The organism is Methylomonas sp. MK1 (genome assembly GCF_000365425.1).
Classification (GTDB): Bacteria; Pseudomonadota; Gammaproteobacteria; order Methylococcales; family Methylomonadaceae; genus Methylomonas.
This window is the reverse complement of sequence record NZ_AQOV01000001.1, coordinates 1,267,971-1,325,641: the sequence shown is the minus strand read 5'-3', so window position 1 is coordinate 1,325,641 and position 57,671 is coordinate 1,267,971. Positions and strand designations below refer to the sequence as shown.

Here is a 57,671-nt window from a genome sequence, read left to right as displayed (position 1 = left end):
ATTCGGCGGCGGTTGCAGCCAAGGAACAAATCAGCAGCGAGTTGTCTGCGCAGCGAAACTCCAACGGCGAGGTGCGAGAGCGTTTAGAGAAAACCAATGCCAGACTCTCCGACGTGATTGAAAAGCATAAGGAAGTGAGTCAGGCTAAAGCGGATTTACAGGCGCAATTAGCCGCAATAAATGCCAAGCAGCAAGCAACTGAACAGCAATTGGGTGTTTGCGATACTCATAATGTGAAACTTTACGAGGCTGCCAAGGAATTGCTGGAACGCTACGAAAACAAAGGCGCACTGGCTAGTGTGTTGCAGAATGAAGCCTTGCTGCAATTCAATAGTGTCGAAATGGAAACCATTGTTCAGGAATATGAGGACAAGTTGAACGCCGGTAAATATCAAAAACAATCCGCTGCAGATATCGGCACAGCGCCGGCTGGCGTCCAATAGTTTCTGTACTCAGGTGCGGCAACATGCCGCACCTCGACCCTCGCCGATTTACCGAAAGCCTTAAGGCTTGGTCGCGTAAATAAGTTAAAATCCCAAAAAGCGGCGCTCCATCATGGCGGCTACATAATCAAACGCACGAATTATCGAGAGACTAATGGCAACGAAACAAAATTTTTTAAAAAATCTAGGCATTGTTGTGTTATCGACCGGCTTGGTGGCCTGTAACGGCGCCGATGAACGGAAAGCGAAATACATGGAAGAAGGCAAACAGCTATATCAAGCGGGCGATTATGAAAAAGCGTTGCTTGCCTATAAAAACGTGCTGCAAATCGATCCTAAGGACTGGGAAACTCACTTTCAAATCGCGGAAGCCCTGAGCAAGCAAGGCAAAATCGAAAATGCCTTTAAGGAATATAGTACCGTCGTTGCCGGCAACGAAAATCACGTGATGGCGCGGGTGCGGGTCGGCCAGTTGTTATTGTTGAATCGTGCGGTAGACGATGCAGAAAAAATGGTTGGCGAAGCGTTGGCGAAGGAACCGGATAATGTCGAGGCGTTGGTGTTGTTCGCCGGCGTACAAGCAGCCAAAAATAACAGCGACGGCGCGATTATGACGGTGGAGCGCGCCTTGAAAAACAGTCCGGACGATGTGCCGGCGACGTTGATGATGGCGTCTATTAAGGCGCGTTTGGATAAAGTCGATGAAGCGATTGTTTTATTGAAGCAAACTATTGAAAAGAAGCCCGATAATGTTGCATTGCGCAGCATGCTGGCCGGCTTGTACGCTAAAAACAATCAGATTGCCGATTCAGAGGCAATGTTGGTGGAAATTGTCAAACTGGAGCCGCAGCAATTACAGCATTACCGTACGTTAGCTTTGTTCCAAGTCGGTACCAAACAAGTCGATAAAGCCGAAGCGACTCTGCGCGACGCGGTCAGCAAATTGCCGGACAACGATACCGCCAAGACGTATTTAGTCGATTTCCTGTTGGAAAAACGCAGTCCGGAAGTGGCGATTGCCGAGCTGCTGCCGATGATAGAGCAAAAGCCGCAAGCGTATGAGTTGAAATTCAAACTGGCCAATATCCAGCTTTCCAAAAAGGAAATCGATAAGGCCGAAGCGACTATGAAAGAAGTCGTCGAACAGGATAAGTTGGGACCCAGCGGTATCACCGCGCGGAATAAATTGGCTGCCTTGTATGCCATGACCAAGCGTGGCGACGAGGCTAAAGCCTTGATCAAAGAAGTGTTGGATAGCAATCCGCGCGATGCTGAGGCTTTGACGCTACGCGGTCAGTTTGCCTTGGGTGAAAACAAAATTCCCGATGCAATTTCCGATTTTCGCTCGGTATTGGTTGATCAACCCAATAATATCGGCGTATTGAAAATGCTGGCCGCGGCCCATCTGCGCAATAACGAGGAAGAACTGGCCAGAGAAAACATGGAAAAAGTGGTTGCCGTCGCACCGGGCGATGAGACCGCCCGGCTGGATTTGGTTGGCTTGCATATGAAAGCCGGGCACCAGGATCAAGCAAAACAGCAGCTTGAAGCACTGATGAAAGCCAATCCGAAAAGTCTGAAAGGCTTGGAGGCGATGTTTAAAATGGAGTTGTCGCAAAAGCATTGGGATAAGGCACAGGACATTGCTAAGCAGGTGCAACAGCTATCGGATAAGGATGCCACCGGCTTTTACATGTCCGGCTTGGGCTATCAGGCGGAAGGTAAGTTGGAAGCCAGCACAGAAGCGTTTCAACAGGCCCTGGCGCGTAAGCCGGATGCGATTGAGCCTTTGACCGAGATGGTAAAAAGCTATTTGGTATTGAAGCAGTCGGATAAAGCTATCGGCAAATTGCAGCAAGTCATCAAACAGCAGCCGGATCATTTTATTGCCTATAACCTGATGGGCGGCGCTTATCTGAACGAGCAAAAATTCGCGGACGCAAAAACAGCTTACACAAAGGCTTTAAGCATTAAACCGGATTGGTATAGCCCTTATCGGAATTTGGCCTTGATCGAACTGGCGCAAAAAAATAAAGCCGAAGCCATCGATATTTATAAAAAAGGTATTGAGAAGACTAAGGGCGCATTAGAGTTGGTCGATGATTTGGCACGTTTGTATCATCGCGATGGTCAACATGAGCAGGTTCTGGCGCTATACGAAGAGTCTTACAAACTGCATCCGGATTCGGTGGTTGCGGTTAATAATCTGGCCAGTTACTTGTCGGATTTTTCGTCCAGTCCGGATAGTTTGGAACGTGCCGCCAAATTGGCCGAACCTTTGTTGCAGACCAATAACCCTAACATGATGGATACGGCGGCTTGGGTTGCCTATAGACAAGGCAATTACGACAAGGCCAAAGAGATCATGTTGAAAGTGATCGAACGCGATCCGCAATCACCGATCAGCAATTATCATTTGGGTATGGTCTACTTCAAGCAAAACGATCCAGTCAAAGCCCGCGAGTATTTGCAAAAAGCGGTCGATAAAAAAGTGGAATTCGACGGCTTGAATGAAGCGAAGGATGTTTTGAGTAAACTCTGATAGGAAATGCAGTGACGTGGCTACCGCAAGTAGCCACGTCAAACCGGTCTAAACCCCGGTATAGCCGATTTTATTATCGGTGGCTTTATTGAATACTGTCCCCAGTACGTTGGTGTCTTTTAACAAAGAGGCTGCGTGCTTCAACTGCTCGGTCTTGGTATGACCTTCGTCGATCACCAATAACACGCAATCCACATATGGCGAGAAACCCAGCGTATCGTCGTGCGATAAAATCGGCGGCATATCGAAAATAATGATACGCGAGGGGTAACGGCTTTTCAGCTCGTTAACCAGTCGTACCATCTTCGGCGAGCGCAACATTTCCGTCGAGTTAAACAAGGGTTTGCCGGCCGGCAGGACTACCAGACGTTCTATGCCCGGATTAATCAGCATGGAGCTTAATTCAGTGTCATGCAGCAAATAGTCGCTAAGACCTGCGCCCGGCTGAATGCCGAATAATTGGTTGATGCTGGGATTCTGGAAGTTGGCATCGACCAGCAAGGCAGTGCGGTCAAGTTCCATCGCCATGCTGATGGCTAAATTCGCAGCCGTTAAGCTGTTGCCGGTACCGTCGCTGGGGCTGGTGATAGCCATCGTCTTCCATTCCATTGCGTCCATTTGTTGCAGGCAGCGGGTGCGCAACATTCGGTAGGATTCCAGCCATTTGCCGGGCAGCGCCGCGGAAATAATCCGGTTTTGCTTCAGTAAGTTTTGATCCGGACTGTGTACCCGGGTTTGGGTATAAGCGATACTGACTTTGTCGCCCGGTTGATTGGCTAATGAAGCAGCCGTTGGATTGTTTTTTTCCACGAGGTTTTCAATGGGGTTCATAAATTTTCCCTTAACTGATTAATTGCCCACGACACGTAGTAATTTGTACCAAAATACATCTAGCGGCATGACGATAAAATGAAAAGCAACGACAGCCAGAATGCCGGCTATTGCCATGCCTATCAACAACAGCCGTCTTTCGTTTTTATGAGCTTGATGTTCTTTTTGACTTTCAAAATAAGGTATCGAAGCCAAAGGTTCCACGCCCAGAATCGCGGCGACCGCTTTTGGGCTATTGATGGTCGAATCCAGCATTTCGGTCAACGCGACTGCGCCAAAACCACTAGCTAAAGCCAACACCATACCCAGTACCATAATTGCAATTCGATTAGGGCTAACCGGTTGCAGCGGCTCTTGCGGTGGGTCGATTAAGGTGAAACGCTCGCCTTTTCTCTCCATCTCCAATTGTTGCGAGATTTGCGCTTCCATCTCGCGCGCGCTCACTTCCCGATAGCGCAGATTGGTATTGTCCAGATCCTGAATCAAATCCATGTATTCTTTTTCAACCAATGGCGATTGGCGTAGGCTTGAGCGCAACTCTTCCATTTTGCTTTGTACACGACTACGCGTGAAATTTAACGACTCGATTTCGGTGTTCACGGAAGCCAGTTGCGATTTCAAGGTGATGTAGGCCGGGTTATCCGGTTGAATGTCGGCATTGCTGTAGTCGCTTTGTTTCGCGTCAGCCAGGCTTTGTTGCAAGGCACTGATTTGTTTTTGCAGTTTCACGACGTCCGGATGTTTGTCCGAATACTGTTTCAACAACAAGGCCAATTCTGCTTTTCTGTCGGTTAGCTCGCCATTCATCGCGTTAAGATCGGTGTTGGAGCCGATTTCTTTCTGTAATGAGTCGATTTCCCGTTTGATTTTAATCACATCGGGATGACTGGCGGAGTGGCTGGATAACACGGATGGATATTGCGATTGCAGTTCCTTCAAGCGGTCTTTCATATCAAACACCCGGTTACCCACCGCATTGGTAGCCATCGCATTCGGGTCGATTTGCGCCAACTCGCCTTCCAGATAGAAACGCCGGTCCTGCAATGAGCGTTCTTGGCTGTCCATTTGCAGCAACTGATTGCTCAAGGATGTCAGTTCTTGCTGATTCAACGCACTGATTTGCGGCAGCTGGTTCAGGTTTTTCTCTTTGAAATTAGCAAGGTTTTGTTGAATTTCCTGGATTTTCACTTTAAGCCGTTTTGACTCCTCGCTCAAAAACAATGCTGCATTTTCGGCGGATTCGGTGCGCGATTTGATGTTTTCCTTCAAGAATAAGGAAGTTAATTCGTTGGCTACTTTTTGCGCAAGCGTTGGTGATTTGTCATCGAATGTCAGTGTGAACGCGATGGTGGCTTGTTGGGCCGGGCCGCTTTTATTATTGGCAACGTCCGCACTGATGGTTTCCACTTTTATACTTTTACGCATTTTTTCCAGAATGACTTCTTCCGGCTTTTTTTGCCGTTCCTCTGCGTACAGATCGTATTTCTTGATGATTTCGGTCAAATTCGGTCGGGTCATGATCCTTTGGCTGATCATCTGAATCCGTTGGTCCGCGAACGTGGTAACGGTGGAATGCACCAGTTCGGCGGGGATTTCTTGCGCTTCGATCAAAATGGTGGAAGTAGAGCGGTACACAGCCGGTAAAAGCACTGCCAAAACGATGCTGATCAGCGCGATGATTAGAAATGGAATAATCAAAAACTTTCTGCGTCGTTTGATGATTTTTAGGTAGTCCTTGATGTCGATGGCTTGATTTTCCACGCTATTTCACCTGACGATTGATTTGAGGTTGATAAGAGAATTGTAGTTGTACGCTATCGCCGGTTATGGTCTGATTGTTTGATTCATACACCTGCTGGCGATAGCTATAAGACAGATCCAAATTGATTTCCGGCGTCCAGCGCCATTGAACATTCGGTGATAGGGTAATGAAAGTGCGGTTATTAGTTCTGGTGGTATCGTTACTAAAAGTGGATATCGATTCAGATAACAAGTAATTGGCGTTGATACCGGTAGACAAGCGTTCGGTGAGATTGTAACGACCTCGAGCTGAAAATGTGGTTGAGGTTTGCTGCTGTCCGGTGCTGGCCGGGTTGAGCTGTTGTCCCGCACTTAAGCTAAAGTCACCCCAGTCGCTTTTACGAGCCAAGCTTGCCGAAAACACATTGCCCAAGGTGTTTTTGGATAAGGAAGACCGACTATTAAGCTCTGGCGCAGGGTTTGACGAACTGGTGAATTGAGTGCTGTCAGTTGTTGTGTCGCGAATCCCTGCTGAAAATGCTAATTGGGTCTGCTCGTCAAATAGATATTGCACACCCGCTTGGTAAGTGAACGTAGTCGATTTTTGGCTGAAGCCTGTTGTTATTGGCGCGGTTTGATAAAATCGCAATGGCACAGGAAAAGGAAAAGGATTAAAAAGACCGATTCCTGGACTCTCGTTTGCCGATTCATACACCGAATATGCACCTGTCAGGTTAAATGACAAGCGTTCGGTGTAGGCATGGCTGGCCGTTGCCGAATATTGTTGGAAACTATAATCCGAGTAATTAATGCTATTTATCAGGCTTTGCGCTCTATCATATGTCACATCCTGGTAGCTATAGCCCAATTGTAAGGAGTTTTTCTCGCTCAGATTGTAAGTGACAGTCGGAGAGACTGATTTGGTGTTTCTTGGCACGAGAAGTTGTACGCCACGTGCTTCGTTGATCTGTGTTGGGTCGATTACTGTAGGGTCGAGTTGGCTATTGATCGAGGATTCTTCCGCGTAGCTAGCAGCCAGATCGGTTTTGAAGCGTTCGCCTTGATATTTGTGGCTGAGGTTGACGAGTTTTTCGGAAAAATCCAGTGCCGAATCGCTACTGTAAATCAACTCATTCCATCTGAAGCGAGTATTCAATTCGTTGTCGTCGGCAAGATACCCGAACATTACGCCAGGGGATATGGTGCTGATCAGATTGCTATGTGTTGGATTGATCTGCATGCGTACATTATTGTCATACCGCTCCCTAAAATTAAATTCAGGTTTGAACAACAAATCCAGCGCATAGCCGTCTGTGCTGAACAGAACCAACGCGGGTAGCAAAAAATCCGTTTTTATCTTCATAGATAGTGCTTCTATCTAGTTCCGTTTAGGGTACGGTGACCGTGTCTCCCGGTTCCAGCATGATGTTTTGTTCCAGATCTTCGCCATCAATCACATCGCTATAGTCGAAAGGAAACACTTTAACTTGATCGCTGGTGCGGCGAATAATGCTGATCGAACCTTCCTTGGCAAACACAGTAAGGCCACCGGCGAGACTCAGCGCCTGCAGAACATCCAAGCGTCTGCCGGAAAATACTTGCCCCGGTTTATTGACTTTACCTATCACGAAGATGGAGTTGCCCTGGTTGTTGAGTAATTTAACCGAAATCGATGGGTCGGATATGTAGTCGGCCAGCCTGCTGGTCAAATTATCTTTCAGTTCTGTAATGGTTTTGCCGGCGGCGCCGACGGTACCGATCAAGGGGAAAATAATCGTGCCGTCCGGTGAAATCAGTATTTGCAATTGTTGCAAGCCTTCTTCTTTCCAGACCGTGATTTCCAATGCGTCGCCTGGAGACAGCTGATAAGCCGCATAGTTGGTCTGTTCGATAGTCACCGTCGGTGCCGGGCTGGCAGTAGCGTTTACAGGTTCTATGGGCGGTGCGGGTGGGATCTGGGTTTCCGATTCCGCTAAGGCAGTGGTGGAGCAAAGCAGACAAAACGAGAAAAGAGTAATTATCTGTTTCAAAATGTATTCCTTTATGATGTTATTGAGGTTGCAATCCGTACGTTCCGAACCAAACGCCAAACAAAGTAGGGCCGGATTTTAATAACGGAATATAACAATAATAAGACGATCCCAAACGCAGTCGACGGTGAGAAACACCTAGACATTTCATGCGATTATAACCGGGAATGACTGTGTTTTGTTCGAATTAGACTGTAATTTAACCAAATATTAATAAAGCTTTGGGAGTAAGCCAATGATGGTGAACGATTTTCTACAACATGTTAAGTCCGGACAGCCGGTCGAATTTCAGGAAACCATAGCGCTTATTGCCGAGCATTATCACTACCAACCTACTGAATTCAGTAACGGCTTGCAACAACCTTTGGTAAACGAAGCCGGTCGTAACGAGGGCTCCTGCAAGATTTTTGCGTTCGCCAAATTGCAGCAACTGACTGTCGAACAAACTCTGGCGCTATTCGGTGATTATTATCGCCAAGACGTGTTGGGGAATCCGGCCGGCAACGATCATCAAAATATCAGGCACTTCATGCGCGATGGTTGGGACGGCATTGTGTTTAAAGGCGAGGCCTTGCAAGCCAAATAATGGCTGTGCAAATCGATGTGTTGCTGGTCGGTCAGGGTTTGGCAAGTAGTCTATTGGCCTGGGAGTTATTGCAGCGACAATTGAGAATCTTGGTGGTGGACGACGGCGCGGAGAACGCCTCGCAAGTCGCGGCCGGTTTGATCAATCCGGTTACCGGTCAGCGTCTGGTAAAGCAGGTGGATGTCGAAACATTGCTGCCGGCCGCGATGCATGTTTATCGGCAACTTGGTACGCAGTTTGGACAAGCGTTTTATGTGCAAATGCCGATGCTGAAAATCCTCCGCACTGATAAAGAGCTTGGAATCGCCGAGCGGCGCTTGGCTCAGCCGGACTATCGCGACTATTTAACAGGGTTGACGCCAGCTCCCGCAGAGATCGACGCGCCTTACGGGGTGTTGCAGCAGCGGCAAACGGGCTATTTGCGGACTGAAGCATTGTTGAGCCAGCTGCGCGATTTTTTGCGGAACAAAAACTGTTATCGGCGCAATACTCTGCAATACGGTGAAATTAACCTGGAGCCGGCATTGCGTTGGCATGACATCTACCCCCGACACATCGTGTTCTGCGAAGGCTATCAGGCGGTTAACAATCCATGGTTCAAGTATTTGCCGTTTCAATTGGCAAAAGGCGAAATACTCGGTTGTGAGAGCAGGCAAGATATTCAGCAACAGATTTTGAATTACGGGCATTGGCTGATTCCATTGGGGGCCGGGCGCTTTAAAACCGGCGCCACTTTCGATACCAATCAGCTAGATAATTTGCCGACTCAAGCAGCAAAAACCGCATTATTGGCGAGTTTGCGTGCGGTTTGTCCTCAACAGCAACCCCCCGATGTCTATCAGCGTCGGGCTGGCATCCGGCCGGCCACGCTGGATAAGCAGCCGTTTATCGGCACACATCCTTTACATCCGCAACTGCATATTTTCAATGGCTTTGGCGCCAAGGGCAGTTTGGCGATTCCCTGGTACGCTGCCCGGTTTGCCGATTACCTGCAACAGCACGCCGGCTTGCCCCCCGGCTGCGATATACGCCGCTATGACAAAACCTATTTCCCTGCTTGAAATTGCTCATAACATCGTCGGTTCTTACGTAGCACCGGGCGATATTTCGCTCGACGCGACACTGGGCAACGGTCACGATACGGTGTTTCTGGCGCGGAGCATTGGAATCGGCGGGCATGTGATTGGCTTCGATATTCAACCGCAAGCGCTGGTCAACAGTTTTCAGCGTTTACTTCAGCATGATTTGCAGCGCCGGGTGACGCTACGTCTCGCCAGCCATGCCGATATGCTGTTGCATGTTCCCAAGCAATGGCATGGCCGGGTGAGGGCGGTGATGTTTAATCTGGGTTATTTGCCCGGGGCCGATAAAGCCGTGATTACCCAAATCGATTCGACGTTGGCCGCTTTGAATGCAGCATGCGTTTTGTTGGCGCCGCGTGCCGTGATCACGGTATTAGCCTATCCCGGTCACGCCGGCGGCGAACTGGAGACCGAGCAGTTGGCGGCATGGTCGCAGCGATTGGATCAGACCTGTTATACAACGGAAGTTATACTTAGTAGCCACGACAAGCCCGCCGCCCCCCGGCTTTTTGTTATTCGCAAACAAGCCGATCTGCTATGATTGCGCTCCTTTTTTTACTAGCAGTAGATTTTCATCATGTCAGAATTCAATAACGTCACCATCGTCAAGCAGGCCAATGTCTATTTCGACGGCAAAGTGAATAGTCGCACCATTAAGTTTGCTGATGGCTCCTCAAAAACCTTGGGTTTCATGATGCCGGGCGAATATACCTTTAACACGGCCGATCCCGAGTTGATGGAAATTCTGGCTGGGGAATTGCAGGTGCTGTTGCCGGGTAGTGATGAATGGCAAACAGTAAAAGGCGGCGAGTCTTTCAATGTGCCTGGGAATGCGGCATTTACCATGAAGGTGAGTATTGCCAGCGATTACTGCTGTTCTTTTTTGAAGTAAGCGCCGGATGGAAAAAGTAGCGATTTTTGTCGACGTCCAGAATATTTACTACACCACCCGGCAACGCTACCAGAAACATTTCAATTACAGCGCGTTTTGGCAGCAGGCAACCGCGGGTAAACAGGTTGTCGCTGCCATTGCTTATGCCACCGATCGCGGTGACAGCAAGCAGCAGGGTTTTCAGCAAATCCTGAAAAACATCGGTTTTACCGTCAAACTAAAGCCCTATATCCAGCGCCGCGACGGCACCAGCAAGGGTGATTGGGATGTGGGGATCACGTTAGATGTAATGGATTATGCCGCGCGGGCAGATCGCATTATTCTATTGTCCGGCGACGGCGATTTCGAGTTGCTGTTGCAAAAGGTGCGCAACGATTTTGGCACTTCCAGCGATGTTTACGCGATTCATAGTTTAACCGCACCGGCCTTGATTCAGGCAGCCGACAATTTTATCGCGATAGCTGGCGCACTATTGCTCTAAAGCGTTTCCAACCGATGACCTATTTTTTGTCGGGGTCTTCTTCCACCAATTCTTTGCCTTTCTCCGCGGAGCTGGCGGCTTCTTTGGGTTCGGGAGCATTTTGATTGTTTTTGCGGGCAAAGGTATCGGGTTCGTCGCTGCCGAACAAGCCGCTGATTTTTTCCCACATCGAGCGTTCCAGGTCGCGTTTCGGCACATCGACGCTGGTTTCTGTGGATTCTTTGGCGACCGGCATCGAGCTAGGTCTGAAGTCGCCTTGCACGCCCATCAAATTGTCGCCGTTGAAAAATAACGATACCCGTTTTTGCACCCGGTCTTCGCCGCCCGGTTGTTCCGAATATAAATAGTCCCAGCGTTTTTCGTGAAAGGCATCGGATAGCATCGGTGAACCCATGATGTAGAGCACCTGGCGTTTAGTCATATTAGGCCGGAGCTGATTAATCATGCTTTGATCGATGATGTTGCCTTGCTGGATGTCCAAGGTGTACACGCCGGGCAAGTTGGTGAGAATGGTACTGCAAGCGTTAATCGATAAACTGGTGACTGCCGCTAGCAAAAAAGTCGATTTTTTCATGAGGAGTGAATGGAGTCTGACGACAAACGATGGGCCATTATCCCATAATTCTGTCAGCGGCTCGGCGTAAAAAACGATACAATGTTGCAGATTATCGGTTTAAAGGAGGGGCTTATGGAAACTCAGGATTTGCGTAATGCGGGCTTAAAGGTGACCTTGCCCAGAATCAAAATTCTGGAGATTCTGGAAAAACAACAGGACGATAGACACTTGTCGGCTGAGAAGGTCTACAAAATCTTGTTGGCGGAAGGCGAGGAAATTGGCCTGGCTACGGTTTACCGCGTGTTGACACAGTTCGAAGCCGCCGGCTTGGTTAACCGCCATCATTTCGAGGGCGGCAACTCGATATTCGAATTAAATAGCGGTGGCCACCACGATCACGTCGTCTGCATGAAGTGTGGAAAAGTCGACGAATTTACCGATGAAGTCATTGAAAAACGCCAATCGGAAATAGCCCTAAGACTGGGTTACACGCTTACCGATCACAGTCTATATCTTTACGGCTACTGCGCCGCTTGTAAACCCCCAAAAGCCTAAGCATGTTTAAACCTCTCATCCTGTATATCGGGTTACGCTATACCCGCGCCAAAAAACGCACTCAATTTATCTCGTTCATCACCTTAACCTCCGTGCTTGGTATCGCCCTGGGTGTAACCGCCTTGATTACCGTGCTGTCGGTGATGAACGGTTTCGAAGCCGAATTGCGCGAACGCATCCTGGGCATGACTGCCCACAGTACTATCACCGGTCGCTTCGGCCAGCTTGACGATTGGCAAGCCTTGGAGGAACGGACGCGCAATATGGCGCATGTCGAAGGCGCAGCGCCGTTTATCCATGGTCAAGTGATGGTCAACGCCGACCGCCAAGTCAGCGGCACGTTGCTGCAAGGCGTGCTGCCCGAATACGAAGCCAAAGTATCGGAAGTCGCCAACAAAATGATGTTCGGTAGTTTGAACGATTTGGTCCCGGGCGAATTCGGCATTGTCTTGGGTGCCGAGTTGGCCAGTTATCTGGGCGTCATGATGGGCGACAAAGTCACCATCATCACCCCGCAAATCAACTCCACGCCGGCCGGTATCCTGCCGCGCATGAAACGCTTTACCGTGGTGGGCGTGTTCAAAGTGGGCATGTATGAATACGACCGCAATATGGCGCTGATGCATCTCGACGATGCCGGCAAATTGTTCAGATTGGAGTCGGCAGTATCCGGTTTGCGTTTGAAGCTGGATGATTTATTCAACGCGCCACGCATTACCCAAGGCTTGGCAGATACGCTGGGCGATGAGTTTCGGGTCAGCGACTGGACCAAGGCTCACAGTAACTTTTTCCGCGCGGTGCAAACCGAAAAGCGGGCCATGTTCATCATCTTGCTGCTGATCGTCGCGGTGGCGGCGTTTAACATCGTCTCGACGCTGGTGATGGTGGTTACCGATAAGCGCGGCGACATTGCCATTCTGAAAACCCAGGGTTTATCCAACGGTTCGGTGATGGGAATTTTTATTGTTCTGGGCTGTATCATCGGCAGCATAGGTACTTTACTAGGCACGGTTGGCGGCGTGTTGCTGGCTTTGAATGTAGAAACCATTGTGCCAGCCATCGAAAAAGCCTTTGGTGTGCAATTTATGGCCGCCGATGTTTATTACATCAGCGAAGTGCCGTCAAAACTGATCTGGACCGATGTGTACTGGATAGCCTGTGTGGCGTTTTTACTGTCCTTGCTGGCGACACTGTATCCAGCTTGGCAGGCGGCGCGGATTAATCCGGCCGAGGTGCTGCGTTATGAGTAATGCCATCGTGTTGCAATGCCAACAGTTAACCAAGCGTTACGCGCAGGGTGACCTGAACGTCGAAGTTTTGCGCGGCGTGGATTTGACGATTGAAGCCGGCCAGCGCGTCGCCATCATGGGTGCGTCTGGTTCCGGGAAAAGCACCTTGTTGCATCTGTTAGGCGGCCTGGAAAAACCCAGCTCCGGCTCGGTGATGCTGGACGGCGCCGATTTGAATAAGATTAGCGCCGGCAAACTCAGCCAACTACGCAATCGCTCGCTGGGGTTTATCTACCAGTTTCATCACCTGTTGGGCGAATTTACTATCCTGGAAAACGTAGCCATGCCGCTATTGATCGGCAATCAATCGATCAAGCAAGCGCAACAACAGGCTGCAGAATTACTTAAACGTGTCGGGTTGGGACACCGAATGCTGCATAAACCCGGCGAATTGTCCGGCGGCGAACGACAACGTGCCGCTGTGGCCCGGGCTTTGATCAATCAGCCTAAATGTGTGTTGGCCGACGAGCCGACCGGTAATCTGGACAGTAAAACCGCTGAGCAGATTTATCAGCTGATGTTGGAGTTGAATCAGGAATTGCAGGTGAGTTTTTTGGTGGTGACGCATGATCCGGATTTGGCGGCAAGGATGGATAGTGTGTTGTATATGGAGGATGGGGTGATTGTGCCGGAAAGGGTGCATCATTCTTGATAATACAAGTAATCGGGATATTGTGTCGCTAACGCGACGGGTTGTTTAGAAGTCGGGTCTCGGCCCGACCGCCGAGATACTTTCTTTTGTTTGGCCAAAAGAAAGTATCCAAAGAAAAAGCCACCCGGATGCCGCTTATTCCCTGCGCTCCTCGCTTTTGACGAGGGTCGGCGGAAGGGGCTTCCTGCCCCTCCGCCGACGTGCGGCATCCCTGCCGCACCCCTTCGGGCTATTCTCGCCAAAAGCTCCTGTGCTCGGCGCGGCATACGGGAGAAAACCGTCCCGGCATTAAAAGTCTGTTAGTGAGCAAATAATGTAGCCTCAATGGAGTGGAACGAAATCGAGGTTTTGATGGCTTCGATTACCCGGATTCCGCTACGCTTCATCCAGGCTACTTGCTAAACGACTAAAGTGATTTCTTTAGCCTCAGTCCAAATGTCTTCATAGGCGCGAATCTTCAATTCGGCTGAGTCGTCGTTTCTTACAATTTCGGCCGGAGATCGTTTTGCGAAATCTTTAAGAGACTGGGTGAGCATCCAGGCTTTAGTGTGGTCAATAAAAATCGCCCTGTCGTGTAAGGTTTTTTTGGGAGCAAGGCGGATGCTTAGAGGGCGTAATGAACGGTACTGTTGAGCCCATTTTTTTGCTGCTGGCTCTAAGGATGGCTTGAAATCGGCCGTATCCGTTAGCAATCGTATACTCACGTTTTCAGGCGCGGCGATAGCAAAATCAGTCAGGGTCGACTCATCCATATACGGGTCAATGATGAGTACGTCTAATTTTGATGATTCCAAAACCTTTGAAATTGCGCTGAAGGCGTCAAAGTTGTTTCCGACAGGAATAAATGTGCCTCTGGCACCTGCCGGAGCGTTCATTTCTGCAACAGCAAAAGCGCGGTATATGATCGCCTTAATTTCATGAGCTGCGTTAGCGCCAAAAGTGGTTCCAATGTTGTTCACTGTAATTGAGTAAAGCGCTGCATCTGCGATATTTCCAGTCTCTTTGACAAGAGAATATCCACGCGCGAGCCAAAGGTGTGTGTCATTTTCAACCGGATTCTTGGAAAGGTCCGGCATTGTCTCTATTAGGCGCCCCAGTTGTCGGTATAGAAGTTCAGGTTTAATTGTCATTCGAAGAATGTATCGTAGAGTGGATACGGTTTTTTGCCCACGTGAAATCAAGCGATGGGCAAAAAAGTTGTTCTTATTAATAAGGTTTCTTTCAGAACTCGATTAGAGGTTCTTTCCCGTATGCCGCGCCGAGCACCGGAGCTTTTGAACGGATCAGCCCGTTAGGGGCGATGCAGGGATGCATCGCGTTGCCGAAGGGGCAGGAAGCCCCTTTCGGCGACCCCGTTCAAAAGCGAGGAGCGCAGGGAATAAGCGGCATCCGGGTGGCCTTTTCTTTGGATACTTTCTTTTGGCCAAGCAAAAGAAAGTATCTCGGCTGTCGGGCCGAGACCCGACATTAAAACCATCCGTCGCGATAGCGACACATAATCTTACCCGGCTGAATAAACCGGAAACCTAGCACACAACAAATGCACCTTCTCCCTAACCGCATCAATCACGCTCTCGTCTTCCAGATTATCCATCACATCGCACATCCATTCCGCCACTTGACGAACTTCGTCTTCCTTGAAGCCGCGCGAGGTGGGAGCAGGGGTGCCGACGCGGATACCGCTGGTGACGAACGGCGATTGCGGGTCGTTGGGGACGGCGTTTTTGTTGACGGTAATGTGCGCGCGGCCCAGGGCGGCGTCGGCGGCTTTGCCGGTGATGCCTTTCGGGATTAGCGAGACCAGCATCAAATGGTTGTCGGTGCCGCCAGAGACCACGTCAAAACCGCGCTGGATAAATACTTCGGCCATGGCTTGGGCGTTTTTTACCACTTGTTGCTGGTAGGTTTTAAATTCCGGGGTCATGGCTTCTTTAAACGCCACAGCTTTGGCGGCGATGACGTGCATCAGCGGGCCGCCCTGGATGCCGGGGAAGATGTTGGAGTTGATCTTCTTTTCCAGATCCGGGTTGCTTTTGCATAAAATCAAGCCACCGCGCGGGCCGCGCAGGGATTTGTGGGTGGTGCTGGTGACCACGTCGGCAATTGGTACGGGGTTGGGGTACAAACCAGCGGCAACCAAGCCGGCGACATGGGCCATGTCCACCACCAGATAAGCGCCTACCTTATCGGCGATGTCGCGAAAGCGTTGCCAGTCCCAAATGCGCGAATACGCCGAGAACCCAGCGATGATGAGTTTGGGTTTGTGCTCCAAAGCCAGTGCTTCGACTTGCTCGTAATCGATTTCGCCGGTGTCTTTGTTCAAGCCGTACTGGATGGCGTTGTAGATTTTGCCGGAAAAGTTGGGTTTCGCACCGTGAGTTAAATGGCCGCCGTCGGCCAGGCTCAAGCCCAGGATGGTGTCGCCGGGTTGAATTAGCGACATGAACACCGCCATATTGGCTTGTGAACCGGAATGCGGCTGCACATTGGCAAAATCGGCGCCGAACAGTTCTTTGGCGCGATCGATCGCTAATTGCTCGACAATGTCTACATATTCGCAGCCGCCGTAATAACGTTTCTCCGGATAACCTTCCGCGTATTTATTGGTCAGTACGGTGCCCTGCGCTTCCAGAACCCGGGGGCTGGCATAGTTTTCCGAGGCGATCAGTTCGATATGGTCTTCCTGGCGTTGCCGTTCCTGTTCCATGGCCCGGAATAATTCGTTATCAAAACCTTCAATGGTCATCAATGTGCTAAACATGTGGTCTCCTCAATAGGGGTCGGGTTATGCGTTGGGATGCAGCAGCAGAATTTGCAAATCGGCGACATTGGTGCCGGTCGCGCCGCTCAGCAGTAAATCGTTAGCGGCTTTGAGGGCCGGATAGGCGTTATTATCGTTCAGCATGGCGTCTGGGTCGAGAGCCGCGTCACGCATGCGCTGCAAACTGTCGTTATCCACGATGCCGCCGGCGGCATCGGTGGGGCCGTCACGCCCGTCAGTGCCGCCGCTTAAAAACGTCCACCCGTTATTCAGACCATATTTTTCCGCGGCTAGCGCAAAGGCGAGAGCCATTTCCTGATTGCGACCACCTTTGCCGGTTCCTTTCAAGGTAACGGTGGTTTCGCCGCCGGCGATAAGGGCGGTAGGTTGAGCGATGTCCACAGAGAGGGAAAGTGCATGCTGCACCAGTTGCTCGGCAACAAAACGCGCTTCGCCGCATAGCTGCTTGCTGTAAATTTGGGTTTGGTAACCTAAGGCGGCTGCGGCACTCGCTGCAGCATCTACGCTGGTGGAATTGCTGCCCACCAAGGTGTGGCTGCTGTGTTGGAAGATCGAGTCACCGCTTTTCGGCGTTTCGATTTGTAAGCCTTGCACGCCTTCTTGTAAATGCTTTTGGACGCTAAGCGGTATTTGCTGCCAAATGCCGAAGGATTCGAGTACCGCGACGGCATCTGCGAAAGTCGTATCATCTGGCACGCTGGGGCCACTGGCAATGGCGCTTAAATCGTTATCCAATACGTCCGATAGAATCAGTGCATGTAAATCGGCAGGTGCGGCAAGTCGAGCAAGGCCGCCGCCTTTGAGTTGCGACAGATGTTTCCGGACGCAATTGATTTGATTAATCGTGGCGCCCGAGACCAGCAATAATTGGGTGGTGAGGATTTTTTCCGCCAGATTGATGCTTGCTACGGGGTAGGGCAGGAGTGCCGAGCCGCCGCCGGAAATTAGCACCAACACCAGCTCACCGGATTTGCAGTCGCGCAATCGGCTAGCGACGGTTTTTGCCGCATGTAAACCGGCTGCATCCGGCAGCGGATGGCCGGCGCCGAAGACTTGGCAATTCTCGACCATGTCAATGTTGTCGTAGTTGGTCACGACCATGCCTTTACCGGCAAGCCAAGCCTCGGGGATGCTGGCTTGAGCAGCATCCGCCATGGCGCAGGCGGCTTTGCCGAAAGCGAGTAAATGGATGCGCCGCCATTCGCCGCTGCGGTAGCCGGTTTGTTCCGAGCCGATATGCAGCGCTTCGCTATCGACCCTGAGATAGTGCTTTACGGCGAGATAGGGATCGGCCGCCGCGATGCCAGCCCGAAAAATGGCAGCTGCATGTTCACGTGAGCTTGGTTGGAATGTGGGCATAAAGATCCGGCAAGGACCTTAGGCCATGGCTTTGGCGAGGGCGAAGATGATTTCCGCGTCGAACACCTGTTTGTTGCTTTCAAACAGTTTGGCAATACAGGCGCGGTGCAGCGCCAACTTTAATGCGCCGAAGCCGATGGCTCCCCAGACAATTTTGCCGTGACGCTGTTCGCCGCGATCCAGTACATCGGTACCGCCAATGCCGACAGGCGGTGTGGCGTTGGCATCGGCCAATAATTGCAGATGCGTACTGTTTTGCCAGTGTTCGGGTTTTAAAAGTTCGACACCGGCGGCGCCGGTAGCCAACACTATATTGGCGTCTTGAATGGCGGCGGCACGGCTGTCGTAGTCTGCTGCTTCGACTGCCGTCAGCTCCACACCGAAACGTTCTTTCATCGCGAAACAGGCTTTTTCCGCGTTGAAGATGTGTCGGGAAGTGATGCTGACTTGTGCGCCTTCCAATGCCATCATCGCTGCTGCGCGTTGTCCTACCGGGCCAGTGCCCGCCAGTACCACTGCTTTTTTGCCGGACAGGCTAGCACTGCTGCCCAGTTTCGCAACCGCTGCGGCGGCTGTGGTATTGCTGCCGTTACTGTCCAGCATTACCGATACCTGAAAGCCGGGAAAAAAATGCTTCTGCACCGCTATAAGTAAACTCTGACCGGCTTCGATATTGCTGCCGCCGATGAAAATCGCGGTATTTTTTTTGTCCTTGGGGGCGCGAGTGAATATAGTGCCGTCAACTAGACTGCCGACATTGTCGGGAGTGATGTTGCCGTAGCCGATGACATGGTCCGCGCCGCCGTCGTAAGCGACGACTGTGTCGAAAGCCGAGGGATGAGTGTCGGTGTCGAACTGGAATAACAATTTTTTCATTAAGCTACCTGATGTAAAAATGGTGGCCCGGTGGGAGAAGGTTAGCCTCCGGCATTATACAGAATAATATTTACCTCGCCGCAGAATCCAAACCGGTTTTAGAAAGCTGGAATTAGTGATTGTTTGCTCAAAAACTTTATGTCATATTGAAAAAGCCTGCCGTTGAGTCGGGTGGGGATGAATCCAATCATTAAAGAGGAACGCAGATGAAAACGCCCGTCGATATTGCTGTAACAGGTGCAGCTGGTCAGATTAGTTATTCCTTGTTATTTCATTTGGCGTCCGGCGAACTGCTGGGACTTGATCAGCCTATCGTGCTGCGTCTATTGGAAATCCCACCGGCGATGAAACAGTTACAAGGCGTGGTGATGGAATTGAATGACTGCGCGTTTCCGTTGATCAACAAAATTATTATCACCGACGATCCGAAAGTGGCGTTCGATAACGTCGATTATGCTTTTTTGGTGGGCGCGAAGCCACGCGGGCCGGGGATGTTGCGTAGCGATTTGTTATTGGATAACGCCCAGATTTTTATCACCCAAGGCCGGGCGTTGAATGAGGTGGCCAGCCGCAATGTCAAGGTATTGGTGACCGGTAATCCGGCTAATACCAACGCACTGATCGCCATTAATAACGCGCCGGATTTGGCGCCGGAATGTTTTACGGCAATGACCATGCTTGATCATAAACGCGCGATAAGCCAGGTGGCCGAAAAATGCGGGGTACTGAGTAGGGACGTAAAAAACGTGGCGGTTTGGGGTAACCATTCCTGCACTCAATATCCTGATTTACATCATGCCAAAGTCAAGGGCATGGATGTGTTGTCTTTGGTTGAGCAATCCTGGTTTGTTGATGAATTTATCCCCACTGTCCAGTACCGAGGTACGGAAATTATCAAGGTACGCGGCCAGTCCAGCGCGGCGTCTGCGGCGCATGCGGCGATTGAGCATATGCGGGTCTGGGCCTTCGGTACCGATCCGGGAGACTGGGTGAGTATGGCGGTGGCATCCGACGGTAGCTATGGCGTTGAGGAAGGATTGGTTTATTCCTTCCCGGTAACGGTGGTGGATGGACAAATCGGCATCGTAAAGGGCTTGGATCTTAACGAGTTCAGCTTGGCAAGATTGCGTCAAAACGAAGTAGAGTTAAAAGAAGAACGACAAGCCATCAAACATTTACTCTAATTATCCGAGTGCTGGAGCTCAGCAGCTATTCAGCGCGGCTGGGCTTATCGGGTTCTCCATCTTGCGGTATAGCTAACAACTACCGCGCTATTTTTATTTCTGATGTTTTCTTGTATTTGCGTTGCCAGGTCTCTCGATGAGCCGATTCATAAGGCGCCGCCATCCGTGGCAGCTTGTTAACGACTGGTAAAAGCACTCTATCCCTCATCCAAAGAAAGGGGATTTTTTAGCGCGTTCTTAAAATCTTGAATGGGTTGGCGGCTGTAGTTGATACCCCGCAAATTGCTTGGATGGGGCAGGCAACAAAATAGTGCTTTATTTTTTAGATAAAGCAATAGACGTGCCAATAATCAATCCACATTCGGCGGGGCCTGTCGAGGGTATGAGTAATGCCTAAGTACCGGTTTTGCGGCTTATGCCGCAATGGCAGGGGATATGCCGTATTTTTGGGCGCATTCAGTTTGCGCCGCATCGGTAACGGGAAAAAATTCGGCGTGTTGCTGTCTAGATGCGATTGGCTAACGAGCCTCCGGAATTGCCGTGTACGTCTATCCACAAATGCGGCAATTCCAACTGTTCCAGCCAGCTTGGGCCTTGTTCTTCCTTGAGCATGGCGATGGTTGAAGCGCTGCCGGCCACTACGCAGAATTCGCCGACGACACTGACAGATGCCAAATGCCGAACCGGCCAGCCTGTTTTGGGATTAAGAATGTGTCCGTAGCGCTGGCCGTTGACGATAATGCAACGCTCATAGTCCCCACTGCTGGCGACTGCGCCGTTATGTAGTGCCAAAGTACTTGCTAATGCCTGCCTTTGGCGGGGGTGATGGATTCCCACTCGCCAGGCAGTGCCGTCCGGGCGTGGGCCTATCAGTTTGATGTCGCCGCCCAGGTTGATAAGGCCGTGGCGAGCGCCGGCATTCCGTGCAATTACCGCAGCCCGGTCTACAGCATATTCTTTGACGATGCCGCCAAAATCCAGCTCCATGCCGGCCAGCGGAAACTCCAATAGCGGTGCCTGCCAGCGTAGCTTATGCCATCCGACTTTTTTCAATAGTGTTTTAATCAGTTTTTCATCCGGCAACTGGCCGGACTCGAAACGCCAAGCCTGCCGTAAAATTCCGGAAGTTATGTCGAACAGGCCGTCGCTTTGTTGATAGCAAGTTGCCGCATAGTTTAGTAATCCAGCTGTTTCCCCATCGACTGTGATATGGCCGCCGTTGGCTGCCACATTATTAATCCTCGATAGCAGACTGTCGGACTTATAAAGGGAGTATAAGTTTTCCAGGCGATTAACGTCTGCTATCACAATATCCGCGATTCGATTAGCTAGTTCCTGGTTATCGGTAAATAACTGCATCTCGCAAGGCGTGCCCATGGACTTGAAAGTGTACTTATGCGAATTTAGGCGCACTGTTTTCAGCTACCCTTATTGGAGGCATTATATTTTGAAAAGTATCGAATCCTGTCGGGCAGGCGGTCGGGTTGGAAAATAAGATTTCTACACTATACGATTAAGTATAGAATTAGGCAGAAAGCTCAAAACTATGTATTTTAAATCTTTAAATCGCCAAATGCCAGATTGAAAAATTTTGCGAAATAAATGTTGCGCGGAAACTAAATCTCTTTTCCAGAAAGCTGAATATGCCTGGGTAAAAACATAACCGTCTACTAATTCGGATAGTTTTTCTGGAGAAATATGGGAAACGAGTTGAGGGTTTTGGGATACAAAGTCTTTTCTAACTTGCCAAGAATCCAAAACTTGCCGCCACTTTATAGAGGAAATTTGTCCATGATTGTGCCAGCGATAAAACGCTAATACTTCGGGGACAATGACAATATTCTGTGTGATGGCGGAAATGCGGATCCAAAAATCGTAGTCCATGGCGCTGAAACAGCGTAAGGAAAATCCTTCGGCTTTGTCTACAATTGCGCGGCGAATCAGCGCTGCATGTATAGGCCATGGGCAGCTAGAAAGAAATGATTGAAAAATATCGCCTTTTTCGTAAGCTGGTGGAACATAGGCCGGGCCGTTTTCGCCACCTTCCACGATATTTTGCCACCCGCAGTAGGCCAAATCCGCCTTGCTGTCGAGTAAGGTTTCTAGCAGTTTTTTGATGAAACCTGGGGCCCAATAGTCATCGGCATCCAGAAACGCCATGAAGTCTCCTCTAGAGTTTGCCAAGCCAAGGTTACGAGCAGGGAATGGGCCACGATTTTCTTGCTTTAAAACAACTAATTTCGGGTATTTTTCTTGGCACCTAGTTAAAATCTGATAACTTTGGTCACTGGAGCCATCATCGACGACAATCAACTCGACATTCGGATAACTTTGTTGAAAGACGCTTTCAATTGCTGTTTCGACATAAGCTTGAGCATTATAACAAGGCATAATTACCGAGACGAGTGGCTTATTCATTCCTTATTCCTTGATTATTTTAAATAATTAGATACTTGTGGGCATTGTTCTAGAATGCAGTAAGCCCAGCGCTTATTTGGAATAATATTCTTATGTCTTAAGTATCTGTTTTTCTTCCAGGCAGAAAAGTTATTTGAGTTATTCAACCATCGCCAAATAGGAATGGTAAAACCTGTTTTGGGTCGATTGATAATGTCGTCATCGAGCCTTTTAGATAATGAGCGGGGCAAAATTTCTTTTTTGTTACCAAGTTTCCTGTTTGCTGCTAAACCTACTAGGGAGTTCAACAAAACGTGATCGACTAAGGGAACACGTATTTCCAAAGAATGCGCCATGCCTATCCAGTCGGTGTCGCGTAACAATTGATTCCGCATGTATTTTTTAGATTCCAGCGCAACAATTTTTCCAAAGTCCGAATCGATGTTACTAACAGATTCAAATTCAGCAATTTCCGACAGTCTATTAATGCCCTCCCGTATCATATCGTTATCAATAAGATGTTTAAGTTCCCAAGGCATGAATAAGCCTTTTTTAAGCTGATAAGCCGATGTTATATTCCTGGTCATATTCAATATGTCTGAATTATTCGGATTTAAATGGCTAAAATTGGCAGCAAAAAAAGAATGTATGTTAAAAAATAAATTGTTTAGGAGCGGGGTATAGTTATATCGGGCCGAGCGCTTAACAATTTCGGGAATTGTCTCGAAGGTATCGTAACCACCAAGCATTTCGTCCCCGCCCAAACCGGATAAAACTACTTTTAAACCTGCATTTTTCGCCGCTTTGCTGACAAACCAAGTATTGATGCCATCGATACTTGGTTGATCCATCGTATTTAAAAATGTGGATAATTCATTTTCAACCTCATTCATGCGAGCTGTGACGATGTTATGTCTGACGCCCAAAATGCGTGCTATTTCCGTTGCTACAGGAACTTCGTCGAGCGAACGGCCGATAAATTCTTCAAAAGCAAGAGTTATAGCTGTTATAGGTTCGCTAACAAGTTCTTGTGCAAGACCAGTGATGGTGGCGGAATCCAGTCCGGCGGAAAGGAATGTACCAATTGGCACGTCAGCTACCATATGAGACTTAATGGAGTCCTTAATTGCTGATATGCCGACTTCCATTGCTTGTGCGGTAGGGATTTCGTTGGAAGCAAAACAAGATCTTTTAATAACGTTGTTTATATCCCAATATTGATGTATTTTTTTTTTGCCAGAACTATCTATTTCAAGAATATGTCCTGCCGGCAATATATTGATATTTTGATAGAAGGTAAAAGGTTCCGACGCACTTCCCCATAGGAGAAAGCTGACCAATCCAGCCGAATTGATTGAGGAATCTATCTGATGTCCGGCAAGTAGGGCTTTTACTTGGGAAGCGAAACGGAATGTGCCATTGAAATTTGAGTAATAAACCGGTTTAATGCCGTATGGGTCTCTAGCTATTATTAGCTTTCTATTACGGTTATCCCATAAGGCAAACGCGAACATACCCCGTAAATGTTCAACCATTTCAATGCCGAGGTCTCTATACAGGTGAAGTAACACTTCAGTATCACTATGACTTCGAAAAACAAATCCTTTTGCTTCTAAGCTTTTTCTCAATTCAATGTGATTGTATATTTCACCATTAAAGGTAATCGATAGTTGACCATCATCGGTGTGCATAGGTTGGGCCCCAAGAGTGCTCAATTCGATTATGGCTAGTCGTCTATGACCAAAACCGACCCTACTACAGTTGGAAATCCATAAGCCCTCGCCATCAGGGCCGCGGTTGTACATGTAATCTCGGGTTGCTAACAATTCGTCAGCATCCACGCTATTAACCGTTGAATTATGGAGAAAAATGCCGTTAATGCCGCACATGATTAGGAAACGACTTGTATGTGGTTTTTATAAATTTCAAGTATCCTGTTTGCGATATTTGACCATTTGTAGGCTAATGGAGATTGCTTGATAATTGAGCCGTTAAATTGGATCTGATCTGACAAATAACGTTCAAGAGCGTATTTAATACCTTCTGCGTCGATGTCTTTAACATAAAAGCCATTTTCGCCTTCTTTAACATAGTCTGACATCCCTCCTTGTTTGGAGGTGAGTACAGGTGTTCCACACGCATTCGCCTCAAGAAAAACGATGCCAAAACCTTCGAAATTTTCCGGCTCGGCATATGAAACTAAAATAAATAGTCCGGCTTTTCTATAGTATTCCAGAAGTTCTTCTATACTTTTTCTACCCTCTATGAAAATTCTATCCTCAAGTCCGTTTGACTTAATAAGAAAATCAAGTTCATCTTTATAGTTTCCAGTGTTATTTCCGCTAATAATAACGTACTTGAACTGAAATTTGTCTTTAAGCAAGGCGAACGCTTTAATAACATTATGAATGTTCTTGATTCGATCATGTTCATCGATTCTGGACACTGTCAAGAATAAATGGGTGTCTGTTTTAACATGGTGGTCTTCGAAGAATTTTTCAGAAACACCGGGTGGAACTACAGTGACGTTTGTAGCGGCCTCTTGGAATTTTTGGGTGAACATTGTCTTTGTAAATTGACTTACGGTAATCACTTGTTTTACCTGTTTTAAAGCAAATGAGAATATGATTTTATTGAATAATAGCTCGGCGCATTCCCAATAGTGATTTAGCCTGCTATTTGCCGAGTCAGTTAATCGCCATAAAAAATGCCGATCAAGAAGTTTTTTACCAGGTAAGTTATAGCGTACCGTAAAGCTAAAAATGTCATCACCGTGAGTTGTGACAAATACATTATTTTTATAGAAAGATAACGGTGCATAATATAAAAAAAGCGAATGCCATAAGTCCATGTCATAACTTTTTAATTTTCCTAAATCTCCCTTCAAGTCTCTAGTTAGTATTGGATGTAAAGTGTAGCTGGGGTCTTCTAGTGCGCCTTCAACGGAAAATACATGTACTTCAAATCCCTTGTCCGCATATGCCTTCGCCAATTCGTAGCAGTAGATATTTGCGCCACCTATTACGGGAAGAAAGTATGGCGCTATTAGGCCTATTTTTTTAAAAGAATAATCTTTTGGAGAATAGGTAATAGAATTATTGAAAGATGTCATGTTTTTTGATTAGGCATTGATGATAGAAACGAGCTCTATTATAGGGGTAGGGAGGTAGTAATTATGTCTAGTTACATGTAAAAAACAATTCAGTGCCTCATGATTTTTTTTGCTATTCTATAAATGGGATTTTTCCTAATTTTATCAGAAAGATGCTCTAAGTTTTTGACGCGTTCGTTCAATTGAACAACTTGGTTCCCAAGATACGCGGTCTCCGTGACTGCTTGTAGGAAAAAATCTATGGCGTAGGAACCTGGTAATGGTTTCGGTTGAGAAAGAATAAGGTCATAGGCATCTGCTAGTGATTTAATGCAAGATTTAGCTTCGAAGTATTTCTTTACTCGTGATCTAGCTAATGAACCCATTTTAATTCTGAGATCAGGGTCGTGTGCTAAATTGATAATAGTTGAGGCAGTGGCTTGTATATCTCCGATATCAATAATGTATCCAGTATCGTCTGTAACTGTCTCTTCCACTCCGCCACAACGAGTTGCAATAGAAACACAAGCGCAAGCCATTGCCTCAAGTAGCACAAATGGATGGCCTTCAACTCTGGAAGATAAAACAAAGATGTCTGTCTCTGCTAAAATTCTAGGAACATCATCTCGTTGTCCCAGAAGGTGAATGTTATCGACAATATTAAGCTCGTTTACTCTGGATCTTAATGCTTTGCAAAATTCGATGCTTTCATCTTTGCCAACAATAAGAAAATGTACCTTGGGGTTTTCACGGACAACAATGGAAGCTGCTTCAACAAAGTAATCGAACCCTTTATCGGGGTGAACCCGGCCAATAGCAGAAACGATAAGAGAATCGTCTGAAAGCCCAAGTTCTAAATGAAGGCTCCTATCCCTATTTTCGAGCGCAAGATCAAATTTTTCAAATTCTAATCCATTGTGAATAACTTGGATTCGGGTTTTATCAATTGGAGGGCAATATGATTCGGCAACCGTATTTGAGACCGCTATGATATGGCTTGAAAGATCGTCAATCATTTGGGCATACGAGGATGAGTTCAGTGTAAATCGCTGAAAAATAGGATTTTGGGGTAGAAATTCTAAGTGTGCAAAAAACAAGTGATGAACCCCTATTAACTTAGCAGCTAAAGCTCCTTCGAAGATTATGTTTGAATTTGTATGAACCAGCGAAATATCTTTTTCTTGGATGATATCGCTCAAAAATCTCACTCTGCGCGGGATTGCCTCTAAGTGCTTATACCACTCGTCAGGTGGAGTTAGCCAGAAATAATTCATCTTTAAAACAAATGAATCTATGCCGAGTCTGACTAATTCATTATAAAATCTCCCTTCCCCAGGCACCATAACGATGGGATTGAAGCGAGTTTTATCAATTAGCCGGAAAACTGTTAGAAGATAGTTCTCGCCGCCGGCTATATCAGCGTTGCTAGATATAAACAAAATGTTAAGTGGCTTCGATTTCATAATAGTTAAATATTAAAGTGTGGGTTGACTAATTATATTGAACAAGATGTAATTATATCAACGAATTAATCGGTGCTTGAAGAAAAACATCTGCAAAGACTTAAGGGTTGCATAAAGCAATATAGTCATCTGATCGGTTAGAAGGTATTTTAAGATCTAACTAGCAACGTATTTAATTAAAAAATTTACCCTTGAGCCTAAAAATTGAATATAAATTGTGGTTTTACATTGCTTTGTTAACGTAAACAAATTATCGTTGTATAAAATTCAATATTAAGTAATGATAAGCACTAAAGGAACCTCTGATTAATTCGCTATCACGTATTTATGACTCAATTATATCAATGGCTTGCGATTCTGTTTTTCTTGAAAAACAGCATTAATCAGAGGTTCCTAAAGCAACTATAGTAATCGACTAAAATTTGTATTTTGCTCCAAAGCTACGAATTATTCTTACACGTTGTAATATATTGAGGAAATAATAAACACTGTATACGGTTAACAGTTTATTTATTAAAACGCCAAGTAATATTTCTAGTAATCCATTGCGACATTCTTGTATATGCAACATATAATACAGATTTAACCGTGGGGCGGTAAGCGGGCAAGTTTTCAATGATTTTCGTAAAGTCATTTAAAATAAAGCTAACGGCTTCTTTGCTATAATTAGCCTTTATGAACTTTAAGCCTTGATCCCCAATATATAGACGTTTTTCCTTGTCTAAGATTAGGTTATTTATCTGAATCGCATAATCCTCGTCATTTTTAGCTACAATTAAATGTGTTCCGCTGATTATTTTAAGTCCTTGCGCTCCGAAATCAGTTGTTACGACGGGAATGCCTGCAGCCATAGCCTCGCCCACTTTTCCTTTCATGCCGGCCCCAAAGCGCAGTGGAGCAATCGAAATCCATGACTTTTTCAAGTAAGGCAGAGTTTTAGGAACATAGCCCGTTATCGAAATTTTGCTCCCGGCTAATGCCTGTATTTCTGGAGGTGGACTCCCGCCAACAATAAACCAGTGACAGTCGGGGTGCGCTTCGGTAATTGTAGGCCAAACTTCGTGATAAAAATAGAGAACTGCATCAACATTGGGTTCGTGGGAGAAGACGCCAATAAAAATTAAACTAGGGAATGGTGTTTTTTCAGATTCAAAAGCATGGATTTCATGAATGTTTGGGATTATGAAAGTATTGATATTAGGTATGTCTTTTAATAGGATATTGGTGTCTTCTGGGGTAATAGTAACGACTAGATCGGATTTAGAGTATGTGACTAATTCTCTTTTTTTTATTTTTTCGGCGTCTAAATAATAGTTAGTAGTGTTTTCTAGTTTTGCTTTGGCAAAAAGTCTTGCATAAACTATATCAACGCTGTCAATTATTATTCGGGCTCTAGGTTGAAGTAAGCGTATATGGTCGATGATGTTTTCTGCGGGGTAAAAGTATTTAAAATATATTGAATCATAGTTACGGTTTAAAAGTGCGATATCGATATTCTGTTTGCAAACACTTGTGCCTAGGTTTTCAAGCGATGTTTGATAGCGTATCAAATCAGTTTCGGATATTTGCTTAGACCAGGATGGGTAGTTAATAACGTTGTAGTAACATTTGTGGCCTTGTTGAGCTAGCAGTTCAACAATGGTAAACATACGTAAATCCGCAGACGCGCGGTCTGGCATAGGTAATCCCGTGTCAATAAAAAGTATGTTCATCGTAAATTATTCTTTGGGTGGAATTGGTTTTGTTTAGCCAGTGTATTTAATCGCCGTTATTTATATGTCAATAAACCGGTAGGTTTTAGGGCTAATTTTTTGAGCAATGAGAGAAGTATTTTCTGAAAATAGAAGTTTCTTTGCGAAGGATTTTATTTTGTTACCGACAAGCATTCTGGAGAATAAATGAAATACTCTTTCTATTGCGAATAAATAAATTGTAAAAAAAACTGAGGTCTTTGGGGTATCTTTTATGCTAAAAAGATCAATAAAAAATTTTGGCGGTCGGAAGGTTGATGAAACCTTTTTAAATCCAGACCTTTTTAAATGCGAATATATTTGATAATTTGTATATTCTTTTAGATGCACGCCTATAGCTTTTTTATACTTAAAAACTGCAGAAATGTCAGGAGGGCCATGCCATGGGTGTGGTGCGCAAACTATATACTTGCCACCCGACTTCAGTGTAGAATAGACATGCTTACAATTTTCAGGTAAATCATCAGGGTGCATATGTTCAATGACTTGATTGGAAATAACAAAATCATAGGTATTGACTGGTTCAAATTGTTCAAGATGAACTCCATCAGATATGCCCCATTTAAGATTTTCGAGTTTATCCGAAGTATGTTTTTCTCCCTGTTCACGGGTAATTTCTGTCGCTTTGATTTCATGCCCAAGATCAGCTAAGTAGCTAATCATTTCAGCTCTGCCTGAACCTATTTCATAAATTCTTTTTGGTGCCGTGCCGATCAAATAGGCCCACTCTTTGTACAAAATATTGGGGGGGAGAGGGGCGCGTTTGTCAATTAATTTATTAAGCCATTCTAACTTTGTATAAAGTGTGGTGTAACATTTTTCAAATACTTCCCAACGATTGTCGGGAGTTGATTCTAATAGCAGTTTAGTTAATTGTAATTCAAGATGCCAATGTTCAAGAATATTTTCTTCCGTTAGGTCAATTTCCTTTGGAATGCCGTAGTTTTCACGGTAGCGATTAATCAACTCCTGTCCTCGAGGCTCTTCTCTTGAGCATTTGTTGAGTAAGGTGTAATAAATTACTTTAAGGCTGTGTTTTATTTTCATCGCATCAGAACCTGTTTAATGGTTTCCAAATATCGCTTACCAAATTTTATGTCAGGTTCAAGATGATTGCCTTCTGCCCATTCATTCCATGATTTTATAAAAATAATTTTATGGTTATCCGGCAAGTGAGACACTTTATTAATGGCTAATTGCAACAATTCCCCAAATAATTCAGGTGTAGAGTTATGCAGTATTATTCCATTTGTTCCACTTCTTGGAGAGTTGTCCCAGTTAGGTATTACGCTTGGGTAATACTCTATATCAGCGCTCACGTCCTCCAAAAAATATCGCATAGCGTCTTTATAGTCGTAAACATGTTCCGGCCGCTTTAAGGCTTTTCGGGAGTGAGTTTTAAATTTATTAGCTATTCCTGTCAATCCGTTTTTGTTTTTCGTCACGCTGGCGATTTTGCTTTGATTGGCAACGGTAATAGCATCGAAGCCTCGTTTCTCCGGCTTCCAAATAGGTTCGTCTTGGAGCGATGCAATAAAATGCAGACCTTTCAACCCCGCTTTATGGGCCAATTCTCGCCAAAAGTCGGTGAATTGAATGGAGTCGGGTAATTTATCAGGTTTATATATTAAGAAGATTGGTTTGTCGTCGACTGTCAAATAACGATCATCGGTAAATGCACTTAGTAGAGAATCAAAATGATTCTTGTAATCTTCTAATCCCGGATAGGTTTGTTCTATCAATATTCTGTTAGGTGCTCCATGCCAGATTCCAGACCAGGTATCATTAGCCCAGCCTAAACAAAAAGGGAAATTCGGTTCACCTGATTGAATTACTTCGCTAAAAGGATGTTCTAATAACCGTTTGCCAGCAAACCAATAGTGCCAATAGCAAAAGCCTTCAATTCCATATTCGGCAGCCATTTCAGCCTGTGCAATTCGTGTTTTGGCTAGGCGCAAATCGTAGAACCCTAAGTCTGAAGGTACGTGGGGTTGATAATGACCTGGGAACAATGGTTTTGCTTTTGCAGTATTAGTCCATTCCGTAAATCCTTTTCCCCACCATTCGTCGTTTTCGGGAATTGGATGGAACTGTGGTAGATAAAATGCGATGGCTCTCGCTATTGGTGTATTGTTCCGTTCTGACAAATTCATAGAATATGTTCTAAATAATTATTGGTTTTGGGATAATGACTGCTCTAAGATTTGTTGTATACTTTCGCAATATTGTTTCACACTGAATCGCGATAGAACATCATTTCTGCCTGCTTGACCAATTTCGCATGCAAGCTGAGGATTCTGTAATAATTTAATTATGGCTTTCGCCATGGATTCTGGATCTTTAAGTGGAACTAATAGTCCAGTTTGTCTGTCTACGATTACTTCTTCCGGTCCTCCGCACCGGGTCGAAACTACGGGTGTTTCCATGGCAAGCGCTTCAATGATTGTTAGTCCGAACGATTCTTGTTCTGAGGAAACAACTAAAACATCCACTCCCGCTAAAAGATCATAGATATTGTCTTCTGGCCACCATCCTATGAGTTTAACTGATGGGGCTAAATTAAGTAATTCAATTTTTCTTTTGATTTTTTTGGTATAGACTTCTGCGCCTTCACCTGCAATTAGAAATACGACATCTTTATATTTACTGGTAATTTCATGTGCAGTAGCTAAAAATGTTCGGTGGTCTTTACGTGGCTGTAATGCGCTAACTATAGCTACTATTTTTTGGGATTCTTCTATTTCTAAATTTTTTACTAATAAATCATGCGCATATTTTCTATTGATTGGAGCTGGGAATTTAAGTCCGTTATAAACGATATGGTTATTATTTTTTAGTAGAGGAAATGTTCTGGCTAAGCTAACTGAGCAGAATATAATTGTCTTAGAGAGTGCGCGGACTATTAGAGAATAGAGGGGGAAAGGTAGTAATGGTATGAGTTCGCTGTTACCGGTAATTGACTCATGAATATGCCAAATATGGGGCTTATCTGTCATTCGCGCTGCAATTGCTCCTTCTATACAAGTTACTGTATTCGTATACACCAGATCTATTTGATGTTCTTCGATTAAGTGGGCAATCGCCCAGCTTCGCGCGCGTAAAGTTTTGAATGATCTAAGGAAATAAGAAAGTCGTTGGCTTCGAAATAACGCATTAACTCCCGGCACCCAATGTATCATTTGTCTAACAAATACCTGTATGCCCATCTCGGTTGCTACGAGGCTAAGCTTGCCCTGATTGGGTACTAAGAGATAGGGGATAAAGCGACTACGATCAATGTTGGTAAGCAATGTCTGGAGTGTGCGCTGTGCTCCCGCCATGCCGCCGTCATGAGAAACGAATAGTACTTTAATAAGAGTTCGCCCTGATGTTTTAGTCATAAGAAATGCGAGTACTGTTTAATTATTTAATACCAGGATTTTCGAGATTTTGCATACGACATTTCGGCAAGTATTCTAGTGTCTATTTTGTTTTGATTATTCAGAGCGATGATATCGTAGTGCCAGTTCCAATCGTGCTTATCGCTTAAGCATACTTCGGCCATTTGATCAATTGCGTTTATATCTAAGATTGTCATGTAATGGCTGAAGTCGCCATATTTTGTAAACCATATATATTGATTGTATCCCAATTCGTTTAGTATTAAGAAATGCTCACGCCAGCTATTATTTGTTTTTTTGCAGTGGGATGGGTCCCATTCAAATATTACAATAGGATGAAACTTCGCCAGTGTTTTTTGTGCTCCTTTTATCACCTTTCCATCATAACCATCCACATCAATTTTTATTAAATCGACTTTAGATGCATTGCTGTCTATGAGAACGTTATCCAATGTAACCGCCGTGCTCGTATATCTTCCTTGAGCACTAGCTGTTCCAAGGTGTGTTTTTATTAAAGTGGGTATTTCCTCCTCTTTGTCTGATAATAAACTATTATGTAAAGTATACATAGTCCTGTCTGGCAAGTTTTCTTCTAAGAAATTAAAAAACTCCTGCTCTCCCTCAATGCAGATAAAGTGTTCAATCATGTTGGGACAATTGCTTTCGAGTAATCTAACTGTGTCGCCAATACTCGCGCCAATATCGACAATATGTATAGGTCTGTTGTTGGCCTGAAAACATAAATAAGCAATTTCAACCAATGGATTATTCCAGTGGCTAAATCGTCTGGCGAAGAGTTGGTAGGAATGTCCAAAATTTATTATGGTTCTCTTGCCATGAATATTTGTAGATACTGGGCCTTTAAATTTAGTACAAGCATAATGCCAACATGTATCCCATATTTTCTTGCTAATACCTTTGGCTTTTGGGTGGTAATGTTTTAGCAATAAATTGTAAATGAAAGAGTCGAGTTTTTTATCTTTAATCATAATAAAGGTTTTCTTATAAATGCAATATCACAATACTAACTAAAAAGTCATTCTGGTGATTGCAGATTGGCGAGGGCCGAAATCCACTGGTCACTGGAAAGTAAGGCTCCATTCAGATGATATGCTGATTAAAGCATCTCTTGCGACATGGTTATCAGAATCCGGTGGGTTTTTTATAGTAAAAAAATATAAATTTTCGCCTAAAAAAATGGTACTAATTATGTCTCCCGCTCCCACACCACATCTTATTGCAAATGTTCCTGGAAGTAGAGGGGGGGAAATTAATTTGCAAGAAATCGTAAATATGCCAGGGGCAATTATATCAGGCTCTACGTGATTGAAGCTTTCGCTATTGCTTATGTACACAAAATCTAGAGTATGAATACCGATTCCAAATTTTGGTTTTATCAATTTTCTATAAACTTCAAATGTAATTTTTATGCAGAAGTCTTCGCCTGTGTATATAGTAGAGGCTTTGTTTCCATGGTTGTCAATTAATGATATATCTTTTAAACTTACATCCGGGGTTGTGCTAATGTCTTTAATGTTATCTGTGGATAACTTATGTTGTTTCCTAACGCTTTCTTCGCTTTTTTCGTAAAATAAGTTGCATACGTTTTTAGGTAGGCCGTCTGCAATTATTTTGCCATTCTCGAGGAGAATAACTCTTCGGCATATGCGCTCTAATTGTCTTATATTATGGCTTACCAATAAGACTGTTTTTCCTTGATGGTTTATTATGTTTTCCATTCTATCAAAACATTTGCGTTGAAAAGCCAAGTCTCCAACGGCTAACACTTCATCAATGATTAAGATGTCCGCATCCATACTGGTAGCTATTGAAAAACCTAACTTCACCGTCATCCCAGAACTGTAACGTTTAACCGGTGTATCAATAAACTGTTCAAGTTCGGAAAAGTCTATGATTTCATCGAGTTTTTGCTGAATAATTCTTTTGGGGATACCCAATATAGCTCCATTAAGAAATATATTTTCTCTCCCGGTTAGTTCTGGGTTAACTCCAGCCCCTACCTCGATTAACGGGGCAATGCTACCCCGGACGATGACTTCACCGTTGGTGGGTTTGCTGATGTTAGCCAGATGTTTGAGTAACGTGCTTTTGCCTGCACCGTTATGTCCGATAATGCCAACCACTTCGCCTTCCTTGATATGAAAACTGACGTCATCTAATGCTTTGAAGCGTTCCCGTTTAATGGTTGGTTGGAACGTCAAGCGTCTAAAGGCGTTTAATGCGGTTTCCTTGATGCTGGTTAAGTGGCCCAACTGATATTCTTTAGTGAGGTGATTGACTTCTATAATGGCCATATACTGTATTTAGAGTATTATTTTATTGTGACTGCTTATTGATAGTTTGGCTAGATCACGTCTGCAAACCAGCTTTCCGCTCGTTTAAAGAACCAATAGCTAATCGGTAGTAAGGCTAATGTTAGAATTAACCCGGGGTATAAGGCATTGAAGTCTGGTTCTGTGCTTTTTATTAATACCCGTTGGAATCCGTCGATAATGCCTACCAAGGGATTTAGAGTGTACAGCATATATAGCCTGTCAGACCATTCACCTGCCGCTTGCTCCATGAGTAATTTCTTTTGAACTAGGCTCAATGGATAAATCACCGGCGAGCCATACATAAGTATAGATAGCGCAATTGGTATTGCCTGACCTACGTCACGGTAATATACATTCATGGCGGCACCAAAAAAACTAATTGTTAGTGCGACAATCATCGTATATAAAATGAATGCTGGTATCCAGCATGTATGTATGCTGGGGGATACTTTGTAGTAAATCATCATTCCCGCTAATATTCCAAAGCTAATGGAAAGTTCCACCAACTTGGTTACCATTGCGGTCAACGGAAATATTTCACGCGGAAAATAGATTTTCTTGATCAAAGCGCCATTGGAGGTAACGCTATTAACTCCTTCGGAAACAGATTCTTGAAAGAAAACCCATGGCATTAAGGCTGCGAATGTTATCAGAGGATAAGGAAGGCCATTGGTATCAATTTCTATAAAGCCTTTCATCAGTGTGAATACCAGCATTAACATTACAGGTTTTAATACTGCCCATAAAATACCCAGGTAGGCTTGTTTATAGCGGATAACTATGTTCTTATAACTTAGTGCTGATATTAGCTCTCGGTATAAATATAAGTTTTTTATTATTGTAATCATATTATTGTTAATAAAAATTTACTTGCACAGCTTTAATTTAGAGGAACTGTTACTTTAATTTGTTGAGCCGTTTCAAAAGCGGTTTTGAATCTGGTTTATGTTTTAAGCCATTTTGTATGGTGTCTAACGCCCCTTTTGGATTGTTTAGTTTTTTTTGCAAATCACTTAGCGCTGCGTAAGGTATCCAAATTTTAGGGTTAAGCTCTATAGATTTTTGATAGTGTTCCATTGCGCTATCATATTCCTCTTTGGCCTCATATACCTTGGCGATGTCGTACATTAGTTTCGCTGACAAGGGGTTTTGTGGATTGAAATGATGGTCTAATGGGTAAGTAAGCTCTGTTAGGGCAGCATTAAGTTTAGATGCTCTTTCCCACTTGTCAGATGTTTTCCACGCCAAGTTATATGTAAAAAGCCCAGCGCAATAATGATGTGGGCCGTCAAATCCACTTAATCGCTGTCCCCATAATTTTTGTGCAGAGCTACCCTGGAGTTTTGGGCTTAGAATTGGTGCACAAAATTCAGGTAGGCCGGCAAAATCAAGGTCATTCTTAGGATAATCTGCGCGAGCGTAGATGGGTAAGATGAGGAGTTTTGCAAAAAGTATTAGTTTTATAGTTTTGATTTTCATTGGCTATACGCTATTAATTAGTTTTGCTAATATCAGTCGCCATCTTTTTAGAAATATTTGGTATAAATTTCTTGGATTTTATTGGCATGAGTGGTTACTGAGAAAACTTCAAAAGCCTTTTTTTGTGCATGTCCACCTAAGTTTTTTGCGAATGTGGGGTGTTTATAGAGTCTTAGTACTGAATCAGCGAATTGTGTTGGACTACCGGCTTCAAATAATATGCCATTTTCATCATGAGTGAGCATTTCCGCCGCGCCTCCATGATTTGGGCCTATTAAAGGACGTCCCATCGCCATTGACTCTATTACCACTGTTCCTAAGGGTTCGGGTTCCGTTGACGCAGATGCAACAATATCCAATCCATTATAGGCTGTTTCCATTTTTCCAATATGGCCGGTAAATATTAAAACATCAGTTAAGTTATCAGTAAGCACTTGTCTTTTAAGCATCTGCTCATATTCAATGCAATCATTGGGAGTGCCTCCTATGATAATCATTTTTAATTTTGGGATTTTGGATTGTAAAATCTTTGCTGCTTTAATGAACAACTCCTGTCCTTTCCATGGGATTAATAAGCCGACTAAGCCAACGGTAAAGGCGTCCTTCGGGATATTAAACTGTTCCCTGAATAACCGGCCTTCGCTATGCACATCTAGTTTGCACAGATCGATACCATCATACACAACGGTTATTTTTTCTTCTGGTATACCTAAATGTTGCTTCATGCTGCTTGCAACCCAACTAGAGACCGATATGAAATGATCAGGCAAGGTATACGCCCAACGCGCCGAATGCGGTCCGTCAGGGTTACCACGGACGTGGCAAATACTGGGGATGCGCAAAATTTTGGCTACCAATAGTGCTGCTCTGTTACAAAGTGGCTCGTTGTTGGCATGGATTAGGTCGGCTTTGAACCGCCATGCAGTCCAAAGCAAGTGGAGAAAAAACGGTAAAAAATTAAATAAGTCGTCGCTTCTGGCGATTAGCTGATTAACGCAAAACCTAAGTAGTGGGACTTTGTTTAACCATTGTGCCGATTCGGCTTTTGTACGCCACGCCACGATGTCTATATGACGGTCCGGGATGTGTTTCCATAAGGCTTCATCGGCAATCTCCTGATATTGCGGACCGTTGCGTCCTGTAATTACAAGAGGTAGAAAGCGGCCCCGATCAAGATTTCTGACTAAATGCCTCAAACAGATAATGGCGCCACCATAACCAATTCCGTTCTCGACATAGATAATTCTTTTTGGGAGGTTATTGGTCGGCATGGAATCAGAATTTGGCAATATCAGCGTAGAAAGCGTTAGGGAATATTCTCATATACTCAGGATTTTGCGAATTTTTGTTTAGTGACACGTAACGCATTAATTAAGCTGGCTGGCAAGATGCTGAAGATCAGATAGAGTAGATTGTTAAGTGTCAAATTTTGGGAAAGGCCTCTTTTAAATGCCTCTCTGGCTTTGGCATTATTTCCGCCGCTAAAATACCAGTAGCCAAGCGTCCATTGCGCTTCCGCCACTAAACTATTTGGCGAAACGCCTTGGGCAATTAGCTGGGGTGAGGCAAAGTTCCGAATAGACTCAGTGACCTTGGTCAAGTCAACTAACATACGTTCGCTGGCTTGGGTGGCATTGTCGCCGTGCTGACGGCGCAACATCAAAATGTCGGGAAGGCAGGTTACTGGGTGAAACGTGGCAATTTTTGCCCACAATTCCAAGTCCTCGCCATAGCGAATCTCGGTATTGAACATGCCTGCTTCAAGCAAGGTTTGGCGCTTCACCAAAACGGTACCCGTCGGTATAAAGTTTTTCTTCATTAGAGCGGCAAGGGCGTTGGGAACTGGCTTTCCGGCTAGATGTTGGAAATTTTCCAGCATTTGATGTTTGGCTAACACAGATTGGGTTAGCAGTTGGTCGTCGTTGTCGATTTCCGTCATGTCGCCGGCAATCAGGTGGAGTTCCGGATTACGTTGCAGTGCTTGGATTTGCTTGGTGGTTTTGTCCACTGTCCATTGATCATCGGCATCCAGAAATGCAATCCAGTCACCGTTAGCCAATTCTATGCCTTTATTGCGCGCGGCGGACGGGCCTTGATTGACTTGTTTGTGACAAATGACGGCATTGGCAAACTCCTCAACGACTTGTTCGGTGTTGTCCGTTGAGCCATCATCCACCACGATGATTTCTTCAACTTTGCTGGTTTGCGCCTGAATGCTGTTGATGGCGGCACGAATGAATTTCGCGCTGTTATACGCTGGAATGACGGCGCTGATTTTCATTTTTGGCTAATCAAAATTTTCGATACTTTAGAATTATTATGAACTGGTTTTGCAAATCAACCACGCCGGTACAATTAATCCGGTGCAATAACCGATCAGCGCTAATTTTCTATGCCGATAGTATAGACGGTATAGAAATGCACCGGTTTTACGGTAAGTAGCAGCTAACCTAATTGTTGGCCATTGACGCTGATTGAAACGATTAACGATATTGTCGGTTTTGTTTTGCAAGAATTCGCCAAGTTCTGGGGACGCCAAGAAGCGAACGTTGGGCAAATTCGCCCTGATTTGCCCTAAAAGATGGTCTAATCCACCTATAGCCTGTTGGCATTCGTCCTCTGATCGCGTGTAATTGTAGCGATGCGTGGAAATACTCACAGGCAGGGCTTGGCGATAAGCAATTTCAGCTTCGGCAAATGCGCTAGCCGGTGTGTTTTTGCCGTCAACTGGTTCGTACATTACGTTACGAACCAGGTACAGTTGTGCCAAACGATTGGTATTGCCGACCCGAATCAGCGGAGGATCCTGAAAATAATGTCCGGTTTCATCGCGCCCGGTACAGCGGTAGCCGGCAGTTTGAATGGCGATGATATTTTGCTGTTGCCAACTTTGTTCAATCTCATCGTTCCATAAATAGCACGGGGCGACCGTGCTGAGGCTGGGATAGCCGAACATGCTGGTAAAACATTGCATGGCATTTGCGACCAGTGAATTGGCATCCTTAGCGTTAATGGCTTTGGTCGGTAAATTGCTTCCGTCTACATAATGGCCTTGTAGCGGCGAATCCAGTTTTTCCCAGTCCCACCAATCCTTGCTTGCACGGGCGGTTGCGAGGCGGGGGTCTTGCTGACGGCATAATTCGGCGAAAGCCTTGCCGTTTAGATGTTCCATGCCATGTAGTTGCGGCACTAAAGTGTCTTGCTGTATGCCTTGTTGTAGGGCTTCAAAAATGGCCGGGAAGTCTTTGTCCAGCATGCGTCTGTGGTACTGGCCCGTGGATTCGATCTTTGCTAAATCCGGAACGGCCAAGACCATATCGGCGGTAAGTATCGCAGAGCGGTTCACAGAGTCTTTGTGTTGAGCCAGCATGGAGAGAAGCTGTGTTAAACGTGCTGCGTGGAAGTCGCCACCTGGACCCCAGTCGTCGCTTTCGATTAAAACCGGCGTATCGGCAAAATAGGGCTCACGCCAGGTAGCGATAAATAGGGTTTTTTTCCACAGCCATAAGGCGGTAAGGCAGGCCAGCCAGAAACCTAAAAAAAACAGAACTACCATAGATTTTGTTTAATAATTAAAAAGCCTGAATATTCGGTCGACCAGCGTACCGAACTTTCATCGTAGCAGAGATTCGCGAACTAGCTGAAAACTACAGCACAAACTTTAAACGTGGTCGATATATTAGCTGGCTTATGATAGCAGCGATAAATAGCAATTCGCTAAACTTTGGAATGAGTCTAGGCTCAATAGCATACAGACGACGCGGGCGTTCGTAGTTGAGTAACCATAACAAAACTCTAAATAGCAGAGGAAATAGAATGTTAAAAGCTTTAGGACTGCCTGATCACTGGCGTAAACCGCTGCTGGGCGTCGTGTTGGTTACACTGGTTTCAGTAGCGGCTTTTTTTGAGACTTGGGCAGCAATTGTCGCTATTTGGTCTCGATCGGACACATTCACGCACGGTTTTTTAGTGGCTCCGGTTAGTCTTTGGTTGGTTTGGTCGCGCCGGGAGCACTATCGAGATTTACGGCCGGCTTTCAGTAGATTAGGTTTGTTGTTTATCGTCGTCAGCGGATTTGGCTGGTTAATTGCCGATTTGGTGCATGTTGCGGTGATTCAGCAATGGGCAGTGGTTGGTGTTTTGGTCGGTGGTTTTTGGGCTACGCTTGGCAGTCATGTCATCTCGCAAATGTTATTTCCGATAGTATTTTTATTTTTGATGGTGCCATTCGGGGAAGCGTTTATTCCGCCTTTAATGGAATACACCGCCACCTTTGTTGTTACGCTGATAAGGCTAACGGGAATGAGTGTCTACCGGGAAGGCTTGTTTTTTACGCTAACCTCGGGTAATTGGTCGGTGGTAGAGGGATGCAGTGGTTTACGTTATTTGATTTCATCGCTAACACTTGGTTCGGTATATGCGTATCTAAATTACAGCAGTTACAAGAAGCGGACCATCTTCATTACGCTCTCCTTCTTGGTCCCGATTTTAGCTAACGGTCTGCGCGCCTATTTGATTGTGATGATTGGCCATTTCAGTGACATGAAACTGGCTGCGGGAGTGGATCACATCGTTTACGGCTGGGTGTTTTTTGGGATTGTCATGTTTGGATTGTTTTATTTTGGCTCTTTTTGGCACGATAAGGATGCAGGGGCGGCCGCCGCATCAACCCCAGATTTGGCGTGTGACTCCAATCTTGCTGATTCTGCAACGGTTTACAAACATTATTGGCCGGCCTTAACGATAACCGCTTTATGCGTTTTCATTTGGCCCTTTGTGTCACAAGGCTTATCCGCACTACAGGCCGCTCACATCGATGTACCCGAGCGCCTTAGCCGGCCGTCTTTGCCTGATTGGCAGCCGGTTGCAGCGCCCGATTGGGCTTGGGAGCCTAGTTTTAAGGGCGTGGTGGCGGATGCCAAAGTTTATCTAAGCGATGGTCAAACGACAGCCGGTATGTATTTTGCCAATTTTGGCGATGAAACCCAAGGTGGTGAACTGGTCAATTCGCAAAATTATCTGGTCCCGCAAAAACATCCGGTATGGCGGATGCTGCATGACGACGTCATTGCGATGCAGTGGGCAGCTGATAAAAACGGCGATATTGAAGAAGCGGTGCTAAACAGTACGCATCGGAGTTTGTTGGTCGAGCGTTGGTACCGGGTTGGCGACAAAAGTACTGCCAATGCCTATCTGGCTAAATGGTGGCAATTGCTGAAACGATTGTCAGGTGACGCATCCGCTGAGTTGCTTATAGTGTTGTATACCGAAACCCCGGATGGCGATTACGATTTGGCCCGGCAAAAATTGAAACAGCTCGCGGTAGCCTGTTGTCGTTAAAAGGCTGCGCCGAGTTTATTGTGACAATTCAATGAAAACGAATGGGCAAATTTTCGGCTTAAATTGCCTAATCCAAGGCTTGACCCCAGCAGTCAACTAAATGTTAGACTAGCCCAACCCATTTTCATTCAGCCAGTAAGGAAAACGACATTATGATCCCGGTAGTATTATCAGGCGGTTCAGGAACTCGGCTATGGCCTTTGTCTCGTGGTCAGTATCCTAAGCAATTTTTACCCTTGGTGTCCGGCAACACCATGCTTCAGGAAACCATTTTAAGGCTTGATGGCGTTGCCGGCTTACAAGCCCCAATTGCGGTTTGTAATGAAGATCATCGATTTATGCTCGCAGAGCAAATGCGGGAAATCGGAATCAAACCTGCTGCCATTATTTTGGAGCCTGTCGGCAAAAATACCGCACCGGCCGTAGCGATGGCTGCATTGAGTGCACGCTCCGAAGACGATGTGTTGTTGATTTTGCCGGCTGACCATGTGGTCGGTAATCGCGCAGCTTTTCATCGCGCGGTGGTTCAAGCCGAATTGTTGGCGAAACAGGATCTTTTGGTAACGTTTGGAATCGTCGCGACCGAGCCGGAAACCGGCTATGGCTACATCAAGCGCGGTGATACCCGTTATGGCGAAGCTTATAAGGTAGCTGCATTTGTAGAAAAGCCCGATTTGCAAACCGCGCAGCGCTATCTGGAAAGTGGCGAATATTTCTGGAACAGCGGCATGTTCGCGTTTAAAGCCGGTTGTTTTTTACGTGAGTTAGAAAAATACAATCCGGAAATGCTGGAGGTTTGCAGGGAAGCCTTGCGGGCGGCAAAACCCGATTTGGATTTTGTGCGTTTGGATAAGCAGATTTTTTCGACGTGCCCGTCCGATTCCATCGACTACGCCGTGATGGAAAAAACCGATAAGGCGGTGGTGATCCCGTTGGATGCGGAATGGAACGATGTCGGTTCCTGGTCCGCACTTTGGGATGTAACCGATAAAGACGCTGCCGGCAATGCCATCAAAGGCGATGTGTTGACGGTAGATACTTGCAATTCCTATATTCACTCGGCCAACAAACTGGTAGCGGTGATCGGTGTGGATAATTTGGTGGTGGTCGAAACTGACGATGCGGTCATGATTGCCGCGAAGGATAGGGTGCAAGACGTCAAGGAAGTAGTCGATCAACTGAAAAAATTGAAACGCAGTGAAGCCAGCGTGCATCGTAAGGTTTACAGGCCATGGGGGCATTACGATTTAGTCGATGCCGGTGAGCGCCATCAAACCAAGCGTATAGTCGTGAAGCCTGGTGCGAAATTATCTGTGCAAAAGCATCATCACCGCGCCGAGCATTGGGTTGTCGTCAAAGGCACTGCCTGGGTGGATAAAAACGGTGAGAAAATTTTGGTTACCGAAAACGAATCTATTTACATACCCTTGGGTGTTATTCACAGTCTGGAGAATCCGGGAGTGATTCCGTTGGAAATGGTGGAAGTCCAGTCCGGCAGCTATCTCGGCGAAGACGATATCGTCCGTTACGAAGATCAATACGGCCGTATTTAACTCGGAATGGTCTGCTATCGCGGCGCCAAGATGCGCTTTTTGACGACTGCATCTCGTATAAATCATCTGCCAAACGGCATTACTCGGCCATTGTGAACAGATGATTTGCATGAGTCTATCGTTCGATGTATCACCAAAATTAAGTGTTTTTGTCTAAATTTACTGAAGTTCGCCGTTCAACGAAGAGCGGCGAAGGATTTTTTGTCAGCGTTTTGGTTTAAAGTTAGCCGTTTTATACCCGCCGAATAAAAAATTTGGTGCTTGCTTTATTCCGGAGTTGCTCTTGTCGCTGCAAACAATCAACGATTTGTTGAAAAAACATAAGCTTGTCGAAGGCATGCTGAACAATCAGCCTATGCCGCGCCGTAAGCTGATCACTGCTTTGGTACAAAAGCAGCACATGGTGGAACTGCGTAGTCTGTTGGCGCGGCTGTCTGCTATCGAAATAGGGCAAATTCTGCATGCTCTGGACCTGGAGGATGCTAACTTGGTCTGGCAGCAGGTCGAGGAATCCAGGCAGGACGATGTGCTTTGGGAATTGTCCGATACCTTGCGCGAGGAATTGGTCGGCGACCGAGAGCCGCATTGTGGCGTGGGGCAAATGAGTGCATTCGAGTTGGTCGAAGGTCGCCTCGCTAAGGTCGCTATCACCTGCCGCCACGATTTGTACGCCATCAAGCCGATCTGGATCGATTTGTTGGCGCCAAGCAAGGCGCAGCGGCTGCTTATCGGGCAACATTATGGCCTGGAGTTGCCGGACCCCCTGGATTTGACCGATTTGGAAGCCAGCGCCCGGTTCTACGTCGAGGATCAGCACGAAATTCATATACATTCGGATTTTTTACTGGATCGCGAAGGCAAGTCGCGCAGTGTACCGGTCGCATTCATATTGCGCGGAGATATGCTGTTTTCGGTACGTAGTGAAGAATTGCCCGTATTTCGTTTACAGCGTTTACGCGCACGCACGCAGCCGGGCTTTGTCTCGGATTGCAAGGATATGTTGCTGGATTTATACGGTGCCGAAGCCGAGTATTCCGCGGATGCGCTGGAGAATATTTACGAACAGTTGGAAATTGTCAGCAAAAAAGTATTAAGTCAGGATATTAGCGACGAAGAAGCCGCGGATATTTTGACCGATATTGCCGAAGAGGAGGATTTAAATGGTCGAATCCGCCGGAATATGCTGGATACTCAGCGCGCCGTGTCGTTTTTGATTCGCCGCAAACTGCTGAATACCACGCAGTTGGAAGATGCGCAGCAAATTTTGCGCGATATAGAATCACTTAATAGCCATACAGCGTTTTTGTTCGACAAGATCAACTTCCTGATGGATGCCACGGTCGGTTTTATCAATATTAATCAAAATAAAGTGATTAAAATTTTCTCGGTGGCTTCGGTGGCAATGTTGCCGCCCACCTTGATTGCCAGTATTTACGGTATGAACTTTGAGAATATGCCGGAATTGCAGTGGATGCTTGGCTATCCTTTTGCACTCGGATTGATGACTGTCTCGGTATTGTTGCCGTTTATTTTCTTTAAAAGGAAGGGTTGGTTGAGATGAGCGATTGGCATACCTCTGGCCCATTTAAAGCTCAAATGCAGCCTGCGACAATATGCCACATTTGAATTTGAAATTTTCGCCACTATCATTAACCTAGCTTTTTCGTTCGGTTTGATAGTTAAAAGTTGCGTTATATTTCTTCCTATTGCTTCTAAGGCGGTTATTAAAAATAACTGCCTTTTTTTTGCCTAAAATAAATTTTGGTCAGCGTTTGGGATTGAATTTAATCAGCTTGATTGCGTTTTCATCGCGCTTAATTATTTCAATGACGTGCCCATGTAATTTGACGCTGGTGCCCGGCTCCGGAATGGTTTCCATGTATTCGATTACCAGGCCATTTAAGGTTTTCGGACCTTCGGTGGGTAAATCCCAGTGCGTGATGCGATTGAGCTCGCGGATGGTTACGCCGGCATCCACCAGATAGCTACCGTCTTTTTGCATTGTTATATCGGGTTCTTCCGAGACCAATTCACCGACAATCTCTTGCAATAAGTCGTCGAGCGTCACTAATCCCTGTACGTCGCCATATTCGTCGACCACTAAGCCAATACGGAGTTTTTCGGCCTTAAAGATTTGCATTTGTTTATGAATCGAGGTGCTGGCCGGAATGAAGAAAGGCTTGGATAGGCTGTTGGTGATATTGTGTTTGTCAAAATCAGGATCACTAATTTGCGCTAAAATCGTACGTAAATGTAGAAAACCTATCACTCGGTCTATATTTTTTTTGTATACCGGTAGGCGAGTATGCGGGCTATTTTGTAGCTGCTTGATAATATCTTCTACCGATTCTTCCAGATCAATGCCAACAATTTCATTGCGATGGGTCATGATGTCGGTAACACTGGCGGATTCCAGATCTAAAATACTCAACAGCATGTTTTGATAGCGCGTCGGTAAATGATTGGCATCAGACACGATGCTTTTTAACTCGTCTTTATTAAGTGATTCGATAGCCGTATTACTCGTGCTTTTAATACCGAACGGCCACAATAACAGGCTGGATATAGCGTTAATCACCCATACCAAGGGATAAAATATCTTTAACAATGGAATGTAAATCCAGGAGGACAGTAACGCCAGTAACTCGGGTTTGAGGGCGCCCAAGGTTTTTGGGGTCACTTCGGAAAATACCAGCATGCCGAATGTCAGCAGGCCGATAGCCGGGGCTATGGCGTTATCTCCGCTAACGCGGATGGCAATCAAAGTTGTTAAGGACGATGCCAGGATATTGACAAAATTGTTGCCCAGCAGGATCAGGCCTAGCAAACGGTCCGGCCTTTTGAGGAGTTGATGGGCTTTAATAGCTCCCTTGTGATTTTTTTTCACCAAATGCTGCAACCGATAACGGTTCAGCGTCATCAAGGCGGTTTCAGAACCGGAAAAAAAAGCTGAAATGATCAGTAAGGCTGCCAGTATACCGAACAGTATACTTAAGGATATGTCGTTCAAGGCAACGGGGCTCTTGGCTGTTAAACATTGAGCTAGTTTCTATGTTGTGGAAAATTTGTCAAGCTGCAAAATTGGGTCGTTTAATAGTCAATCGATGTAAACAACATGAACTAAACTATGCAATAGCTTGAAATGGGGCCATTTTGACAATAACCGGATTCGATGCTTAACTTAAAATCAGCAACCCCCTTCCGCCTTAAAACAACGTAGTTTGCAGAGATTATACGCATGGCTTTGCCAGAAATTTTGCTCATTGATGACAACACCCACCGCAGTCTGCAAGTGGAATGTATCCTCCGGTTTTTGGAATATAGGGTGGAGACGGTTGTCAGCAGCGAATTCGAAGCGGTGCTCCGTGAACATGACGGTTTCGATGCCGTGTTTGTCGGCGGCGGTGGCGATAAACAAGCCAGCTTGATCAAAACGGTCACCGAAAGCGTTGGCGATATTCCTGTGATTTTGCTGGTGGACGCGGGTGGGCCGCAAGTAGTGAGTGCAATTCAACAAATGGTCAACAAAACCTTGGAGTGGCCGACTGTTTACCCGCAGTTGATTCAATTGTTGGATAGCTTGCCGCAGCCCGCTCAATCCACTAAGAAGTCTCTACCGGATAAAGGCTTGGCAGGTAAAAGTAAGGCCATTCAAAAAACCCGCGCTCAAATCGATCAAGTCGCCAAATCCGACGCCACGGTGCTTATTCTCGGCGAATCCGGCACAGGTAAGGAAGTCGTGGCGCAAGCGCTACATCGTGCCTCTGCGCGGCGAGACAGGCCATTCGTGCCGGTCAATTGCGGCGCTATTCCCGGTGAACTCCTGGAAAGCGAATTGTTCGGTCACGAGAAGGGCGCATTTACCGGCGCGTTGACTTCGCGGCAAGGTCGTTTCGAAATGGCGGAAGGCGGTACGCTGTTTTTGGATGAAATCGGTGATATGCCGATGCCGATGCAGGTTAAGTTGTTAAGAGTATTGCAGGAACGCACCTTCGAGCGCGTCGGTAGTAATAAAACCATCCATTGCGATGTGCGGATTATTGCCGCGACGCATCGCCACCTGGAACAAGAAATCGCCGAAAAGCGCTTTCGCGAGGATTTATTTTACCGTCTGAATGTGTTTCCGATCGAAGTGCCTGCCTTGCGGGAAAGAGCGGAAGATATACCTTATTTAATCAACGATTTGGTTGCCCGCATGGAAGCCGCCAATAGGGGAACCGTCAGTTTATTGCCCCGCGCAATTGCCACCTTGATGCAGCATAGTTGGCCCGGTAACGTCCGAGAGCTGTCAAATTTGATCGAGCGTTTGGCTATCATTAGTCCGGATGCTAGTGTCGATGTCGGCGATTTGCCGGAAAAGTTTCAGGCTTATGAAGTGCCGGAAGGCGTGCAGATATCAATGCCCGAGCAAGACATTCACATCGTGCGGCCGGCCGAGCGGGAAGCGCTGGCGATGCCGACCCCTGGCGCTGTCACGGCAGTACATTTACCGGAGCAAGGTATCGATCTTAAGGAGTACCTGACCGATCTTGAGAACGAATTGATCCGTCAAGCGTTGGAGGAATGTAATGGCGTTGTCGCCCATGCCGCCAAACTGCTGAACATGCGCAGAACTACGCTCGTGGAAAAGCTGCGCAAAACCGATGCGGCTTAGACCGGTTTTTACTTCCCAATGAATACACTCCATGCTGAATCGTTGCCAGCTGTTCTGATACCGGAAATTGCAGCCAATATTGCCGGTATCCGCGAATTGCGCCGCGATATACACGCCCACCCGGAGTTGTGCTTCGAGGAAGTGCGTACCGCCGAGCTGGTCGCGGCAAAGTTGACTGAATGGGGGATTCCTATTCATCGCGGCTTGGGTAAAACCGGCGTAGTGGGAATTATCAAAGCAGGGAGTTCCGATAAGGCTATCGGCTTGCGTGCTGATATGGACGCCTTACCTATGCACGAGACCAACAGCTTTGCGCATGCATCACGGTACCCAGGCAAAATGCATGGCTGTGGGCATGACGGTCATACCGCCATGCTCTTGGCTGCGGCGCAATATTTGGCAATCCAGCGTCATTTTGACGGTACCGTCTATCTGATATTTCAACCGGCGGAAGAGGGCGGTGGCGGCGCCGATGAGATGATCAAGGACGGCCTGTGCGAATTGTTTCCGATGCAGGCGGTTTACGGTATGCACAATTGGCCGGAGTTGCCGGCGGGACATTTTGCCGTCAGTCCCGGACCGGTCATGGCATCCTTGAATACCTTTCGCATCGTCATCCGCGGCAAGGGCTGTCATGCGGCATTGCCGCATTTAGGCTTGGACCCGGTGCCGGTGGCGGCGCAAATGATTATGGCGTTTCAAACCATCCTGACTCGCAGTGCCAATCCCTTGGATAACGGTTTGATTTCAGTAACCATGGTGCATGCGGGCGAGGCGACCAACATCATCGCCGATGCCTGCGAATTGGCCGGTACGGTGCGCACATTCTCCAATCAACTACTGGATTTGATTGAAACCCGTATGCGGGAAATTGCCCGGCATATTTGTTTGGCACATGGGATGGAATCTGATTTTGAATTTAAACGTAGCTATCCGCCGACTGTTAATCACCGTGAGGCAGTCGAAACGTCTCGTAGCGTAATGACCTCTATCGTCGGCGACCGGCATGTTTTGGAGCAAAAAGCTACGATGGGTGCCGAAGATTTTGCGTTTATGCTGCAAAAGTTACCCGGTAGCTACTGCTTCATCGGCAACGGCTCAGGCGATCATCGTAGTGTTGGTCATGGCGCCGGTCCTTGTACCCTGCATAACACCAGTTACGATTTTAACGATGATATTTTGCCCTTAGGAGCGACTTATTGGGTGAGATTGGTGGAAGCCTGTCTGCCAGCCGAATAATGGCTGCCAAACGACCTGAAAATGCCAGTTCTGTGACAACTCTGGCAGTTTTTGCGACAAAATTGCCATGTCAGTACGCAGTTTTCCATATATAGCTCATGGGAAAAGTGGTTCCCTTTAAAGCATTAACCCAAGGAAAGAATCAGTCTAAATTGTTTTTGAATTACAGACAGCAGGCCTTTTGGGGCACTTGGACGGTTTCCCGTTTGCGTTCAGATTATTGAAGAGTAGTCGGAGATGATTTGGCTCGGATCATGCTGCTTGGTTGTTGGGTTTAACCAGCAAATTAGGTGGATGTCATGAAAACCTCAAGCAACGAAATCTCACAACTCAGCAACACACGCACGCTGTTCGTTGAAACGCTGAGTCAGCAATTTATCGCGCTAACCGGCTGCGGCGTTTATGTCTATCTCAACCCGGTCGATATCAACGGATTATTCAACCAATACTTAAGCGATACGCTGTCGATTAATACTTTCGCCAGACAGTGTGTGAAAAACGTATTGGAATAACCCGGCAATTCAACTAAGAAAATCCGCGAGGAGGCAGGGTATCTTATCGATTCCCTGTTTCCTGAAGCTCAGTTTCGGGCAAAGGCGACTTGATAACCGCTAAGAAAATCGCAGCGTTCCAGGCTTTCAGCAATCGCAGGAATCGATATTTTATGATTACCGGTTGCAATAAAAACCAAATGCCACTCTTCGTGTTTATTATTGCTGATAACGGTAATCGAGCCTTCGGCCAATCTATACCCCAAGACATTTGCCAAATCATTGATCTCGGTCTGATTGGGGCGATAACCGGTTTGAAAGCGTAAAATTACCGACACTGCATGACGGGAAGGCAAGGCCGCTTCGATGCGCCCGCCCCATATCATGGTTGCCGATGCAATTAAAGCCAACACAATAGCCGCGAAATAAAATCCGGCGCCACATAAAATACCGATGGCCGAAGACGCCCAAATCGATGCGGCGGTCGTCAGACCGCTGATGTTCAGACCTTCCTTCATGATCACGCCGGCACCCAAGAAACCGATACCCGTTACGATGCCCTGAATAACCCGGGTAGGGTCGGCGGTAGTGGTGAGCGGCAATAAGCCGCCAAACCAGAACTGCGGGTAACCGACGATTACCGTTACCGCCGCAGAGGCCATGCACACCAGTCCATAGGTGCGCATGCCGGCGGCCCGGCCGTGATAGGAGCGTTCGTAGCCCACTACCATGCCCAAAAACAGAGCTCCGACGATATTCATTAGAATCACCACGCTGGCTTCCAATTGGGCAATCGACCAAAACGAAATCAGCCGGTCCGGCGAGATTGGATTCATGTTTTACCGTTCGGTTTTTTGGGAGATAAGGGCTACAGACATGGGCCTATTGCACCGTTTCCACGTCAACATTGATTTCGATAGGCTTTTGATAATAGATGCCCGATAGTTTTCGTTTGAATTCGTCGGTAATATCCCGAGCATCCTGGCGGCTTTTCATCACGCGAGGGGTGAGCAGGACCACAAGTTCGGTTTTGTCCTTATTACGCGTCGTACCGCCGAAAAGCGGCCCGATTAATGGTATCTCGTGCAGTAGCGGCACGCCGTCGCGTAAATAGTCGTTGTTTTCCTTGATCAAACCGCCCAAAACAATGGTTTCGCCGCTTTGTACCGCGACACTGCTTTCTATTTCTCTTTTCTGAATAGTGGGCGAGTCGATGGTGTCGCTGGTCGTGGTTTTGATAGCCTGATTCACACTTTGCAATATGTCCATCAGCACCAATCCACCGGCATTTACCCGGGGCCTGACCGACAAATTCACCCCGGTATCGATCATTTGGATCGAACTGGTCTGCACAATACCGTTATTGGTGTTGTTACTGCTTAAATTACTGGAAACCGAGGAACGTATCGGCACCGAGTCGCCGACTTTGATCGTGGCTTCCTGGTTGTTCAATACCATTAAGGAAGGTGACGAGATGACATTAACGTTATTGTTTACAGCACTGGCATTCAATACTGCTTGAATGTCCTTAGAGCCGCTGGAAAACGCGTAGGAAAATCCGCTTGTCCCAAATGCTTTCATAGCATCTTTCGCAACATTCGTCAGACTCAGGCCCTGTGCGGAACCTCCCGCTGAATCGTTATTTCCACCGTTATTATGGCTGAAATACCATTGCAAACCGTATTTCAAATCATCTTTCAGTGTCACTTCGACGATAGTTGCATCAATCATTACTTGTAATGGCAGTACATCCAGTTGTTTTAGTACGCGTTCGATCACCGCATACTCCTGAGCGGTAGCTACGATAATCAACGCATTATTGCCTTCATCGGCGATGATTTTTACATTCGGCATGTCGTTGTTATTGCTGCCGCCCGAACTGCTGCTTAAGCTGCCGCCGAGTGCGCCGCTACCGCTGCTGTTTTTGTCTTTGGTTCGGTCGCTAAGCGTTCTATCGCTCATCGAATCCTGCTGCCGATTAGCGCCGCCCGTACTGCTACTCGATGAGCTGTCGGACTTTTTATTGGTGGCCGATAATGATTTACGGCCGGAAGCGATGGAAGCCTTGCTGGATTTACCGGAACCGCCGCTACCGAAAATATTGCTTAAGGTCTCGGCCAAATCCGTAGCGCTGACATGTTGCGCCCGGTATACATTCACGCCGCCGGCTGCCGCCGTGTTGATCCGATCCAGCCGAAATACCCAGTTTTCAATGTCCTTCAGATAACCGGCTTGATGGGTGACGGCTAATACCGCGTTAAGCCTTTCTATCTCTATAAACCGGAAAAAGCTGGCTTCGTCGTCTTTGGACTTTTTAGTGTTGAAGATTTGTTCCAGCTCTTCAATGATTTTGCCGGCGCTGACGTTAGCCGGGGTAAACAAAGCAAAGGAGCGGCCTTTCAATATATCGACATCAAAGGTATTGACCACATCCAGTGCCCTAGAAATTTCCGCGCCGGAACCGGCGACCAAAATCAGATTGCGGTTCGGATCGACATGCAGTAACGACTTTTCCGGCAATAGCGGTTTCAATATGTCCGCCAGTTCCGAGGCTGCGACATTTTTTACCGGAATCACCCGTACCTGATAACCATTGGGCATCTTGGCGCCGGACAGAGAGCTGATTGAGCTGCTGTACAAGGCTTCGTTGGACGGTTTAATTAAATACATGCCGCCTTGTTCGGTCAGGGCGGCATTATTCAAGCTCAACAGCATATCCAGAGTTGGGATCAGCTCGTCCTTGCTTAACGGTTTGGAGGTTTGCAAGGTAACTTTGCCGACCACTTGCGGACTGATGGTGTAGTTTCTGCCCAGAATGTCGCTGAGTATTACTTTAGCCACTTCGCCCAGGTCGGCGTCATCGAAATTCAAACTGTATTCGCCCTTACCGCTGGTTTTGCCGCCGCCGTGGTGGCTGGCTTGCGGGACGATGCTCGCTTCGCCACTAGGGTACATTTCGACTTTGGTGATTCTATTTTCGGCGTTTTTATTGGCGTCGTTAGCCAGTTCCGGGATCAACAAGGTGTCTTCTTGAGCAGGTTTGCTATCGGCAATAGCCAGTTTTTCATGCAATTGTGGGCCGATAAATTCACAGCCGGTCATGGAAAGCGCCAACGCCAACATTGGAGAAATGTTGATTTTTTTAGTTGTCATTGATGTTCTCGGGATTTTCATTGGGTACTGGTTCTATAGGTTTGGCAACGGCGTTGGGGTGCGGCGGTCTGGGCGGTACGGCTGGCTTACCCGGTACGGGAGGCTTGACTTGCGCACGCGGTTTTCTCAATACGACCGATTTTTCCTGGCCACCTTGCTGAAGCAGCACATGGTCGGCTTGTATTTGCTTCAGCAGCCAACCGGATATGCTTTGTTCTTCGGTTATTTTTAAAAACTTTTTGGCTTCGTTGCGCTTTCTAAACAAGGCGGTCGGCTTGTTATTTTTATCGTAAACGCCGATTAACTCCCAGTCGTCGATTTGCCCTGAATCTTGAGTTTGCAAATTATCGGTCGGATTGGTTTCGGCGACAGGCTTTCGGCCTTCGACAAACAAAGGTCTATCGACTATATCGCTGTAGGTTTCCGCAGAGCCGCTATTATCGGCGATATTGGGCAGTTGCTCGGCCGGGGATTCGGTTTGCGGGCGCGGCTCAAGCAGTGTTTGCAATTGCTTTAACGTAAATTGACTATAAGTCCATTCCGCTGCCAACAGCAGGCTCAGCGCGCCGCAACCCAGTAATTGCAATCTGATCAGCTTTTGGTTCATGAGGTCTTGGCTCGCATAAAGCTGATGACTTCAAAACTGACATTCAACTGAGAACTGGGATCCATTTTGTTGGTAGTGCGGTTACGCGCGCCGCGTACCGGGGAAATGTCCAATTGATCGACCAGTAACAAGGGCATATTGGTATCCAGACTATGCAACACCGCGCGCAATGCTTCGATGCTGCCGCTCATCCGCACTTTCACGGCGACGCGGACAAAATCCTCTTCGGCCTTGCCCGGCAAACCTTGTGTGCTGGTCAGTTGTCCGCCGGCTTCCGTTACCGCGGTTTTGACGATGTTTTGCAACTCGGCCGAGGCCAGCGCTTCGGTGTCGCTGTCGCTCAGATAGCCTTGCTGCTGGTATTGCTGATTCAATGATTCCAGGTTTTGGGCAACGCTGTCGCGGCGAGCAACAATAGCTTGCTGACGTTGCAAACGAAACAGCAGGTCGTTTTTTTGCTCGCGATAATCCAGCCAACTGCTGAATAAAGGCAGCAAAACCAGAAATATTACGCTAAATAACACCAATCCCAATAGTGATAGCGCCAGCCAGCGTTGATAACGCGCGTCATTCATTGCTTGGACTCTCCGTTTGCCTCAGATTCGGCAGGGTCGGGATCGCCGGTGGTTGTCACCTCGGCATCCTGAGCAGGCGCGACGGGTGGCGGGCTAACATCCATACTGATTTGAAAGCGCTCTCGCCCGGTGGCTTTATCCTGGGTCAACGGCGATACGAAACTGACATTGCTGAAATATGCGGAACTTTCCAACAAACCGATCAAGGAAGACGCGGCCGGCGATTGACCCTGGATTTGCAGGCGTTTGTCTGCAAATTGAAAATGCGTCAACCAGCTGTCATCTTTTAACAAGGTGCTGAGTTCATTCAATACCGCAACCAGAGCGGGAGACTGGGTTTTAATGTCTATCAAACGTTGGGTTTGCTGGCGTAAGGCATCGATTTCATGCTGTTGTTCTTCTATCACGCGAGTTTCTTTTTCCAGCGTTTTGATGTGATTTTTCAATACATCGACGGCTTGGCCTTCCTGCCACACCGGCCAGATCAATACAGCCAGAAACAATAATAACAGTAAGCTGTTCAGCAGCCAGTGAGTGGCTTGAGCCAAGGCGTTGCCACGAGGCCGGTAGCGTTCCGGGAGTAAATTGTAGTCAGGCGCATCGGCAGGGCTGACGGTGCTGGCGTGGCAAAAATCCACCCGCACCGGCTGTATCCCCAAAGCCTGTAGTTTGCCCAGTTGCTCGTCCAGTACGGTTTTAGGTGTAAATACCAGTAATACTTCAATTTGACCATGCTCGGTTTTGCCGCGCGGAATGGCGGCAAAATAGACTTGCTCGGCCTTGAACGGCGTATACCGGTCCAATTCAAAGCCGACGACTTGCTGCAGATTCTCTTGCGCGGCAGCGGGTAAATAGACGACCTTTTTTAGTGCCTGTGTGTGGTCCAGGCGTAAGATACATTCGGCTTTTTCAAAGTCCGGATGTTGGGCCTTCAAGGTTTGATAACTGTCCGCGATGTTGCTGTCCAGCCGCCAGGTCATTGGGGTTTGCTGTTGGGCCTCGCGGTAAAAATTGATTTGAAAATCCGCGTCGGCGGCGCTGAATACTAGTGCGCCACTGCGGTCTGTCAGCAAGGATCTGAGACGATTCGGTACCAAAAACGCCAATTCTCGCCCCCACCACTGGAAGAAACGTTTCAGATCGAAATCAATGCTGGTTTGTAAATTCATCTTGAACGGTAATTAGCTGGGATTCCTTGGCCGAGTCGAATAAGGCCAATATTTGCTGACCTTGTTTCCAATCCAGGATTTGGTAGGGCGCTTGGCTGGGGTCTTGGTTCTGGATTCTTACCACTGCTTCGATAGCGGCCGTCGCCTGATCTTCCAGCAGGGTTTGCACCATAATAGTATACGTTTGCTCTTCATCCGCCAATGCCGGATCGGTTTGCTCGGCAGTGTCATCATCTGCTGAAGTCGATTCCGACAAGCGCTTGTCCAAGTATACATCATGAATATTCTGTTCCTTCAGGCTGTCACCAACCATTTGCAGTAACTCCGGCGGTGCCAGCCGCAAGTTTAATTCCGCTTGTCCGGAGTAGATAGTGATCCACGGTTGAAGTTTCTCGAAAATATCAGCGTTAAAGCCCTGCACCAATTGCAACTCCTCCAGGGATTGAAAAGGTTGATTGCTGGGCTGATAAGCCAGTCCGGCCTGCCGATACTGTTTTTTTTCGGCGCCGTGCGGACGCGGTTCATCGTCGGCATCCCGCCAATCCAGCAGGGCGTCCAATAAATTCTGCTGGAGTTTTTCGTCGTCGCTTACCGAACTAATCAAGGCCTTTAATAAGGGTTCCTCGGCGGCGTTGATATCGACTTTGCCGGATTCGGCGAGAATTCTGATACGAATTTCGCTATCGTTGCCCGGTATCCGATAGATGCTGCCATCCGCGTGCCAACGCTGGTCGGGATCGGCCTGTTGCAGCATGAATTGGGCAATACTTAAACCGGTTTCTGCACGTGCTTGTGCTTGGGCATTGTTTTTCAATGCGCCCGCGACGCTGCTTTCCCGGCGCATACTCAATGCAAAACTGCCGGCCATCAGGCTCAGCAGCGTCAAAATCCAAATGACGATCACTAGCGCCAGGCCGCTTTGCCGATGGGCTGCCTGTGCACGAAGCATGCTATTCATTCGCAATGCCGGGCTGTTGGTTTTGTTCGCCGAGCAACGCTTCCGCATTCGGCTGGCCGTTGATTTTTAACGCAAATATCATGTCCGGCCAAAAACTGTCGTCATTTAGCGAGATGCTGATTTTTACCAGTTTGGGTAACTGGCCGGTGGCTTGTCCTTGCCATTCGTCTAGCCAAGCGCCATTACCGTCAATGCTGTCAGCCGATGCGCCAAAGTAGCTGATTTTGAAATGCCGTAAATTTTCCAACAATACGACCGGTTCGGCATCGGTAGGTATCGATTCGGTTTGCCGGTAAGGGGTTAAAGCTACCTTAAGGGTCGACGGCTGCTGTGGGTCCAGGCCGACATGAAACACTTGCAAGCCCTTGCGTGCCGAGGCGGCCGGCAACGCAGAGACAAAGCTGATGCTTTGCGGCAAGCCTTCGAAAGCCAGTTTTGGCAGTTCTTGCGATCCCTGTTGTTGATCGTTTTGTTGTTGGTTTTCCTGGATGACAGGGAAGGGTTTGGTATTACTCAAATGTCGTTTGAAGAATTGGTAAACCACGGCTTTTTTATTCACTTCGCTGATTTTGGCTTCGCCGCTGTTCCAGCTTTCCGCCGCTATCCGCAAACTGGCGAACAGCAAGACCACCATGATGCCCAGCAGGCTAATGGCTATCAGCATTTCGATCAACGTAAATCCTTTTGCTGATGAACGGTACAGCACTAGCCAGGACCTGGTTGCTGTAGCTTTAAGGTATGCAGTTCCACGGCACGCGGTTGCTCATCCTCGCCCCACGCAACCACTACCCGCACCGACATCAGCGCTGGCGCCGGCTTTTGCTGATCGGTATCCATATCTCTCAGACTGGCACGGGATTGCGCCGGCGTCGCTGGACTGACGATGATTTGCCAGTCGTATTTATCGCCTTCCGTACCCTGACTTTCGCCGGCTGTTAGCTCGGTTTCCACGCCAGTGCGGGCCATCAGCGATTCGGCGATTTGCACGGCGATAGTGTATTCCTCGGAAATAACCGCATTGTTAACGCCGGTGCCGAAGATGCGCAGCAGCACGGTCAACGCTATCGCCATGATGGAAAAAGCCACCAGAATTTCCAGTAAGGAAAAGCCTTTATGCCGCTGCATCGGAAATACTGACTTCGCCGGTAATCCAGTTGACGTCGATGCGGCGCAATTGATTGCCCCATTCCAACGTAATTCTGCCACCGGTGGAGGAACCGTCGCCGAAGAAACGAATATTACCCTGTTCCCCTTCACTAAACTCTTCCTCCGCAACCACCAGCGACACGTCGATGTCTTCGGCAAACGGGTAAGTTTTATCGCGGTTGCTGATGCTGTAGCTATTGTCTTGCAGATCGATTGCTACGCTGACTGGCTTTTGCGTCATTAAGGCCTGGCCGTGCGCGTAACGCAGGGCCGAGGCCATATCCCTGGCGACGGCTTGCAACTTGGTACTGCGGTTGCCGGAGCCGATATTGCTGCCGACCACCGCGAAAGCCAGGACGCTAATCAGCAGTACGATGATCAACTCGATCAGCGTAAAGCCTTGCATGCGTTGACGGGCGGGCAGGGCGGTCATTTATTCCCAGCTGTTGATGTCCTGATCTTCGCCTTCGCCGCCTTCTTTTTCATCGGCACCATAGCTGAACAAATCGAACTTACCGTGCTGGCCGGGGAAGACGTAGTGATAATCCTGATTCCAAGGGTCTTGCGGGATTTTGTCCTTGCGCAAGTAAGGGCCGTTCCAACGCTTGGCGTCGGCGGGTCTTTCCACTAAAGCAGCCAAACCTTGCTGCGCTGTGGGATAACGGCCTTCGTCGAGTTTGTACATGTCCAGCGACGCCGCCAGATCCTCGATTTGTACTCTGGCAGCCTTGGTTTTGGAGGCGCCCATATGTTTCATCACCTGCGGTCCGACAATCCCGGCCAGCATGGCGATAATGCCCAACACCACCAACAGTTCCAGCAAGGTAAAACCGCCGTGGCGGCGTAACGTGTGTTTCATCTGCAAAACTCCTTCTATTAAATGGATGGTACGGGCGAATTTATTCGTCCGTAGGCCTAAACAGCCAAATCGTTAACGCTCAAAATAGCCAATAAAATGGAAACGATGATGCCGCCTATCATCAAGCCCAACGAAATAATCAAAGCCGGT

The 57,671-nt window shown here is 46.9% G+C and carries 54 protein-coding genes (2 of these 54 cut by a window edge); 17 read left to right on the top strand and 37 right to left on the bottom strand.

The features are described from left to right. Together G006_RS0106145 and G006_RS0106140 are read left to right on the top strand one after the other, a co-directional pair. Positions 1-443, top strand: the 3' portion of a protein-coding gene (locus G006_RS0106145) for a hypothetical protein (RefSeq protein ID WP_020482298.1). 217 nt of this gene lie to the left of the window's left edge; 443 of the gene's 660 nt are visible here — the last part of the coding sequence; the start codon falls outside the window, past its left edge; it ends in the stop codon at positions 441-443. A 154-nt stretch (positions 444-597) separates the two neighbouring features. Beyond that, complete coding sequence (locus G006_RS0106140; RefSeq protein ID WP_020482297.1) at positions 598-2,985, top strand: tetratricopeptide repeat protein; 2,388 nt, start codon at positions 598-600, stop codon at positions 2,983-2,985. A 48-nt stretch (positions 2,986-3,033) separates the two neighbouring features. Here the strand turns inward: G006_RS0106140 and G006_RS0106135 are convergent, their stop codons facing one another. The 4 genes from G006_RS0106135 to G006_RS0106120 form a co-directional block, all read right to left on the bottom strand. Continuing rightward, positions 3,034-3,816, bottom strand: coding sequence for a CpsD/CapB family tyrosine-protein kinase (locus G006_RS0106135; RefSeq protein ID WP_020482296.1), 783 nt, complete (start codon positions 3,814-3,816; stop codon positions 3,034-3,036). 18 nt (positions 3,817-3,834) lie between these two features. Continuing rightward, a complete protein-coding gene (locus G006_RS0106130; protein WP_020482295.1) occupies positions 3,835-5,577 on the bottom strand; it encodes a hypothetical protein in 1,743 nt (580 codons plus the stop codon). A 1-nt stretch (position 5,578) separates the two neighbouring features. Then, positions 5,579-6,850: a TonB-dependent receptor gene (locus G006_RS0106125; RefSeq protein ID WP_235048835.1), complete on the bottom strand. Its 1,272-nt coding sequence runs from the start codon at positions 6,848-6,850 to the stop codon at positions 5,579-5,581. 94 nt (positions 6,851-6,944) lie between these two features. Continuing rightward, positions 6,945-7,586: a polysaccharide biosynthesis/export family protein gene (locus G006_RS0106120; RefSeq protein ID WP_235048834.1), complete on the bottom strand. Its 642-nt coding sequence runs from the start codon at positions 7,584-7,586 to the stop codon at positions 6,945-6,947. A gap of 235 nt (positions 7,587-7,821) precedes the next feature. On the opposite strand from G006_RS0106120, the gene G006_RS0106115 reads away from it, so the two are divergent. The 5 genes from G006_RS0106115 to G006_RS0106095 are packed head-to-tail and all read left to right on the top strand — an operon-like array spanning position 7,822 to position 10,627. Continuing rightward, positions 7,822-8,172 carry a HopJ type III effector protein gene (locus tag G006_RS0106115; RefSeq protein ID WP_020482292.1) on the top strand — a complete coding sequence of 117 codons (351 nt, stop codon included), beginning with the start codon at positions 7,822-7,824 and terminating at the stop codon, positions 8,170-8,172. Beyond that, positions 8,172-9,233, top strand: coding sequence for an NAD(P)/FAD-dependent oxidoreductase (locus G006_RS0106110; RefSeq protein ID WP_020482291.1), 1,062 nt, complete (start codon positions 8,172-8,174; stop codon positions 9,231-9,233). Before G006_RS0106115 ends, G006_RS0106110 begins: the two co-directional genes overlap by 1 nt. Further along, on the top strand, positions 9,208-9,795 hold the full coding sequence (locus G006_RS0106105; RefSeq protein WP_020482290.1) for a tRNA (mnm(5)s(2)U34)-methyltransferase: 588 nt from the start codon (positions 9,208-9,210) through the stop codon (positions 9,793-9,795). Before G006_RS0106110 ends, G006_RS0106105 begins: the two co-directional genes overlap by 26 nt. Positions 9,796-9,831: 36 nt before the next feature. Beyond that, complete coding sequence (ppnP, locus tag G006_RS0106100; protein ID WP_020482289.1) at positions 9,832-10,146, top strand: pyrimidine/purine nucleoside phosphorylase; 315 nt, start codon at positions 9,832-9,834, stop codon at positions 10,144-10,146. Between the two features lie 7 nt (positions 10,147-10,153). Continuing rightward, positions 10,154-10,627, top strand: a complete 474-nt coding sequence (locus tag G006_RS0106095; protein ID WP_020482288.1) for a LabA-like NYN domain-containing protein — start codon at positions 10,154-10,156, stop codon at positions 10,625-10,627. A 19-nt stretch (positions 10,628-10,646) separates the two neighbouring features. Here G006_RS0106095 and G006_RS25065 read toward each other — a convergent pair whose 3' ends face one another. Then, positions 10,647-11,201 carry an outer membrane protein assembly factor BamE gene (locus G006_RS25065; RefSeq protein ID WP_020482287.1) on the bottom strand — a complete coding sequence of 185 codons (555 nt, stop codon included), beginning with the start codon at positions 11,199-11,201 and terminating at the stop codon, positions 10,647-10,649. A gap of 114 nt (positions 11,202-11,315) precedes the next feature. Here G006_RS25065 and fur point away from each other — a divergent pair, with 114 nt between their 5' ends. Genes fur through lolD form a run of 3 tightly spaced genes read left to right on the top strand, consistent with a single transcriptional unit; the run spans position 11,316 to position 13,679 of the window. After that, positions 11,316-11,738, top strand: coding sequence for a ferric iron uptake transcriptional regulator (gene fur / locus G006_RS0106085; RefSeq protein WP_026146882.1), 423 nt, complete (start codon positions 11,316-11,318; stop codon positions 11,736-11,738). Between the two features lie 2 nt (positions 11,739-11,740). Beyond that, positions 11,741-12,988 (top strand): lipoprotein-releasing ABC transporter permease subunit, encoded by a 1,248-nt coding sequence (locus tag G006_RS0106080; protein ID WP_020482285.1) that lies wholly within the window; start codon positions 11,741-11,743, stop codon positions 12,986-12,988. Further along, a complete protein-coding gene (gene lolD / locus G006_RS0106075; RefSeq protein WP_020482284.1) occupies positions 12,981-13,679 on the top strand; it encodes a lipoprotein-releasing ABC transporter ATP-binding protein LolD in 699 nt (232 codons plus the stop codon). The genes G006_RS0106080 and lolD overlap by 8 nt, the downstream gene beginning before the upstream one ends. Positions 13,680-14,077: 398 nt before the next feature. Here the strand turns inward: lolD and G006_RS0106070 are convergent, their stop codons facing one another. From G006_RS0106070 to G006_RS0106055, 4 genes are all read right to left on the bottom strand, one after another. Further along, on the bottom strand, positions 14,078-14,809 hold the full coding sequence (locus G006_RS0106070; RefSeq protein ID WP_020482283.1) for a hypothetical protein: 732 nt from the start codon (positions 14,807-14,809) through the stop codon (positions 14,078-14,080). A 371-nt stretch (positions 14,810-15,180) separates the two neighbouring features. Beyond that, on the bottom strand, positions 15,181-16,440 hold the full coding sequence (gene glyA / locus G006_RS0106065; protein WP_020482282.1) for a serine hydroxymethyltransferase: 1,260 nt from the start codon (positions 16,438-16,440) through the stop codon (positions 15,181-15,183). 24 nt (positions 16,441-16,464) lie between these two features. Beyond that, a complete protein-coding gene (locus tag G006_RS0106060; RefSeq protein ID WP_020482281.1) occupies positions 16,465-17,820 on the bottom strand; it encodes a glycerate kinase type-2 family protein in 1,356 nt (451 codons plus the stop codon). 18 nt (positions 17,821-17,838) lie between these two features. Then, positions 17,839-18,696 carry an NADP-dependent methylenetetrahydromethanopterin/methylenetetrahydrofolate dehydrogenase gene (locus tag G006_RS0106055; RefSeq protein WP_020482280.1) on the bottom strand — a complete coding sequence of 286 codons (858 nt, stop codon included), beginning with the start codon at positions 18,694-18,696 and terminating at the stop codon, positions 17,839-17,841. Between the two features lie 206 nt (positions 18,697-18,902). Between G006_RS0106055 and G006_RS0106050 the strand changes: the two genes are divergently transcribed. Further along, on the top strand, positions 18,903-19,880 hold the full coding sequence (locus tag G006_RS0106050) for a malate dehydrogenase (protein WP_020482279.1): 978 nt from the start codon (positions 18,903-18,905) through the stop codon (positions 19,878-19,880). A gap of 504 nt (positions 19,881-20,384) precedes the next feature. Here G006_RS0106050 and G006_RS0106045 read toward each other — a convergent pair. The 16 genes from G006_RS0106045 to G006_RS0105970 all read right to left on the bottom strand — a co-directional run bounded on the left by G006_RS0106045 (position 20,385) and on the right by G006_RS0105970 (position 39,333). Beyond that, positions 20,385-21,257: an FAD:protein FMN transferase gene (locus G006_RS0106045; RefSeq protein WP_020482278.1), complete on the bottom strand. Its 873-nt coding sequence runs from the start codon at positions 21,255-21,257 to the stop codon at positions 20,385-20,387. A 123-nt stretch (positions 21,258-21,380) separates the two neighbouring features. Next, positions 21,381-22,298, bottom strand: coding sequence for a glycosyltransferase family 2 protein (locus G006_RS0106040; RefSeq protein WP_026146880.1), 918 nt, complete (start codon positions 22,296-22,298; stop codon positions 21,381-21,383). 14 nt (positions 22,299-22,312) lie between these two features. After that, a complete protein-coding gene (gene asnB, locus G006_RS0106035; protein WP_026146879.1) occupies positions 22,313-24,166 on the bottom strand; it encodes an asparagine synthase (glutamine-hydrolyzing) in 1,854 nt (617 codons plus the stop codon). A 2-nt stretch (positions 24,167-24,168) separates the two neighbouring features. Further along, a complete protein-coding gene (locus G006_RS0106030; protein ID WP_020482275.1) occupies positions 24,169-25,389 on the bottom strand; it encodes a glycosyltransferase family 4 protein in 1,221 nt (406 codons plus the stop codon). 89 nt (positions 25,390-25,478) lie between these two features. Then, positions 25,479-26,831, bottom strand: a complete 1,353-nt coding sequence (locus G006_RS0106025) for a glycosyltransferase (RefSeq protein ID WP_020482274.1) — start codon at positions 26,829-26,831, stop codon at positions 25,479-25,481. Positions 26,832-27,337: 506 nt separating this feature from the next. After that, positions 27,338-28,480 (bottom strand): glycosyltransferase, encoded by a 1,143-nt coding sequence (locus G006_RS0106020; RefSeq protein WP_160167661.1) that lies wholly within the window; start codon positions 28,478-28,480, stop codon positions 27,338-27,340. A 123-nt stretch (positions 28,481-28,603) separates the two neighbouring features. Further along, positions 28,604-29,629: an SAM-dependent methyltransferase gene (locus G006_RS25060; protein ID WP_020482272.1), complete on the bottom strand. Its 1,026-nt coding sequence runs from the start codon at positions 29,627-29,629 to the stop codon at positions 28,604-28,606. Next, positions 29,626-30,735 carry a glycosyltransferase WbsX family protein gene (locus G006_RS0106010; RefSeq protein ID WP_020482271.1) on the bottom strand — a complete coding sequence of 370 codons (1,110 nt, stop codon included), beginning with the start codon at positions 30,733-30,735 and terminating at the stop codon, positions 29,626-29,628. Before G006_RS0106010 ends, G006_RS25060 begins: the two co-directional genes overlap by 4 nt. 18 nt (positions 30,736-30,753) lie before the next feature. Then, the gene (locus tag G006_RS0106005) at positions 30,754-31,962 is read right to left on the bottom strand and encodes a glycosyltransferase (protein ID WP_033193908.1); all 1,209 of its coding nucleotides are present in this window, start codon (positions 31,960-31,962) and stop codon (positions 30,754-30,756) included. A gap of 26 nt (positions 31,963-31,988) precedes the next feature. After that, on the bottom strand, positions 31,989-32,951 hold the full coding sequence (locus G006_RS0106000; protein ID WP_020482269.1) for an FkbM family methyltransferase: 963 nt from the start codon (positions 32,949-32,951) through the stop codon (positions 31,989-31,991). A gap of 90 nt (positions 32,952-33,041) precedes the next feature. Beyond that, positions 33,042-34,277, bottom strand: coding sequence for an ABC transporter ATP-binding protein (locus tag G006_RS0105995; protein ID WP_020482268.1), 1,236 nt, complete (start codon positions 34,275-34,277; stop codon positions 33,042-33,044). A gap of 50 nt (positions 34,278-34,327) precedes the next feature. After that, positions 34,328-35,146 (bottom strand): ABC transporter permease, encoded by an 819-nt coding sequence (locus tag G006_RS0105990; RefSeq protein WP_020482267.1) that lies wholly within the window; start codon positions 35,144-35,146, stop codon positions 34,328-34,330. 49 nt (positions 35,147-35,195) lie between these two features. After that, positions 35,196-35,777: a tetratricopeptide repeat protein gene (locus G006_RS0105985; RefSeq protein ID WP_020482266.1), complete on the bottom strand. Its 582-nt coding sequence runs from the start codon at positions 35,775-35,777 to the stop codon at positions 35,196-35,198. A gap of 47 nt (positions 35,778-35,824) precedes the next feature. After that, positions 35,825-37,048 carry a glycosyltransferase family 4 protein gene (locus G006_RS0105980; protein ID WP_020482265.1) on the bottom strand — a complete coding sequence of 408 codons (1,224 nt, stop codon included), beginning with the start codon at positions 37,046-37,048 and terminating at the stop codon, positions 35,825-35,827. A 56-nt stretch (positions 37,049-37,104) separates the two neighbouring features. Next, positions 37,105-38,058 (bottom strand): glycosyltransferase family 2 protein, encoded by a 954-nt coding sequence (locus G006_RS0105975; RefSeq protein WP_020482264.1) that lies wholly within the window; start codon positions 38,056-38,058, stop codon positions 37,105-37,107. A gap of 36 nt (positions 38,059-38,094) precedes the next feature. Then, positions 38,095-39,333, bottom strand: a complete 1,239-nt coding sequence (locus tag G006_RS0105970; protein WP_020482263.1) for a hypothetical protein — start codon at positions 39,331-39,333, stop codon at positions 38,095-38,097. A gap of 260 nt (positions 39,334-39,593) precedes the next feature. Here G006_RS0105970 and xrtA point away from each other — a divergent pair, with 260 nt between their 5' ends. From xrtA to corA, 3 genes are all read left to right on the top strand, one after another. Further along, positions 39,594-41,117 carry an exosortase A gene (gene xrtA / locus G006_RS0105965; protein ID WP_020482262.1) on the top strand — a complete coding sequence of 508 codons (1,524 nt, stop codon included), beginning with the start codon at positions 39,594-39,596 and terminating at the stop codon, positions 41,115-41,117. A gap of 152 nt (positions 41,118-41,269) precedes the next feature. Continuing rightward, entirely contained in the window at positions 41,270-42,670 is a 1,401-nt protein-coding gene (locus tag G006_RS0105960; protein WP_026146877.1) for a mannose-1-phosphate guanylyltransferase/mannose-6-phosphate isomerase, read from the top strand. Positions 42,671-42,953: 283 nt separating this feature from the next. Then, the gene (gene corA / locus G006_RS0105955) at positions 42,954-44,231 is read left to right on the top strand and encodes a magnesium/cobalt transporter CorA (RefSeq protein ID WP_020482260.1); all 1,278 of its coding nucleotides are present in this window, start codon (positions 42,954-42,956) and stop codon (positions 44,229-44,231) included. A gap of 204 nt (positions 44,232-44,435) precedes the next feature. Here the strand turns inward: corA and G006_RS0105950 are convergent, their stop codons facing one another. Beyond that, positions 44,436-45,680, bottom strand: a complete 1,245-nt coding sequence (locus G006_RS0105950) for an HlyC/CorC family transporter (RefSeq protein ID WP_020482259.1) — start codon at positions 45,678-45,680, stop codon at positions 44,436-44,438. A 228-nt stretch (positions 45,681-45,908) separates the two neighbouring features. On the opposite strand from G006_RS0105950, the gene G006_RS0105945 reads away from it, so the two are divergent. The 3 genes from G006_RS0105945 (at position 45,909) to G006_RS0105935 (ending at position 49,075) form a co-directional block, all read left to right on the top strand. After that, positions 45,909-47,324 carry a sigma-54 dependent transcriptional regulator gene (locus tag G006_RS0105945; RefSeq protein WP_020482258.1) on the top strand — a complete coding sequence of 472 codons (1,416 nt, stop codon included), beginning with the start codon at positions 45,909-45,911 and terminating at the stop codon, positions 47,322-47,324. A gap of 18 nt (positions 47,325-47,342) precedes the next feature. After that, positions 47,343-48,563 carry a M20 aminoacylase family protein gene (locus tag G006_RS0105940; RefSeq protein WP_020482257.1) on the top strand — a complete coding sequence of 407 codons (1,221 nt, stop codon included), beginning with the start codon at positions 47,343-47,345 and terminating at the stop codon, positions 48,561-48,563. A gap of 299 nt (positions 48,564-48,862) precedes the next feature. Then, entirely contained in the window at positions 48,863-49,075 is a 213-nt protein-coding gene (locus G006_RS0105935; RefSeq protein WP_020482256.1) for a hypothetical protein, read from the top strand. 68 nt (positions 49,076-49,143) lie between these two features. On the opposite strand, the gene G006_RS0105930 is transcribed toward G006_RS0105935, so the two are convergent. The 11 genes in view from G006_RS0105930 to G006_RS0105880 are tightly spaced (at most 56 nt apart) and all read right to left on the bottom strand, a layout consistent with a single transcriptional unit that may run on beyond the window. Beyond that, entirely contained in the window at positions 49,144-49,890 is a 747-nt protein-coding gene (locus tag G006_RS0105930; RefSeq protein WP_020482255.1) for an MgtC/SapB family protein, read from the bottom strand. Between the two features lie 46 nt (positions 49,891-49,936). Then, positions 49,937-52,207 carry a type II secretion system secretin GspD gene (gspD, locus tag G006_RS0105925; protein WP_020482254.1) on the bottom strand — a complete coding sequence of 757 codons (2,271 nt, stop codon included), beginning with the start codon at positions 52,205-52,207 and terminating at the stop codon, positions 49,937-49,939. Continuing rightward, positions 52,197-52,814: a hypothetical protein gene (locus G006_RS0105920; RefSeq protein ID WP_020482253.1), complete on the bottom strand. Its 618-nt coding sequence runs from the start codon at positions 52,812-52,814 to the stop codon at positions 52,197-52,199. The genes gspD and G006_RS0105920 overlap by 11 nt, the downstream gene beginning before the upstream one ends. Further along, positions 52,811-53,389 carry a type II secretion system protein GspM gene (gspM, locus tag G006_RS0105915; RefSeq protein ID WP_020482252.1) on the bottom strand — a complete coding sequence of 193 codons (579 nt, stop codon included), beginning with the start codon at positions 53,387-53,389 and terminating at the stop codon, positions 52,811-52,813. Before gspM ends, G006_RS0105920 begins: the two co-directional genes overlap by 4 nt. Continuing rightward, complete coding sequence (locus G006_RS0105910) at positions 53,386-54,558, bottom strand: PilN domain-containing protein (protein WP_020482251.1); 1,173 nt, start codon at positions 54,556-54,558, stop codon at positions 53,386-53,388. Before G006_RS0105910 ends, gspM begins: the two co-directional genes overlap by 4 nt. Further along, a complete protein-coding gene (locus G006_RS0105905; protein WP_020482250.1) occupies positions 54,536-55,516 on the bottom strand; it encodes a general secretion pathway protein GspK in 981 nt (326 codons plus the stop codon). The genes G006_RS0105910 and G006_RS0105905 overlap by 23 nt, the downstream gene beginning before the upstream one ends. Then, positions 55,509-56,222, bottom strand: a complete 714-nt coding sequence (locus G006_RS25055) for a prepilin-type N-terminal cleavage/methylation domain-containing protein (protein WP_033193905.1) — start codon at positions 56,220-56,222, stop codon at positions 55,509-55,511. The genes G006_RS0105905 and G006_RS25055 overlap by 8 nt, the downstream gene beginning before the upstream one ends. After that, positions 56,222-56,641 (bottom strand): type IV pilus modification PilV family protein, encoded by a 420-nt coding sequence (locus G006_RS0105895; protein WP_020482248.1) that lies wholly within the window; start codon positions 56,639-56,641, stop codon positions 56,222-56,224. Before G006_RS0105895 ends, G006_RS25055 begins: the two co-directional genes overlap by 1 nt. Further along, a complete protein-coding gene (locus G006_RS0105890) occupies positions 56,628-57,095 on the bottom strand; it encodes a GspH/FimT family pseudopilin (RefSeq protein ID WP_020482247.1) in 468 nt (155 codons plus the stop codon). Before G006_RS0105890 ends, G006_RS0105895 begins: the two co-directional genes overlap by 14 nt. Continuing rightward, positions 57,096-57,521, bottom strand: coding sequence for a type II secretion system major pseudopilin GspG (gene gspG, locus G006_RS0105885; protein ID WP_020482246.1), 426 nt, complete (start codon positions 57,519-57,521; stop codon positions 57,096-57,098). It abuts the gene before it with no gap. Between the two features lie 56 nt (positions 57,522-57,577). Then, positions 57,578-57,671, bottom strand: partial view of a type II secretion system F family protein gene (locus G006_RS0105880; protein WP_026146875.1) — the 3' portion only. Its footprint extends 1,124 nt past the window's final position; only the last 94 of its 1,218 coding nucleotides appear in the window; its start codon lies off the right edge, out of view; it ends in the stop codon at positions 57,578-57,580.

Bases quoted from the DNA above. Each gene is read 5' to 3' on its own strand.
- G006_RS0105930 (WP_020482255.1), bottom strand. From the start codon at position 49,890: ATGAATCCAATCTCGCCGGACCGGCTGATTTCGTTTTGGTCGATTGCC.
- G006_RS0106080 (WP_020482285.1), top strand. From the start codon at position 11,741: ATGTTTAAACCTCTCATCCTGTATATCGGGTTACGCTATACCCGCGCC.
- G006_RS0105980 (WP_020482265.1), bottom strand. From the start codon at position 37,048: ATGCCGACCAATAACCTCCCAAAAAGAATTATCTATGTCGAGAACGGA.
- xrtA (WP_020482262.1), top strand. From the start codon at position 39,594: ATGTTAAAAGCTTTAGGACTGCCTGATCACTGGCGTAAACCGCTGCTG.
- gspG (WP_020482246.1), bottom strand. From the start codon at position 57,521: ATGAAACACACGTTACGCCGCCACGGCGGTTTTACCTTGCTGGAACTG.
- G006_RS0105985 (WP_020482266.1), bottom strand. From the start codon at position 35,777: ATGAAAATCAAAACTATAAAACTAATACTTTTTGCAAAACTCCTCATC.
- G006_RS0106140 (WP_020482297.1), top strand. From the start codon at position 598: ATGGCAACGAAACAAAATTTTTTAAAAAATCTAGGCATTGTTGTGTTA.
- G006_RS0106045 (WP_020482278.1), bottom strand. From the start codon at position 21,257: ATGGGCACGCCTTGCGAGATGCAGTTATTTACCGATAACCAGGAACTA.
- G006_RS0106040 (WP_026146880.1), bottom strand. From the start codon at position 22,298: ATGAATAAGCCACTCGTCTCGGTAATTATGCCTTGTTATAATGCTCAA.
- G006_RS0105890 (WP_020482247.1), bottom strand. From the start codon at position 57,095: ATGACCGCCCTGCCCGCCCGTCAACGCATGCAAGGCTTTACGCTGATC.
- G006_RS0105990 (WP_020482267.1), bottom strand. From the start codon at position 35,146: ATGATTACAATAATAAAAAACTTATATTTATACCGAGAGCTAATATCA.
- G006_RS0106070 (WP_020482283.1), bottom strand. From the start codon at position 14,809: ATGACAATTAAACCTGAACTTCTATACCGACAACTGGGGCGCCTAATA.
- G006_RS0105995 (WP_020482268.1), bottom strand. From the start codon at position 34,277: ATGGCCATTATAGAAGTCAATCACCTCACTAAAGAATATCAGTTGGGC.
- G006_RS25060 (WP_020482272.1), bottom strand. From the start codon at position 29,629: ATGAAAATAAAACACAGCCTTAAAGTAATTTATTACACCTTACTCAAC.
- G006_RS25065 (WP_020482287.1), bottom strand. From the start codon at position 11,201: ATGAAAAAATCGACTTTTTTGCTAGCGGCAGTCACCAGTTTATCGATT.
- G006_RS0105960 (WP_026146877.1), top strand. From the start codon at position 41,270: ATGATCCCGGTAGTATTATCAGGCGGTTCAGGAACTCGGCTATGGCCT.
- G006_RS0106025 (WP_020482274.1), bottom strand. From the start codon at position 26,831: ATGAAATCGAAGCCACTTAACATTTTGTTTATATCTAGCAACGCTGAT.
- ppnP (WP_020482289.1), top strand. From the start codon at position 9,832: ATGTCAGAATTCAATAACGTCACCATCGTCAAGCAGGCCAATGTCTAT.
- G006_RS0106030 (WP_020482275.1), bottom strand. From the start codon at position 25,389: ATGACATCTTTCAATAATTCTATTACCTATTCTCCAAAAGATTATTCT.
- G006_RS0105905 (WP_020482250.1), bottom strand. From the start codon at position 55,516: ATGAATAGCATGCTTCGTGCACAGGCAGCCCATCGGCAAAGCGGCCTG.
- G006_RS0105935 (WP_020482256.1), top strand. From the start codon at position 48,863: ATGAAAACCTCAAGCAACGAAATCTCACAACTCAGCAACACACGCACG.
- gspD (WP_020482254.1), bottom strand. From the start codon at position 52,207: ATGACAACTAAAAAAATCAACATTTCTCCAATGTTGGCGTTGGCGCTT.
- G006_RS0106010 (WP_020482271.1), bottom strand. From the start codon at position 30,735: ATGAATTTGTCAGAACGGAACAATACACCAATAGCGAGAGCCATCGCA.
- G006_RS0105975 (WP_020482264.1), bottom strand. From the start codon at position 38,058: ATGAAAATCAGCGCCGTCATTCCAGCGTATAACAGCGCGAAATTCATT.
- G006_RS0106115 (WP_020482292.1), top strand. From the start codon at position 7,822: ATGATGGTGAACGATTTTCTACAACATGTTAAGTCCGGACAGCCGGTC.
- G006_RS0106135 (WP_020482296.1), bottom strand. From the start codon at position 3,816: ATGAACCCCATTGAAAACCTCGTGGAAAAAAACAATCCAACGGCTGCT.
- G006_RS0106105 (WP_020482290.1), top strand. From the start codon at position 9,208: ATGACAAAACCTATTTCCCTGCTTGAAATTGCTCATAACATCGTCGGT.
- glyA (WP_020482282.1), bottom strand. From the start codon at position 16,440: ATGTTTAGCACATTGATGACCATTGAAGGTTTTGATAACGAATTATTC.
- G006_RS0106005 (WP_033193908.1), bottom strand. From the start codon at position 31,962: ATGACTAAAACATCAGGGCGAACTCTTATTAAAGTACTATTCGTTTCT.
- asnB (WP_026146879.1), bottom strand. From the start codon at position 24,166: ATGTGCGGCATTAACGGCATTTTTCTCCATAATTCAACGGTTAATAGC.
- fur (WP_026146882.1), top strand. From the start codon at position 11,316: ATGGAAACTCAGGATTTGCGTAATGCGGGCTTAAAGGTGACCTTGCCC.
- lolD (WP_020482284.1), top strand. From the start codon at position 12,981: ATGAGTAATGCCATCGTGTTGCAATGCCAACAGTTAACCAAGCGTTAC.
- G006_RS0105910 (WP_020482251.1), bottom strand. From the start codon at position 54,558: ATGAATTTACAAACCAGCATTGATTTCGATCTGAAACGTTTCTTCCAG.
- G006_RS0106000 (WP_020482269.1), bottom strand. From the start codon at position 32,951: ATGATTAAAGATAAAAAACTCGACTCTTTCATTTACAATTTATTGCTA.
- G006_RS0106110 (WP_020482291.1), top strand. From the start codon at position 8,172: ATGGCTGTGCAAATCGATGTGTTGCTGGTCGGTCAGGGTTTGGCAAGT.
- G006_RS0106055 (WP_020482280.1), bottom strand. From the start codon at position 18,696: ATGAAAAAATTGTTATTCCAGTTCGACACCGACACTCATCCCTCGGCT.
- G006_RS0106060 (WP_020482281.1), bottom strand. From the start codon at position 17,820: ATGCCCACATTCCAACCAAGCTCACGTGAACATGCAGCTGCCATTTTT.
- G006_RS0106050 (WP_020482279.1), top strand. From the start codon at position 18,903: ATGAAAACGCCCGTCGATATTGCTGTAACAGGTGCAGCTGGTCAGATT.
- G006_RS0105940 (WP_020482257.1), top strand. From the start codon at position 47,343: ATGAATACACTCCATGCTGAATCGTTGCCAGCTGTTCTGATACCGGAA.
- G006_RS0105920 (WP_020482253.1), bottom strand. From the start codon at position 52,814: ATGAACCAAAAGCTGATCAGATTGCAATTACTGGGTTGCGGCGCGCTG.
- G006_RS0106020 (WP_160167661.1), bottom strand. From the start codon at position 28,480: ATGTTTACCATTGTTGAACTGCTAGCTCAACAAGGCCACAAATGTTAC.
- gspM (WP_020482252.1), bottom strand. From the start codon at position 53,389: ATGAATGACGCGCGTTATCAACGCTGGCTGGCGCTATCACTATTGGGA.
- G006_RS0106095 (WP_020482288.1), top strand. From the start codon at position 10,154: ATGGAAAAAGTAGCGATTTTTGTCGACGTCCAGAATATTTACTACACC.
- G006_RS0105945 (WP_020482258.1), top strand. From the start codon at position 45,909: ATGGCTTTGCCAGAAATTTTGCTCATTGATGACAACACCCACCGCAGT.
- G006_RS0105895 (WP_020482248.1), bottom strand. From the start codon at position 56,641: ATGCAGCGGCATAAAGGCTTTTCCTTACTGGAAATTCTGGTGGCTTTT.
- G006_RS0105970 (WP_020482263.1), bottom strand. From the start codon at position 39,333: ATGGTAGTTCTGTTTTTTTTAGGTTTCTGGCTGGCCTGCCTTACCGCC.